This is a genomic window from Solirubrobacter deserti (genome assembly GCF_027587175.1).
Taxonomy (GTDB): Bacteria; Actinomycetota; Thermoleophilia; order Solirubrobacterales; family Solirubrobacteraceae; genus Solirubrobacter; species Solirubrobacter deserti.
Genome location: NZ_JAPCID010000065.1, coordinates 1 through 40,423, shown reverse-complemented (window position 1 = coordinate 40,423; position 40,423 = coordinate 1). Strand labels below are relative to the sequence as shown.

Sequence of the window (40,423 nt, the reverse complement as noted above, 5' to 3'; positions counted from 1 at the left end):
GTCCGGCCGGGGTGGCGGGCCGGCCCCCGCGCGGGGGCGTGCCCGCGGGGGGCGGCGCGCCGGCGCCGCCCGCCGGGCGGTTGCTGCCGGCTGCCGTGCCGTCGTCGCTTGCCGGCTCGTCCCGGGCCCACGCCGCGCCTTCGCCGCCCGCTTGCGCGAGTTCGCCGGTCCTTGCCGCGCCGTCGCCGGCCGGCGCCGCCGGCTCGTCACCCGCCGGCGCGTCGCTCTCCGGGCGGGCCTGGACGCGGCCGTCGTGGAGGCGGATCGTCAGCGCGGCCTGCTCGCGGGCGGCGGCGGCGCTGGTGATCGGCTCTCCGGACTCGTCCTCGAGCAGGGCGTAGCCGCGTTCGAGCGTGCGCTGCGGGTCGTGGGCGGCGAGCGTCGCGAGGATGCGGTCCAGGTCGCGGCGGCGGCGTTCGAGCGCGGCGGCCGAGGTGCGGTCGAGCGTCGCGGCGTCCGCGCGGGCGCGGCGGCCGGCGCGCTCGACGCCGAACGCAGCCGCGGAGGCCTTGCGCGACAGAGCGGCGCCGCGGGCCGCGTTGGTGCGCTCGCCGGTCGCGATCGCGCGGCGGGTCGCGGCCCGCAGCTCGCGCAGCTGCTGATGCAGGCGGGTGCGGTGGCGCGCGACGTGGTGGCCCGGTGCGCGCGAGAGGCGCGACAGCGCGCGGGCGCGCTCGATCACCGCGCGGCGGCCCTGGCGGTGCAGGCGCGCGGCGGTCTGGCCGAGCGCGGCGCGGGCGGCGGTGCAGTCGATCGGCACGGCGGTCTCGGCGGCGTGCGTCGGCGTCGAGCAGGCGACCGCCGCGACGTCGTCGAGCAGCGTCCGGTCCGTGTGGTGGCCGACGCTCGAGATCACCGGCACGCGCAGCAGCGCGACCGTCCGGCACAGGGTCTCGTCGCAGAACGCGAACAGATCCGCGAGCGACCCGCCGCCGCGCGCGACGACGATCACCTCGACCTCCTCGCACGCCGCCAGGTCCTGCAGCTTGCGCGTGATCGCGGGCGCGGCGTGCCGGTCCTGCACGGGGGCGAACCCCCACACGACCCGGCCCGCCCAGCCGCGGCGGCGCAGCCCGGCGAGCACGTCGTCGCGCGCCTTGCCGGACTCGCCCGTCACGACCCCGATGCACTTCGGCAGGCGCGGGCGCGCAAGGTCCTTCTGCGGCGCGAACAGCCCTTCGGCGTGCAGCCGCTTGCGCAGCTGGTCGAGCTGCGCGAGCAGGTCCCCCTCGCCCGCGACGCGCAACCGGGTCACCTGGAACGAGAACTGCGGCGAAGCGGTCCGCGAGCCCGGGTAGTAGTCGCACCCGCCCGCCACCACGACCTGCGCCCCGTCCGTCAGCGGCCCGACCTTGAGCTGGTCGAAGTCCTCGCGCCACATCGAGCACGGCAGCGCGCCGCTCGCGTCCCGCAGCTCGAACCACACCTTGGCCCGGCCCGCCTTGAACCCGAACACCTCACCGAACACCTGCACGCGCGTGAAGCCGCGCAGACGGTCCTTGAGCGCCGCGGCGTACTGGCCGACGGGGAACGGGCCGGTGAGGGTCGAGCCGGGGATGCCGTCCATCTGAGGCTTGACGCTAGACGCAGTGGTGGACGGGTTCAGCCGCGCGGGCGGCGGCCCGTCAGCGACGACCGCGCCGACATCCGCGGCCGGGGCGCGAACATCCGCCGCGGCGCGCGCGACGAGACGTGCGGCGGCCCGGCATGGTCCGAGGCCGCCAGCACCTGCAGGAAGATCACGGTGAGCAGCACGTCCCGAGCGGCTTCCGCGTGGCGACCGGAGGTCGCGCGGAGCGCCAGGACGAGCAGCTCGGTCAACCCTTCGTCGCTCCGGGCAGGTAGCGAGGCTGCTCGTGGTCGCTGACCGAGGCCAGCGGGCCGATGCCGTCCTCATTGGGCGTGCCGCGGACCTCGCCCGTGAAGCCGAGGCGCTCGAGCTTGCCGATCTCGGCCTCGGCGTACACGCGGACCGGGTGGTCGGTCGGCAGACCCGCGACGAGCTTGCGGATGCGGTTGCGGATCTGGTACGAGAAGTGCGGCGTGGCGGACGCGACGAGCTGACGGATGTCGTCGACGGTGACCTCGCGGTCGCGCCGGAGGCGTTCGGGCTGCTCGGCTTCGGCCATGGTGCTGTCTACTCGGCTCCGGATTCGACGGGCTGGATCTCAAGCAGGGTATCTATGCGAGCCTGGACGGCCGCCGCCAGCGCGCTCTCGTCACCGATGATCCAGCCGTGGTTGTAGACGCCGCGCACGGCGGGGGTCGCCTCGTCGTAGCCGGGCTGGATGTCGAGCAGGTAGTCCTGCAGCGCCGGAGGAAGCGTGCCCGCGTCCTCGCCGAGCAACAGCAGCGGCCCGTACTTGCCGTGCGCGCTCAGCGGCGCGGCCGCGGCCGCGTCCTGAGGCCGGCGCGCGTTCGCGACCACGATCCCGTGCCCGGGGTCGACGACCGCCCAGCCGAACGCCCCGTCCTGGTAGCGGGCGAACGTGATGGCCGTGCTGACCGGGTCGGTCCCCGTCACCCGCTTGACGGTCCCGAGCTTGGCGAGCGCGTCGAACACCGGCTCGGGCACCGCGGCCTCGGGGCCGACGACGTAGATGGCGGCGCCGCGGTGCGTCTTGATCGCCGCCTCGGTCTCCGGCGGGACGCCCTGCGGCGTCACCCACAGCACCGGCGTCCCCGAGTTGGCGGCCCAGCCCGCGACCGGCATCGCGTACTGCGGATGCTCGGAGGAGACGACCACGACCGCGTTCGACGCCGAACCCACGGCTGAGGTCTGGAGCCGGTCCACGGCCGCGGCCAGCGCGGCGGGCGAGGCGGCCGCCGGGATGTCCGTGGTCTTGTAGCCCTCGACGGGTGCCTTGGTCCCGACGCGGATGACCTGCGCGCCGCCCGCCTCCTTGGATCCCGTCGGCTGCAGAGCGTCGAGGGCGGCCTTCGTCGCGTCCGGGATCGTGTCGCCGTCGGCGAACAGGATCGGCGCGCGGATCGGCTTGGCGGCCAGCACGGACGCGGCGATCCCGGTCTGCCACGCGCGCACCTCGGCGAGCACGACTGCGGTGGGCCGCGACTCGGGCGTCCGCGCGGGATACGTCGCCAGGGCGACGCCCGCCGCGTCGGCGACCGCGTCCCCGCCGGCGACGCGCGTCGTGTTCTTGGTCGCGAACACCGGGAAGCCGAGCGGCGGCCCCGTCGCGGGCACCTCGCCACCGGACTGGCCCGTGACGGGCGGGGTGGACGGCGGCGTGCCCTGTGCGGGCGGGTCGTCGTTGCCGGACCCACCGCAGCCGACGGCGACGACGAGCAGCGTCAGAAGCGCGGCGAAGGCAAGGCGCACGTTGATCGATGGTAACCGTGTCGAACGCGACCCGCGCCCAGCGCCCGCGCGCCAACTGCTCAAGAACCGGGCCCGGCCGGCCGATCTAGGATCCAAGACGCCCCCCAGATGGGGCATTTGTAACTGGACAGTGACCGCGGCTTTGTATAACTTGCCGCGCTAAGCCGAACCTCCGGTTGGTCGCCGGAGGACGGGGGACCCACTTGCAGTTGGGGCGAGTCGCGTGCAAACGCGAGACGCAGGCTCTTTCAGCGTCAGCCCGTCAGCTAACCCCGTAGGCCGACGAAAGAGGAACATTTGTTTGCCCTGCGGGCGATCGCGGCTGCGATCTCGACATTGCTATTGCTGGTGCTTCCCGTCGCTGCCGCGGCGCAGGCGCCGGCCCCCGACAAATCGGGCGGCGCCGTCTACCAGGCGCCCACCCCGGTCCCGACCCCGCCGCCCGCCCCCGCGGACATGGTCGTCCCGGGCGCCGTCGCGCAGCTGCTGCCGGACGGCAGCGCCGCCGCTCCGGCCGACGCGCCGCCGCAGGTCCAGCAGGCGATCTTCGCCGCCAACCGGATCCAGAACAAGCCGTACATCTACGGCGGCGGCCACGCCAAGGTCGAGGACAAGGGCTACGACTGCTCGGGCACCGTCTCGTACGCGCTGCTCGCCCACGCCGACCTCGGCCTCGAGGCTCCGCTGCCCTCCGGCAACTTCATGAGCTGGGGCGAGCCGGGCGAGGGTCAGTGGATCACCGTCTACGCCAACCCGGGCCACGCCTACGCCGTCATCGCGGGCCTGCGCCTGGATACGAGCATCGGCTCCTCACCGCGCGGCGCCGACCGCAAACTCGCCGCCCAGCACAAGAAAGCGATGGAGAAGGGCCCGCGCTGGCGGCCCTGGAAGCGCCCCTCCCGCGGGTACACGAAGCGCCATCCTGTCGGCTTCTAGCCGCGACGGGTACGCTTGGTCGGACTTACCAAGTCCGACCACACAGGGAAGGGAGGTGCCGTGGCCGGCATGTCCGGGCGGTTCTCCACGGTAATCAAGTCCAAGATCAACCGGATGCTCGACAAAGCCGAGGATCCGGGCGAGACGCTCGAATACAGCTACCAGAAGCAGATGGAGCTGTTGCAGAACGTCAAAAAGGGCATTGCCGACGTCGTCACCTCCAAGAAGCGCCTGCAGCTCCAGCAGCAGAAGCTCGAGCAGCAGGTCGTGAAGCTGGACACGCAGGCGCGCCAGGCGCTTGCCCAGAACCGGGAAGACCTCGCGCGCGTCGCGCTCGAGCGCAAGCAGTTCGCCCAGGGTGAGCTGCAGGGCCTGGACACGCAGGTCCAGGAGCTCGAGAACCAGCAGCAGCAGCTGGTCGACAAGGAGCAGAAGCTCCGCGCGAAGATCGACCAGTTCCGCACCAAGAAGGAGGTCATCAAGGCGCAGTACTCCGCCGCCGAGGCCTCCGTGAAGATCTCCGAGGCCGCGTCCGGCGTGGGCGAGGAGATGGCCGACGTCGGCATGGCGATGCAGCGTGCCGTCGACAAGACCGAGAACATGCGCGCTCGGGCGAACGCGATGGACGAGCTCGAGGCCGCCGGCGCGTTCGACGACCAGCTGAGCCTCACGGCCGGCCAGGACGACCTCGACCGCCAGCTGCACGAGCTCAGCTCGCAGTCCGCGGTCGACGACGACCTCGCCCGCCTGCGCGCGGAGCTCGGGCAGGGCAGCACCCCCCAGCAGGCGCTCGGCGCCGGCGAAGAGGCTCCGGCCAAGTCCGAGGAGAAGCCCGCGTGATCGTCCGTATCGCGACGGAGGGGCAGTACGAGCTGCCCGACGAGGACGTCGACCGCCTCAACGAGCTCGACAACGAGCTCGTCTCGATCGTCGAGGCCGGCGACGAGGAGCGCTTCCAGGAAGTGTTCCAGTCGCTGATCGAGCTCATCCGCTCCGACGGCAAGCCCGTCGCCGACGACGTGCTCGAGGAGTCGGACATCATCCTCCCGCCGCCGGACCTGACGTTCGCCGAGGCCGGCGAGCAGTTCAGCGGCGAGGGCCTGATCCCGGACTAGGGAGGCCACCTCCGGCTAACCGGAGGCGAAAGAAGCGGGGTGGCCGGTCTGGAAGCCACCCCGCTCGGCGCATACGGTTCACCACGATGAACGTGCGCCGCATGATCGAGACGAGCACCTACGTCGCCCTGAGCGCGGCGATCGGGTTCATCTCGTTCCTGATCCTCGTGCCGACCCTCGCGGCCGGCGTCCCCCTTCTGCTGCTGGCCCTGGCCGGCGCGCCGCTGATCGCGGGCGCGTTCGCCTACGCCCACCTGCTCGCGCGCCTGGAGCGGCGCCGCGCGGCCGCCCTGCTCGGCGTCGAGTTCCCCACCCGTGCGTTCCCCCGCGAAGGGTCGGTGCCGGTCAGGGCGGTCTCCTGGATGAGCTCTCGCGGCTCCTGGCTGGAGATGGTGTACGCGCTGATCGCGCTGCCGTTCGTCGGCTGGCTCGGCGGCACGCTCGTGTTCGGCGCCTGGGGCGCCGCGATCGGCCTGCTCAGCTACCCGCTGTGGGGCTGGGCGACGCCGGGCGACGACATCTTCGGCTTCAGCTACATCCCGGCGCTCTTCCTGCACGTGCTGCTCGGCATCGCCGCGCTGGGCGCCGCGCCGTGGCTCTCACGCGGGGTCGCGGCCGTACAGCTCGCGATGGCCCGGCTGCTGCTGGAGCCGGGCGAGCGCGAGCGTCTGTCGGCCCGCGTGGACACGCTGGAGGAGACCCGCGCCGGCATGGTCGCCGCCGCCGACGCCGAGCGGCGCCGGATCGAGCGTGACCTGCACGACGGCGCGCAGCAGCGGCTCGTCGCGCTCGCGATGACGCTCGGCCGGGCCCGTGCGACGGACGACCCCGTGCACACGCAGCGGCTCGTGGCCGAGGCGCACGGCGAGGCCAAGGAGGCACTGGTGGAGCTGCGCAACCTCGCGCGCGGCATCCATCCCGCCGTGCTGACCGACCGCGGACTGGACGCGGCCGTCTCCGCCCTCGCGGCCCGCTGCCCGGTGCCGGTCGCGGTCGACGTCGACCTGCCGCGCCGCTGCTCGCCCGGCACGGAGGCGATCGCGTACTTCTTCGTCGCCGAGGCCCTGACCAACGTCGCCAAGCACGCCGAGGCGTCCCGCGCGTGGCTCACCGCCGAGCTGCAGGGCGACCGGCTCGTGGTCGAGGTGCTCGACAACGGGATCGGCGGCGCCGAGCTCAACGGCAACGGCCTCGTGGGGCTGCGCGACCGCGTGCGGGCCGTGGATGGTGAGATGCACGTCGTGAGCCCACTTGGACACGGAACCAACCTGCGCGTGGAGTTGCCATGCGAGCGGTGATCGCCGAGGACGCGGTGCTGCTGCGCGAGGGCCTCGTGCGCCTGCTCGAGGAAGGCGGCTTCGAGGTCGTCGACTGCGTCGACAACGGCGAGTCGCTGCTGCGCACCGTCGAGCGCCACCAGCCGGACGTGTGCGTCGTCGACGTACGCATGCCTCCGACCTTCAGCGACGAGGGCGTCAAGGCCGCGCTCGTCATCCGCCAGCAGTGGCCGGACGTCGCGATCCTGATGCTCTCCCAGTACGTGGAGGAGCGCTACGCCGTCGATCTGATCGCCGGCGACTCGCGCGGGATCGGCTACCTGCTCAAGGACCGCGTCGCCGACGTGCGCGAGTTCCTGGAGGCGCTGCGCCGCGTCGCGATGGGCGGCGCCGCGCTGGACCCCGAGGTCGTCACCCAGCTGCTCGTGCGCTCGGGCAAGCAGGACCCGCTCGAGCAGCTCTCCCCGCGGGAGCGCGAGGTGCTGGGCCTGATGGCCGAGGGCCGCACGAACGGCCTGATCGCCGAGGCGCTCGTCGTCACCGAGGGCGCCGTCGAGAAGCACGTCACGAACATCTTCAACAAGCTCGGCCTGCCGCCGGCCGACCAGGCGCACCGCCGCGTCCTGGCGGTGCTGCGCTACCTCGAGCACGGGACGGACCACTAAAACGCCATGACCCGCCGCAACGATCGCCGCCTCGCCCTGCTCGTCGGAGGCGGGCTCGCCTTCCTGTTCACGATCATCTCCGCCGTGCAGGTCGCGGCCTGGAGCGTCGGTGAGACCGAGAGCAGCACGCAGCGCGTCCTCTCCGGGCGCTTCGAGGAGCTGCTCGTGGAGAGCCCGACTGGCGACGTGACGGTCCTGCGGTCAGTGGACGAGCGGGTGCGCATCGACGCGCGCGCCGAGGGCACCCTGCACACGCCCGCGCCGTCGATCGAGATCGACGGCGGCCGCGTGCTGGTCGCGGCCAACTGCCCGGTCTGGGGCTTCGGCGAGTGCAGCTCGGACGTCGTCGTCCACGTGCCCGCGTCCACCGACGTCCGGGTCGACTCCGGCTCGGGCGACATCGTCGTGCGCGACCTCCCGGGCGGCGGCGATTTCAAGACCGGCTCGGGCGACGTCGTCGTCGACGGGGCGGCCGGCGACATCGCGCTCGAGAGCGGCTCGGGAGACACGATCGCGCGCGGGCTGCGCTCGCGGATGGCGAAGGCCGAGACCGGGTCCGGCGACGTGGACCTGCGCTTCGCGGTCGCGCCCCAGGCGGCCGAGGCGCTGACCGGGTCCGGCGACGTTCGCATCCTCGTCCCGCCCGGCCGCGAGGGCTACAACGTGGGCGTCGAGTCCGGCAGCGGCGGGACCGACGTCGGCGTCCTCCAGGACGACCGCTCCACCCGCTTCCTGCGCGCGGAGACGAACTCCGGCGACGCAGTCGTGGACTACGGCGGTTAGCCTGCTGCGGCAGTGAGCCGCGGGACGAGCACCACCGACGTCTGGGACGCGTTCTTCAGCGACTTCTACCTGCGGGCCTACGCGAGCGAGGAGCGCGACGCCGCGGCCGAGGCGCAGGCACTCGCGGCGGCGCGCCTGAGCGGCTGCCCCGAAGGCGGTGAGCTGCTCGACGTGCCGTGCGGGTTCGGCCGCCACTGCGTCCCGCTCGCCCGCGCGGGCTACCGCGTGACCGGCGTGGACCGCTCGGGCGCGCTGCTGGACGAGGCGCGCCGGCGCGCGGCCGGTGAGCGCTGGCCGAAGTTCTCCCAGGCCGACTACCGCGAGCTGCCGTTCGGCGACGCGAGCTTCGACGCCGCGTTGAACTTGTTCACCTCGCTCGGCTACCTGGGCGACGAGGAGGACGCGAAGGTGCTGGCGGAGATCCGGCGCGTGCTGCGGCCCGGCGGCAAGCTCGTGCTGGAGACGATGCACCGCGACCACATGGTCCGCACGTGGAGCGACAACGGCTGGCGGCTGATGGGCGAGGGCCGCGTGCTGCTCGAGCAGCGCACGTTCGATCCAGCCGAGGGTGTGGCGCAGACCACGCAGACGCTCGTCGAGCCGGACGGCACGCGCGAATCCCGCACCTGGTCAGCGCGCGTGTACGCCGCGACCGAACTCGTCGCGCTCGCCAGAGCCGCGGGCTTCGCCGAGGTGAAGTGCTGGGGCGGCTTCGAGTACGAGCCGCTGTCCGTGGGCACCCGGCTCATGCTCGTTGCGCGAAGCTGAGGATCGGTTAGCCTTCGCGCGTATGCCGAAAAGTCTCTTGAGTGCTGCGAAAAGGAATTGCGCACGGCTCTCGCGAAGCGCGGCCGGCGCGGTTCGCCATGATCGCAGTGGAACGCTCGCCAGCTTTCGGCAGTTCGTGGACAGCGCGGTGTTGTCGACGAACATCAGCGCCTACAAGGTCGCGGTCTTCGACGAGTATCAACGCGTGATCGACGCGCGCTCGCTCGCGACGCACAAGGCCGGCGGGGACCGAGCCGCGGGACTGCGCGCCTTCCGCGCATCGCAGGCGGAGTGGTTCACCAGGCGCGTTCGATTCGAGGCGCTGTGGGTGGACGGGCGCAAGCTGATCTACGGCGCGATGAACTGCGGCGGCCTGGGGCCGGACGAGAAGTACGGGCCGTTCTGCCTGACCGTCGCGGATCCGATGCGCTGCAACCCCACCGCGATCGGCGTCTTCCCGGGAAACACCGCTGAACGGTACGTGTCGCTCGCCGGCGTGGTCGACCGCGATCGGATCGACCGGGAGATCGGGCCGTGGGAGCAGCGCGCCGCCGTCGCGATCCTCGAACTTGCACCCGGAGTACTTGGAGCGCACCGGCACCGCTGGAGCGAGATCGTGTGCTCGAAGGATCGCTTCATCGAAGTGGTCATCGCGCCAGGGCCGGAGCTCGGCCAACTCACCGCCACCCGCTGCCGGGGGACGTATCTCGAGCGTCTTGAGGCGCTCGAGTTCCGGAAGCTGGCGGGTGAGGCCCTGACGGAGACGGAGACCTGGGAGCTGTCGGCGTTCCACGCGCTGCAGCGGTGGCGGCGGCTGCACGGTGTGCCGGTGGAGGCGGTGGCGTGAGTTCGGTCGCCGAGCCCGTTGGAGAGGGCTTCACGTTGGTGGCGATGCCCCCTTCGGGGGAGACCTACATCGCGCGCGACGACCACGGAGTGCTGTGGCTCATCACCCCGCCAGGTGTTCCTGGACCGGAGCGAATCGACACGGTCGTGCTCCGGCGCGCGGTTGCGGAGCACGGGTTCGAGCGGATCGACCGCGTGTGCGACAGCTGGGCGGACGTGGATCGGGCCCGCCAGGAGCTGGCGACCACACTGGAGTTGCCGCAGCGCGACGAGCTCGAGGAGTTCGACGCGGAAGACCTGCGCCGGGTCCTGCGTCACGCGGCCCGGATGCACGTCCAAGGCGATGTGTTGCGTCCTCGGCGCGTCGCCCATAGCCTGCTACGAGCCCCGGCGGCGAAGGCGGACGACGAGGTCTACACCGCGATCCTCGATTTTCTCGAACAGCTCGACAACGCGCCGTTGCTGACGCCTGCCGTCGCGCCTCCGGCCGACGCGCAGAAAGCTGAGGCCCGGCAGCGCATGCTGCTCGTCTCCTGACCGTCATGGAGACGATTACGTTCTACTCGTACAAGGGAGGAACGGGCCGCACGCTGCTGCTGGCCAACATCGCCTCGCTCGCGGCACGGATGGGTCGGCGGGTGGTGGTAGTCGATGCGGACCTTGAAGCGCCAGGACTCGGATACAAGCTGTTTGAGAGACCGCCGACGCACTCGGACGGCCTGGTCGGATGGCTGCGCGACTACTTCGCGACCGGGGAGCCGCCGGCGACGCTCAGCGACTTCCTGATCGATGTGCCCGTGACCGACCCGTTCGTGCACGGGGGGTGGATCCGGCTGATCACGGCCGGCCGCGCGCCGTCGGTGAATTACTTTCAGCAGCTCGCCTATCTGAAGTTGGACGAACGCATCGCCACCGGAGTCGGTGTGGACGCCTTCGTCGAGCTCAAGCGCCAGATCACTGAGGACATCGAGCCCGACCTCCTGCTAATCGATGCGCGCACCGGTATCAGCAGTACGAACCGCGTCTCGACGCGAGTACTCGCGGACCATGTGGTCGCACTGTCGCTGGACACGCCTGAGCAACTGGAGGGAACACGCTCCGTCATGCGGTCGCTGACGCCGCTGACGTCGATGAGCGGTGGCGACTCGCTCGGTCTGCACGTCGTGCTGAGCCGTGTGGCGGCACGGACCCCCGACGTCAGCGCGTACGAGATGACGGACACGGAGAGGGCGCAGGTGGCGCGCGTTCGCGAGTTCCTCTGCGAGCCGGCCGAACCTCTGCGGATGACGCTGACGGTCGACCGGGTGCACCTGCTGCACAGCGAGCCGCGGCTCGTGGCCGGGGACGTCTTGCTTCTCGCACGCTCGAAGGTCCTGGACATGACGGCCCTGCACGTCGACTACCTGCGGCTTGCAGAGGTCCTGCTCGGGGGCGTCGTGCAAGAGGTTGCGTCCAGCGCACTCGGCAGTTCGTCGGATCCGGAGGAGTATGAGCACGTGGCGCGCTTCTTCGCGCGCCAGGCCGAGGTCTCCGTGGGGCGTGGCGATCGGCTCACCCGGGAGCCGGAAGCGGAGGATCGCCGGGACAGCGATCTCGCCCGCAGGGTGGAACGGCTCCGGGCCATGGCGCGACAGGACCCGACCCTCCGCGGCGATCTGGCCGTGGCGCTCATGAATCTCGGCAGAGGGTTCAGCGACGTCGGCGAACACGAGCGTGCGCACGAAGTAACCGAGGAGGCCGTCCAGATCTGGCGGGATCTGCCGACTGACGAAGGTCCGAACCTACCGCTCGGGTCGGCGCTCAATAGCCTCGCTATCGTGCGCCAGGCGCTCGGCCGGCACCGAGCCGCTGTCGAAGCGGCCGAAGAAGCCGTGAGCCTGTGGCGCGGAGCCGCGGAGCGAGATCCAGCGCGTGGGCGGCGCGAGCTCGCGATCTCCCTCGGCAATCTCGCCGTCGTCTACAACGCGCTCGGGCGCCGTGAGGACTCGATTGCAGTCAGCCGCGAAAGCCTCACGCTATGGCGCGCCTTGGCGGAGGAGGACGATGGCGACGCCCCGGCGCTCGCCGATGCGCTGCTTCGGCTCGCTGCCCATCTGCACGTCGAGCGAGAACCCGCGAGGGTCGTCGAAGCGCTCAGCGAGGCCGTGGCGCTCTATCGGTCACAGCGCGCAGCTAATCCTGCCGCTGAGCCGGTCGGCCTCGCGACCGCGATGGACGCAATCGCCGTCGCCCACGCTGCCATGGGGCACATGGAGGCGGCCGCTGAAGCGGCGGAAGAAGCCAATCATCTGTGGCGAGACATGGTCGCCGCGAACCCCGGCTCTCATCTGACCGAGCTCGCGATCTCTTTGACCAGCCTGTCGGAGCACTGGCAACACACACGAGGCCCGGCCGTGGCCGTGGAGGCTGCACGCGAATCCGTTGCTCTGCTCCGGGAGGCGGCGCTGGCCGACCCCGAGGCAGCGTCGCGACTGCTGCCGGTCGCGTTGAACACCCTCGGCTACCACCTGACCGCGATGGGCGATCACGCCGCGGCGCGAGCGGCCAGCCTCGAGGCCGTGGCGTTGCTGCGCACGCTCGCGGAGACGGATCCGGGCGAACGAGCCGAGCTCGCGCGCGCACTGCACAACCTGGCCGTTGACGAGTCAAACTCCGGGGACGTTCGAGCGGCGGCCCAGACGCAGCGCGAAGCCGTCGAAGTCCTGCGAGCCCTGAACGAGGACGACTCGTTCGAGGCGACGATGGAGCTGGCCACCGGGCTCATGCAGCTGACCGGCTTCTTCTCCGAGGCCGACGATGCGGATGCCGCGGTGATCGCGGCCAGCGAGGCAGTGGCGATTTGGCGGAGGCTCGCGGAGCAGGATCGCGCACGCGCCCTCACAGGGCTCGCGCTTTCACTGCGCGCACGGGCGACGGCACTGGGTGGCTCTGACCCCCAGGCCGCAGTGCGCGACGCACAAGAATCAGTTCAGCTGCTGCGGGAGGCGACGCGCGATGGCGACTCACTTGCTGAACTGGCGATGGCTACCAACAATCTCGCGGTCGACCTCTGGCGACTTGGAGATGAGACTGGCGGACTTGCCGCCAACGCTGAAGCTGTGGCATTGTGGCGGCGTGTCGCCGAACAAGGCCACGAGGACGCGGTCCTAAACCTGCCCAGCGCGCTCCGTAACCTGGCGGCGGGATACGCGCGCGTAGGGGACGACAGTCGGGCGCTAGAAGTCGGCGCCCAGGCAGTGGACCTGCTGCGCGAGGAAGCCGCTGTCCGGCCGCTGGTGGGCGGGCCGGCGCTGGTCGGGCTCCTTCGCTTCATGTCGGCGCTGGCACAACGCAACGGCGACCTCGATCAGGCCAGGAATCTGCGCGACGAGAGCGAACGCGTGACGAAGTTACTGCTGGCTTAGATCGGGATGCCCCAGAGGGGGAACCAGCGCTCGAGCTCGGCCTCGATCGGCAGGTCAGCGCCGATCTGGGCCTTCAGGCGCAGCTCGCGCTCGTTGTCGCGCTGCTGGGCGCCACCGGACGGCACGAACGGGTAGAAGGCGCCGCGCTTGTAGTTGTAGATCCAGTACACGGGCCGGTCGCGCGTGTCCTTGAGCGCGAACACCGCGCACAGCACACGGTCGCCGTAGCCGCCGCCCTGGATCGCCGTCGAGACGGCGTTGATCCCGACGACGAGGTCCTCCATGTCGGGATCGTTGAGGATCATCCAGCGGTAGCCGAACTCGTCGTCGTCGGAGGAGACGGTGGTGCCCGTCTCCTCGCCGGTCGCGTTCACGACCTCCTCCATGTCCTTCACGATGCCTTCGAAGTCGGCGGTCGCGAGCGGCTGGAAGACGATGGCGGCCTTGCCGGTGGTCGTCAGCTCGAGCTCCATCTCGAGCTTGATGTACGCCGTGGACATGGCGAACAGACGATCCGCCGCGGGTTGCTTGAGTTCCCGCTTCCCGCGGAGGATGTCGAAGAAGCCCATGCGGTGAAGCTTACGCGCGGGTGCCCTGCAGCTGCGCCTCGAGCCGGGACAGCGCCTCGATGCGCTTCTCCATCGGCGGGTGCGTGGCGAACAGGCCGCCGATGCTCGTCGGGAAGATGAAGAACGCGTTCATCTCGCTTGTCGAGCGCAGGTCCTGCTTGGGGATCTGGGCCATGCCGCTGGAGATCTTGTACAGGGCGCTCGAGAGCGCGCTTGGCCGGCCCGTGATCAGCGCCGCGCCGCGGTCGGCCGCGAACTCGCGGTACCGGGACAGTGCCTGGATGAGCAGGAACGAGATGAAGTACACGACCAGCGAGGCCAGGAACAGCACCAGGAAGCTGGGGCTGTCGTCGTCGTCGCTGGAGCCGCCGCCGAAGAAGAAGCCGAACTGGACGATGTAGGCCGCGATCGTCGCGAAGAACGAGGCGACGGTCATGATCATCACGTCGCGGTTGGCGATGTGCGAGAGCTCGTGCGCCATGACGCCCTCGAGCTCGGCCGGCGTCAGCAGCTCCATGATGCCCGTGGTGGCGCACACGGTCGCGTTCTTGGGCGAGCGGCCGAGCGCGAACGCGTTCGGCATCGCCATGTTGGCCACGGCCACCTTCGGCTTGGGTAGGTCGGCCTGCACGCACAGGCGCTCGATCATCGCGTGCAGCTGCGGCGCCTCCTGCGGAGACACGACGCGGGCGCCCATGGCGGCCAGCGCGAGCTTGTCGGAGGTGAAGAACTGCAGCGCCGCCAGGCCGCCCAGGATCACGATCATCAAGATCGCGCTCTCGAGGAACAGGAACAGCACCGCGCCCAGCGCGACATACACGGCGCCGAGCAGGAGCATCGTGGTGGCCATCCGGATCTGGAGGCCAGTGTCCTTGCCGAATGATGTGGGTCTGGGCATCTGGCCTCTCATTTTCGCAGGATGAGACCTGGGCTTATCAAGATTTAGCCCGGTCACACGCGGTTTCCGGGCGATCGGCTACGTTGGTGCGCGCGTGTACCCGACCCTCGATCTCTTCGGCCTGGACATCCAGCTGTTCGGGCTCTTCCTCGGCATCGCCTTCCTGGTCGCGGGCTGGATGGTCGCGCGCCGGCTGCAGGAGCTCGGGCGGCCCGCCGATCTCGCGTACGAGATGGTGTTCGCCGCGCTCGTCGGCGGGATCGTCGGCGCGAAGCTCTGGTACCTGGCCGAGAACGGCGGCCCGCTGTTCAGCGGCACCGGCCTCACCTTCTACGGCGGCCTGATCGGCGGCGCGCTCGCGGTGATCGCGTGGACGAGCTACCGCGGCGCGCTGGATCTCAAGCTCGCCGACGCCGTCGTCCCGTCGCTGGCCGCGGCGTACGCGATCGGGCGGATCGGCTGCCAGTTCGCCGGCGACGGCGACTACGGCAAGGACTGGGACGGCCCGTGGGCGATGTCCTATCCCGACGGCACGGTGCCGATCGACACGCCCGTGCACCCGACGCCGATCTACGAGACGCTGGCCATGGGCGCGTTCGCGATCGTGCTGTGGCGCCTGCGCGACCGCTTCCGCCCGGGCGTGCTGAGCGGCATCTACCTGGTCGGCGTGGGCGTCGAGCGCTTCCTGGTCGAGTTCCTGCGCCGCAACGAGCCGATCGCGCTCGGACTGACCCAGGCGCAGTGGGTCTCGGTCGGGTTCATGATCGCCGGCGCGCTGCTGCTCGTGTGGCTCCGGCGTGACCGCGTGAGCGCACCCGCAACGCGCACTGCCTAGCATGGTCCGCCGTGCCAACCACGGCCAGCCACCTGTACCCGCAAGCCTCCGCCGTCGATGACGGCCGATTGACCATCGGCGGCTGCGACGCCGCCGAGCTCGCGCGCGAGTTCGGCACCCCGCTGTACGCGATCGCCGAGGACGACCTGCGCGGCCGTGCCCGCGAGTTCCGCGCGGCCATGGGCGACGGCGAGGTGATCTTCGCCTCCAAGGCCTTTCCGTGCACCGCCGTGCTGCGGGTCTTCGAGGAGGAGGGCCTGAGCGTCGACGTCGCGTCCGGGGGAGAGTTGGCGCTCGCGCGCAAGGCCGGCTTCCAGGGCGACCGCATCCTGCTGCACGGCAACGCGAAGTCCGCGCGCGAGCTGGAGGCCGCGGCCGACGTCGGCGCGCGCATCGTGGTCGACAACTTCGACGACATCGACAAGCTGGACGCGCTCGGCAAGCCCGCCGGCGTGCTCATCCGCGTCACGCCCGGCGTCGTCGCCGACACCCACGCCGCGATCCTCACGGGCCACGCGGGCTCGAAGTTCGGCTTCTCCCTCGCGCAGGCGCCGCGCGCCATCGAGCGGCTGCAGAACGCCGCCTGGGCCGACCTGCACGGCCTGCACATGCACATCGGCTCCCAGCTGTTCGACCTCGAGCCGTGGCGCCTGGCCGTGGAGGCGATCGCCACCCTCGGCGACTTCCCCGCGTACGACCTCGGCGGCGGCCTCGCCGTGGCCTACACGCCCGACCGCCGCCCGCCTTCGGTCGCCGAGTACGTCTCGGCCATGATCGCGTCCGCCACCGAGCTGCTGGGCGAGGGCAAGCGGCTGTCGATCGAGCCCGGACGCTCGCTGACCGCGAGCTCGGGCGTGACGCTGTACACGGTCGAGTCGGTCAAGGACGTGGACCTGCCGGACGGCAACGTGCGCTTCGTCGGCGTCGACGGCGGCATGAGCGACAACCTGCGCCCGATGCTCTACGACGCGCCCTACCAGGCGGATCTGGTGGACCGCGTCGGCGCCACCGGCACGCCGTGCACCGTCGTCGGCAAGCACTGCGAGTCCGGCGACGTGCTGATCCGCGAGATCGCGCTGCACGAGCCCAAGCCCGGCGACGTGCTCGTCACGCCCGTCACCGGCGCCTACGTGTACGCGATGGCCAACAACTACAACGGCGTCCCGCGGCCGCCGGTCGTGTTCTGCAAAGACGGCGACGCCCGCCTGGTCGTGCGCCGCGAGACCTTCGAGGACCTGCATGGCCGAGACGTATAGGGTCGGGCTGCTGGGGCACGGCACGGTCGGTGCCGCGTTCGAGCAGCTGCTGTCCGAGCGCGCGGAGCAGATCGCGCACGTGACGGGGGTGCGCCCGGAGGTGTCGGGCGTCCTCACGCGTTCGCGCGGTGACTTCGACGCGATCCTGGCCGACTCGGACCTGATCGTGGAGCTGATCGGCGGGATCGAGCCCGCGCGAGACTACGTACTGCGCGCGATGCGCGCCGGCAAGCACGTCGTCTCCGCCAATAAGCTGCTGCTGGCCAGCCACGGCGAGGAGCTGTGGAGCACGGCCCGCGAGCACAACGTGCAGCTGCGCTTCGAGGGCGCCGTGGCCGGCGTGGTGCCGGTCATCCGCGTGCTGCAGGAGTCGCTCGCGGCCGCGCACGTGGACCGCATCCACGGCATCGTCAACGGCACCACGAACTTCATCCTCACCGAGATGGCCCGTGGCGGGACGTCCTACGAGGCCGCGCTGGCCCGTGCGCAGGAGCTCGGGTACGCCGAGGCCGACCCGGCCGGCGACGTCAGCGGGGAGGACGCCGCGGCCAAGATGGCGATCCTCGCCCGGCTCGCGTTCAGCACCCCGGTCACGCTCGACCAAGTCATCTACGAGGGCATCGAGCACATCACGGGCGAGGACATGGCCTACGCGCGCGACTTCGGGCTCGCGCTGAAGCTGATCGGCACGGCCGAGCGCGTGAACGGCGGCATCAGCGTCCGCGTCCATCCCGCGTTCCTGTACCCGGGGCACCCGCTCGCGTCCGTGAACGGGTCGTTCAACGCCGTCACGGTCGAGTCGGACGCGATCACCGAGATCACGCTGTCCGGGCCGGGCGCCGGCGGCCCGCAGACCGCGAGCGCCGTCCTGGGCGACGTGATCAGCGCGATGATCCCGCCCGCCTCCACGCCGGAGACCACGCAGTCGCTGCCGGTCGTGGCCGACGTCAAGTCCGCCTTCTACCTCGCGATGGAGGTCGACGACGAGCCCGGCGTGCTCGCCCAGGTGGCCGAGATCCTCGGCATGCAGGGCGCGTCGATCAAGTCCGTCGTCCAGCGCGGCATCCCGGCCGGGCGCGCGCGGCTGGTCATGGTCATCCACCCGCTGCTCGAGTCGCGCTTCTACGGCGCCGTCCAGCTGCTCGCGCGGATGCCGTTCGTCCATGCGGAGCCGCGCGCGATCCGCGTCCTCGACGAGGAGTTCACCGACTGATGGGCCTGATGACGCGATACGCCGACCGGCTCCCGTTCGCCCCGGGCGACCCGGTCATCTCGCTCGAGGAGGGCTCGACGCCGCTGGTGCTCGCCGAGCGCCTGTCCGAGCGCGTCGGCGCCGAGGTGTGGCTGAAGATCGAGGGCGCGAACCCGACCGGCTCGTTCAAGGACCGCGGGATGACGTGCGCGGTGAGCGACGCCGTCCGCAACGGCGCCGAGGCGGTCATCTGCGCCTCCACCGGCAACACCGCGGCGTCGCTGGCCGCCTACGCCGCCCGCGCGCAGATCAAGGGCGCCGTGATCGTCCCCGACGGCAAGATCGCCACGGGCAAGCTCGCCCAGGCGCTCATGCACGGCGCGCGCGTGGTCGCGCTGCGCGGGAACTTCGACGAGGCGCTCAAGCTCGTGCGCGAGCTCTGCCAGCGCCACCCGATCGGGCTCGTGAACTCGGTCAACCCGTTCCGGCTGGAAGGCCAGAAGACCGCGGCCTTCGAGCTGCTGGATTCGCTCGGCGAGCTCGACGCGCTCTGCATCCCGGTCGGCAACGCGGGTAACGTCACCGCCTACTGGAAGGGCTTCAAGGAGATGGGCGCCGCGCCGCGCATGTTCGGCTTCCAGGCCGAGGGCGCCGCGCCGCTCGTGCACGGCGCGCCGGTCGAGAACCCGGAGACCGTCGCGAGCGCGATCCGGATCGGCAACCCGGCCCGCTGGGAGGAGGCGATGGACGCGTTCACCACCTCGCACGGCCGCGTCGCCGCGGTCAGCGACGAGCAGATCCTCGACGCCTACCGCTTCCTGGCCGCCCACGAGGGCGTGTTCTGCGAGCCCGCCTCGGCCGCTTCGGTCGCGGGCCTGCTCAACCACGGCGTCGAAGGCGCCGAGCGCGTCGTCTGCGTGCTCACCGGCAACGGCCTCAAGGACCCGCAGACCGCGCTGTCGCAGGCGGGCGCCGTCGTCCCGTGCGAGCCGGAGATGGCGGCGGTCGAGAAGGCCGTCCTGGGGGTTCGTTGAGGAATGGGCGGTGCACCTCACGTGGTGCAGCCGTGGATGCCTCGGGCCGCACGCGAGAGCGATGCGTGGCTCTGCCACGTGAGCCGAGTGGGTGGCGCGAGGCGCCGCGGATGTGCCGCGGGCGGTGTGCCGGTATTCCTCAACGGGACCCTCGGTGAATAGACGCAGGACCGTCCGCGTTCCCGCGTCCTCGGCCAACCTCGGGCCGGGGTTCGACGTGATGGGCGCCGCGCTCGACCTGCACCTCGAGGTCGACGTGGTGGAGACGGGGCGCTTCGCGGTCCACACCGACCTGCGGATCGCGCGCGACAAGCGCAACCTGATCGTGCGCGGGTTCGCCGCGCTCGCGCCGCCGGACGACTTCGAGTTCACGATCCGGTCCGACATCCCGCTCTCGGGCGGCCTGGGCACCAGCGCGGCGGCGATCGTGGCCGGGCTGGTGGCCGCGGACTCGATCTTCGAGCTCGGCGCCGACGTGCTCGCGCAGGCGACCGAGATCGAGGGGCACCCGGACAACGTCGCGGCCGCGCTGCTGGGCGGGTTCGTGCTGTGCGTGGACGGGCACGCCGAGCGCTTCGAGCCGCCGTCCGGCCTCGAGTGCCTGCTCGTCGTCCCCAGTCAGGCCGTGCGCACCTCCAAGGCCCGCGAGGCGCTCCCGTCGCGGATTCCCATGAGCGACGCGGTGTTCAACGTCGCGCACGCGTCCCTGCTCGTGCTCGGGCTCGCCCGCGGCGACCTGGCGCTCGTCAGCCGCGGGCTCGGCGACCGGCTCCACCAGCCGCGGCGCGCGCACCTGTACCCGCGCTCGTGGGAGCTCGTCCAGCAGGCGCGCGACCTGGGTGCCCTCGGCGCGACGATCTCCGGCGCCGGCCCGACCGTGCTCGTGTGGTGCGACATGGAGAGCTCGGGCGCGGTCGCGCAGCGCCTGCACGAGCACGCCGACGGCTGGGCTCAAGTGCTGCGCGTACCCTTTACCGGGCAGGGAGCAGAGGCCCGCTTCTAACCCTGACGAGCCCCGGCCTGATCTGCACGAGCTTGCAGACCGCGTTGGCGATCCACAGGCCGCGGCCGCCGAACGCGTCGACCTCGGGCCGCAGCCGGCCGGCGAGCGGGTCGCGGATGATGCCCTGGTCGCGGACGTCGCACACGAGCGCGTCGTCCTCCTTCCACAGCCGCACGATCCCGCGGCCGCCGCCGTGCTGGACGCTGTTGATCGCGAGTTCGTCGACGGCGAGCACAAAGTCGGGGTCACCGCCCGCGTCGCGCACGAGCTGGCGCACCTCCGACAGGGTCTCGATCTCGAACCCGAGCACGCGCGCGCCCGACGGCGGGGGCGGCAGCGGCGCGAGCGGCAGCGGCTCGGCCCGGTAGTGCGGGCTCGGCGCGCCGTCGACGATCGGGTGGCTGCAGCACGCCTCGTGCAGGACCCCCTCGTCCAGCGCCTCGGCGTCGTACGGGCACAGGAGGTTGAAGTCCTCCTCGAAGGCGAGGTTGAGCAGCGACTCGTGCAGCTGGCACTCGACCAGCTCGGCGGCGTTCCGGCCGGGCCAGATCGGCTCGCCGACGCCGCGCACCGGCCCACGGTGGGACTCCACGAACTCGCGCCAGAACGGGATGATGCGCGCCGGGTTGTGGTCGACCTCGACGAGCTCGACCGGCGTGTCGCCGAGCGCCTCGCGCAGCGGCGCCAGCGTCTGCTCGCGCGCGGCCACGCGCACCGGCTCACCCCGTTGCACACCCTCACGGATGTGCGGGAGGACGCCGTCGAGCAGCCCGCCCGTGCCGGCGTACCGCACCGCTTGGTGGATGAACGGCACGGCGGCGCTAGGCCACGACGGCGCGGATCGCCGCGATCAGCGGCCCATCGTCGTCGCTCTTCTCGAGGTAGGCGTCGGCGCCGTCGCCGAGCGCGCCCTCCTGCATCAACCGGACATAGCCCGAGTACACGATCACCTTCGCCGTGGGCGCCACGGCGCGCACGTCGTTGAGCAGGGCGTCGTCACCCGGCTTGCCGAGCGTGTCCAGCAGCACCACGTCGGCGCGCGCCTCGGGCAGCGCCTTCAAAGCGCCCTCGCCGGTGTGGGCCTGGCCGGCGTGCTCGATGTCCTCGTAATCGGAGAGCCAGAACGCCACGAGGCGGGTGAACGCCTCGGAGTCATCGCAGTGGAACACTCGGATCCCCATGCCGACGCGTCAGTCTAGGGCTTAACCGCGCCCGATACGAGACAGAACCTCGTCGGCGAGCCGGACATAGTCGTCGCCGAGGTCCGGTCGGTAGTCGAGGATGGAAAGCGCTTTCTCCGCGGATTCGGCGTACGCGATCGACGGCCGGATGACGGTCTGGAACACCTTCTCGCCGAACACCTCCTGCAGCTGCGTGTACGCGTCGCGCGAGTGCGTGGTGCGCATGTCCGCGATGTTGAGCAGCACGCCCAGTAGCTCGAGCTCGTCGTTGTAGTACTCCCGCACCTGCTCGATCAGCTCCATCGCTCCGTTCACGCCTTGCAGCGCGAAGTACTGCGCCTCGGAGGAGATCAGCGCGTGATCGGCGGCGACGAGCCCGTTGATGGTCAGCAGGCCGAGCGCCGGCGGGCAGTCGACGAGGATCACGTCGTAACCCTTGCGCGCGTCCTTGAGCGCCTTCTTGAGCACGACCTCGCGACCCATCTTCCCGCTCAGCGCCCGCTCGACCTCGGCGAGGTGGAGCGAGGAGGGGATGATGCCCGGCTCGTGGACCGCCTCCTTGGCCTTCGCGTCGCCCGCGAGAACCTCCGCGACGGTCGGCGTGGCTTCGCGGGGGACGTCGAAGTAGTCCGAGAGGTTGCCCTGCGGGTCCAGGTCGACGGTCAGCACGCTCAGGCCGGCGCGTCCGAACGCGTCGGCGAGGGTGCGGACCGTCGTCGTCTTGCCCGTGCCGCCCTTCAGCGAGAGGACAGCGATGGTGTCGGCGGCCACCTATTCGTGGACGGCGGCCGGTTCGGCGGGGCTCGTGACCTTCGTCGTGTCCATGAAATAGACCGTGTGGCGGCCGATCAGGATCTCGTCGCCGTCAGCCAGCGGACTCCACTCCACCCGCCGGCCGTTGACCTGGATGCCGTTCAGCGAGCGGTCGTCGAGCACGCGGACGCCGTGCTCCTCGACGGCGATCAGGGCGTGGCGGCGCGAGACGGTCGCGTCGTCGAAGCGGATGTCCGCGGCCAGCGAGCGGCCGATCCGCGTCCACTCGCGGCTGACCGGGACGACCTTCACCTCGCCGTCCTGCTCGTAGGCGACGTAGCGCCCGGGCCCGGACAGGCCGGAACGCGCCTCCTGGAGCCATGTGGGCGGCTCGCGGCGTGACGTCTCGAAGCGTTCCGTCGGAGGACCGAACCCCGCAAGGGTGCCGGTGCTCGTGGTGTCGTCGAATCTTGGGTCCATCAACATTTCCTCCCTGGGTCCGACCGACCCCTCCGGTCGGAAGCATAACCCCTTGCAGCAAGCAGGTCCCGAGGCGGGCCCAGCGAAAGCCGCGGCATGTCCCGTCTGACGGCCCTCAAGCCCTTCGGTCCCCCCGAGCTGTCCTTCGTGCGCGCGTCGATGCGGGCGCTCGCGACGGGCCGCCGCGGGTGCGAGCACTGCCACCGCACCCCGCTGCTGGGCGAGACCGTCTACATGTACGGCGAGCGCATGGTGTGCGAGCTCTGCCGGCCGCTGCGCCGCGGCGAGGCGCCCGGCCGCGAGGAGATCGTGCATTCGATCGAGCGCGACCACACCGTGAGGCGCCGTTTCGCTGCGTAAACTGGGCGGGCGATGGACCCCATCACCGCCCACGTCGTCATCGACCGCCCCCGCGAAGAGGTCTTCGAGTACCTCGCGGACATCGCCAACCACCCCGAGTTCACCGACCACTTCATGAAGCAGTGGCGGCTGACGCGGGTCGAGTCCTACGGCCGTGGCGCCGGGGCCCGCTTCAAGCTCGATGCGCCGCTGGACCGCTTCTCCTGGGGCGACATGACGTTCATCGAGGTCCAGCCGCCCTACCGGATCGTGGCCGCCGGACGCGGTGGGAAGTTCAACCGCAACGAGACGTGGACCACATGGACGCTCGCCCCGTCGGGTAGCTCCACGCGCGTGGAAGTCACCACGGAGTCCAAGTCCGCGCTGCCGACGGACAAGTTCATCGAGGCCGTCACCGGCCGCCGCGGCTGGTACAAGCGCCAGCTGCGCAAGGCGCTGAGCCGCATGCAGTCCATCCTCGAGGAGGACATGGACCGCGGAGCACGCGTGACGGTCGGCGGGTTGTAAGGTCCACCGCTCGCCATGCGCCGTCTTCTGATCATCTTCGCCTTCGCCGCCCTGGCGCTCTCCGGGTGCGGTGCGCACGCGTACAACCACGAGGCCGAGACCGAGGGTGAGTACGTGGACGTGGGCAACCTCGTCTACCAGGTCCAGATGTCCCGCTTCCTGAACCCGTCGGATCGCGAGGACCGCGAGTACCTGGCCGGGCTGCCGTCCGGGACGCCGCCGCTCACGTCCGACGAGACCTGGTTCGGCGTCTGGATGCGCGTCAAGAACTACACCAACGAGACGCTGCAGCCGGCCGAGGACATCTTCATCCTGGACACCGATGAGGACCGCTTCGAGCCCGTGGAGCTCCCGGACAGCGCGTTCGCGTACAACCCCGGCCCGCTCGGCGCCGACCAGGTGTACCCGCTGCCGGACACCGCCGCATCGTCCGGCCCGATCCAGGGCTCGCTGATCCTGTTCCGGCTCTCGAACGACTCGCTCCAGAACCGGCCGCTCGTGCTGCACATCGAGCAGCCCGGCTCCGAGCCGTCCGAGATCAGCCTCGATCTCTAGAACGCCGCGTCGAGCACGACGCGCGCGGCGGGGGCGGCGGTGTCGCCCCCGGTGCCCTGTGCCACGAACAGCACCGCCAGCGCGATCTCCGGGTCGCTGTAGGGCGCGAAGGCCACGAACCAGGCGTTGGTGTCGGTCGTGTCGTCCTCGACCGGCGGCGCGTTCGGGTCCACGTCCTCGGGCGGCGGCTCCTCCTTGACGGTCGTGCGCAGCTCCGCCGTGCCCGTCTTGCCCGAGACCTTCACGCCGTCGAGCCCGGCCGCGGTGCCGGTGCCGTCGGTGACGACGCTGCGCATGTAGCTCTTGACCGTGCTGGCGACGCCCTTGGGCAGCACGCGCGTGCCCTGCGCGTCGTCGCCGCGCAGCAGGGTCGGCTTGGGCTTGACGCCGCCGGCCGCGATCGTCGCGCCCACCAGCGCCATCTGCAGCGGCGTCGCGAGCACCTTGCCCTGGCCGATCGCGGATGAGCCGATCGCGAGGTCGTCGCCGATCTCGTCCGGCAGCGGGATCGTCGAGCGCGCCGCGCCGGCGAGCCCGGGCGGCTGGTTGAAACCGAAGGCCTCGGCCGTCTCGACGAGCTTCTGCGCGCCCAGCTTCGCCCCCATTGGCGCGAAGACGCTGTTGCAGGAGTGCGCGAAGGAGTTGCGCAGCGTGCCGCCGCAGAACTCGCCGTTGGCGTTCTGGATGTCGACGCCCTCGATCGTCGCGCGGTCGGTGACCTCGAACGTGTCCGAGCGCTTGACGGCCTTGTGCTGGAGCGCGCCGGCGAGCGTGATGATCTTGAACACGCTGCCGGGCGGCTGCGGCGTGGACTGCGCGATGCCGGCCAGTGCCAGCACCTCGCCCGTCTTGGGCGCGACGGCGGCGATCCCGCCCAGCCGGCCCGCGAGCGCTTCGATCGCGGCGCGCTGGAGCTCCGGGTCGATCGAGGACCGCACGTCGGCGCCGCGGATCGCGGCCTTGCGGGCGAGCACGCGGCCGCCCGCGTAGAGCACGCCGCCGGGCGTGCCGGCCAGGCGCTCGTCGAACTCGCGCTCGAGCCCGGTCAGGCCGACCTGCGCGTCCTTCGGCAGGCCGCGCGCGGCCAGCTCCCGCTTGCGTTCCTCCGGCGCGGGGCCGACGCGACCGGCGATCTCGGAGGCGAGCGGGCCGAGCTCCGACAGACGGTCCGGGCCCTCGGCGAGCGGCTTGCCGTCGCGGGCGAGGATCGACGCGCGCTCGGGCAGCGAGGTCTCGCGCTTGAGCGTCTCGCCCGCGTGCAGGCCGGGGTAGACGAGCTCCGCGCGCCAGTCGACGCCCGGGTCCTGGCCCTCACGCTCGCCGATGGGGACCACGAGGACGCCCCGCAGCGCACCGAAGACCTTCGTGTCCAGCGTGATCGCGACGCGGTTGGTCTGCTCGACCGCGCCGGCGCGGACGCGGGTGAGCGTCAGCGTGTCGGCTGCCCGGCGGTAGGTGCGCTGGAGCCGCTCGTAGGTGGTGCGCTTGCGGGCGTCGTCGGAGAGCAGCGCGTACATGGCGCGGTGGTCGCCGCGCTCCCACGCCTGCGTGAAGGCCGTGACGGTCCGCTTCTCGGGCGGCTCGTAGCTCGCGCCGACGGCGACGCCGCCGACGAGCGCGATCACAGCCGCGGCGGCGAGCGGAGCAAAGCGCTTCGGGCTGGCGATCACGTGCCTACGGGCCATCCAAGTGGACTGTAGGTGTTCGTCAGTACGCTCGGAGGGAGTGACCGGCATCGACTGGCTGATCGTGGGCGTCATCGTGCTGCTGGGCCTCTTCGGCTGGGCGCAGGGATTCGTCGCCGGGGCGCTCGCCCTGCTCGGGTTCGCGGTCGGCGCCTGGCTCGGAACCCGGATCGGGCCGCTCGTGCTCGAAGAGGGTCGGCGCTCGCCGTGGTCGCCCGCGTTCGCCCTGGTGGGCGCGTTGATCGCGGGCATGGTGTTCGCGATCGGCTTCGAGGGCTTGGGGGCGCGATTGCGCGGGCGGGTGCGATCGCCCGCCGCCACCGCCCTCGACGGCTTCCTGGGCTCGGTCCTGACCGCGTGCGTCGGGATCGGGATCGTCTGGGTTCTCGGCGCGCTCGCGCTCGCCAACGGCGGCGACGCCCGGCGCGAGGTCCAGCGCTCCACGATCCTGCAGGCCATCAACACCGTGATGCCGCCGTCCTCGGGGCTGCTGGACACGCTCGCGCGGCTGGATCCGTTCCCGCGCATCGACGGCCCGGAGGCGCGCGTGCCGGCGCCCACGGCGGGGATCGCGCGCGCTGAGGGCGTCCGTGCGGCCGCCGCGTCGGTGGTGAAGATCCTCGGCAACGCGTGCGGGCTGGGGGTCGAGGGCTCGGGCTGGGTCGCGGGCGACGGGCTGGTCGTGACCAACGCGCACGTGATCGCGGGCCAGGAGGACACGCGCGTGTTCGTGCGGGGCCGCGAGCCCGGGCTGGACGCGGTCGCGGTCTCGTTCGATCCCAGGAACGACCTCGCGATCCTGCGCGTGAACGGGCTCGACGCGCCGGCGCTCACCCTGGCCTCGAATCCGCGCTCGGGCACGTCCGCCGCGATCCTCGGCTTCCCCGGCAACGGCCCGTACGACGTGCGCGCGGGGCGCGTGGGGCAGACGCGCGAGGTGATCACCCAGGACGCCTACGGGCAGGGTCCGGTGCGACGCTCGATCACGTCGCTGCGCGGCGCGGTGCGGTCCGGCAACTCGGGTGGCCCGATGGTCGACAAGGACGGCCAGGTGGTCACGACGGTCTTCGCGGCGACAACTTCCGGGCCGCGCGGCGGGTTCGGTGTTCCCAACGCAATCGCGCGTGCCGCCTTGGAACGCGCGCGGGTGTCGAACGGGGTGTCCACGGGTCCGTGCACCGGGTAGCGCTAGTCTCACCCGCCCAGTGAGCAAGACCCTCGTCATCGCCGAGAAGCCGTCCGTCGGACGCGACCTGACCCGGGCGCTGCCCGGCGCCTTCCAGAAGCACGAGGGCTACCTCGAGTCCGAGACGCACGTCATCACGTGGGCCGTCGGGCACCTCGTGCAGCTCGCCGAGCCCGACGAGTACGACGCCAAGTACAAGAAATGGCGCATGGCCGATCTGCCGATCGTGCCGGACCGCTTCAAGCTCGTCGTGCGTGACGAGCGCTCGCGCAAGCAGATGACGGTCATCACGCGGATGCTCAAGCGCGAAGACGTGTCCGACGTCGTGAACGCCTGCGACGCCGGGCGCGAGGGCGAGCTGATCTTCGCCTGGACATTCGAGAAGGCGGGCGCGAAGAAGCCGGTCCGGCGGCTGTGGCTGTCGTCGATGACGGCGAAGGCGATCAAGGACGCGTTCGCGGCGCTGCGGCCGGCGTCCGAGTTCGATCTGCTCGAGCAGGCGGCGCGGTCGCGCTCGGAGGCCGACTGGATCGTGGGCATGAACGCCACGCGCGCGGCGACGATCCGGCTGCGGTCGTCCTTCGACGGCGCCGTGTCGTTGGGGCGCGTGCAGACGCCGACCCTGGCGCTGATCGCGCGGCGCGAGGAGGAGATCCGCGCGTTCGTCCCCGAGCCCTACTGGCTCGTCGACGCGACCTTCGAGACCGTCGACGATCCGCGGCGCTACTCCGGCCGATACCACGCGGGCTCGCAGCCGCGGCTGAAGACCGCTGCCGAGGCGGAGGCGATCGTGGCCGCCGTCCAGGGTGGCCGCGGCGAGATCACCAAGCTCGAGAAGACCAAGCGCAGCGAGAAGCCGCCGCTGCTGTACGACCTGACGTCGCTGCAGCGCGAGGCCAACACGCGCTTCGGGTTCTCCGCCCGCCGGACGCTGGCCGCGGCGCAGCGCTGCTACGAGGAGCACAAGGTCCTCACGTATCCGCGTACCAACTCGCGCTTCTTGCCGACGGACATGATCCCCGAGATCAAGCCGATCGCGGGGATGCTGGGGACGCAGCGCGAGTACGCGCGCGCCTCGGCCTACGTCACCGGGCTCGACGTGCTGCCGCTGGGTCGCGTGATCAACGACGCGAAGGTCACCGACCACCACGCGATCATCCCGACCAACTCCGAGCACAAGCTCGACAAGCTCTCGGATGACGACCGGCGCGTGTACGACATGGTCGCGCGGCGCTTCTTGGCCGTCTTCCATCCCGACGCGGTGTTCGAGAACACGCGGCTGGAGACGGTCGTCGCCGAGCACGTCTTCCGCACGCGCGGCCGCGTGCTGCTCGAGCCGGGCTGGCGCGGCGTGTACGGCGAGGGCCTGGAGGAGCGGGCCGGCGACGACGACGAGGCGCCGGACCAGCAGCTCCCGAAGCTGGTGCAGGGCGAGCAGGCCGACGTCCGCGAGGTCGGCTCCGAGGAGAAGATCACCCAGCCGCCACGGCGCTACTCCGACGCGTCGCTGCTCGGCGCGATGGAGACCGCGGGCAAGCTCGTCGACGACGAGGAGCTGCGCGAGGCCATGAAGGACTCGGGCATCGGCACGCCCGCCACGCGCGCCGCGATCATCGAGCGGCTGATCGACGTCGGGTACGTCGAGCGCGACGGCCGCTCGCTGGTGTGCACCGAGAAGGGCCTGGGCGTGATCCGGCTGCTCGGCGAGCACTCGCTGACGTCGCCGTCGCTGACCGGCGAGTGGGAGCACCGGCTGTCGAAGATCGAGGAGGGCAACGAGGCGCGGTCGAAGTTCATGGCCGACATCGCCGAGTTCGCCAACTCGACCGTGCACGAGCTCGACGAGAAGCTCAAGGACATCAAGATCCCGCGGGCGAACCTCGGGCCCTGCCCGGTCTGCGGCCACGACATCGTCGAGAACCGCAAGGGCTTCTCGTGCTGGTCGCGCGAGGACGCGGGCTGCGGGTTCGTGATCTGGAAGAACAAGGCCGGCAAGACGCTGGCCCCGGCCGTCGCGCGCGAGCTGATCGCCAAGGGCCGGACCGAGAAGCCCGTCACCGGCTTCAAGGGCCGCTCCGGCCGTTCCTTCCGGGCGAAGCTGGCGCTGATGCAGACCGAAGAGGGCAAGTGGCGCGTCGAGTTCGACGAGCCCTGGGCCCGCGAGGGCGCCAAGCCGCCCGAGGGCGAGGAGCCCGCCGCGGCCACCGCGGACGCTCCCGCCGCGTCTTCACCGGCCGAAGCGGCGTAGTCCCCTGCGCGAGTGCTCGATCGGTCAACCGTGGGTTGACCAATCGAGCGTTCGCGGAGCCCTCCCTCTAGGCGTACGGCTCTTCGGGCGCCGGTCGCTGCGGCGCGCGGCGGCGCTCCTCGCGCGGCGCCTCGAGCTCCGCGCGTGCGGCGGTCGGGTGCACGAACGCGTTCCACAGCGCGGAGATCCCCTGCGCCATCGCGACGAGCAGCTCGCCGAACGGGGTGATCGCGCCGTGGCGCGGTTCCTCCTGCGCCGTGAAGGTCTCGACCTCCGGCGGAAGCCCTGGCCCCTCGCCGTGGGTCCACGCCACGTAGAGCTCGTGGCTGCCGACCACGTGCGCCACCTCGGTGGCGAGGGCGACATCCGTGTCAGTGTGAGCGGCGGGGAGGTGCAGGGTCGGCATCACTGCCTCCGGAACAGGGGGTTGAAGCGGACTGCGGAGTGCCAGGGTCGCAACTCTTAACGTCCCTGGCTGTCGTACATCCGTCCAGAGTCAGTTTGATGGCGCATTCAGCGGGGCATGCGGCGCGCCGGCCGTCGGATCGTCCGGTCCACGCGCGACCCTATGGGGCCGAATCGTGCCTCTCACGCTGATCACCGGCCCGGCCAACGCCGCCAAGGCGGGCGCCGTCCTCGAGCGCCTGCGCGCGGCGCTCCCGCACGACCCCGTGCTGGTGGTGCCGACGTCCGCCGACTCGGTGCACTACGCCCGCGAGCTCGCCGGCGCCGGGTTGGTCTTCGGGGCCGAGGTCACGACGTTCCCGTACCTGCTGCGCGACCTCGCGCGCGCCGCGGGGATTCGAACCCGCCCGCTGGGTCGGCTGGCGCGCGCGCAGGTCGTCCGGGCCGCGGTGGCGGACGTCGAGCTGCGCGCGTTGAGCGCCTCCTCGCGCGGGCCGGGCTTCGCCGAGGCGCTCGGGGACCTGTTCGCGGAGCTGCAGCGCTCGCTGGCGACGCCGGCGCGGTTCGGCGCCGCTGTGCGCGCGTGGCGGGACGCGGGCGGGGCGCCGGCCCACGCGGGCGAGCTGGCCGCGCTGTACTCGGCTTACCACGCGCGGCTCGAGGCGTTGGAGACCGTCGACGTCGACGGGCTCAACCACCTCGCGCTCAACAGCGCCCGCGAGGCCTGGGACGGCCGGCCGCTGTTCCTGTACGGCTTCGACGAGCTGCTCCCGACCCAGCTCGACTTCGTCGAGACGCTCGTCCGCCACACCGACACCGAGCTGACCATCGCGGTGACCTACGAGCCCGGCCGCGCGGCGCTGGCCGGCAGCGCGACGACCGTCGAGCTGCTCAAGCCGTTCGCCCGCGAGGTGATCGCGCTGCAGCCCCGCTCCGAGCACTACGCCCAGAGCGCCCGCGCGGCCCTGCACCACCTCGAGCGCGGCCTCTTCGAGCCGAGCCCGCGGCGCGTCGCGCCCAACGGCGCCGTTCGCTTGCTGGAGGCGGGCGGCGAACGCGCCGAAGCCGAGCTCGTCGGCGCCTCCGTGCTCGAGCTGCTGCGCGACGGCATGGCCCCCGAGGACATCGCGGTCCTCGTCCGTGGCCGCCCGGCGAGCGAGCTCTTCGCCCAGGTGTTCGACACCTACGGCATCCCGATCGCCCACGAACGCCGTGTCCCGTTCGCCGAGACCCGCCTCGGCGCGGGCGTCCTCGCCTTCGCCCGCGCCTCCCGTCCGGGCGGGACCGCCCAGGACGTCGTGACCTGGCTGCGCACGCCGGGCAAGCTCGCCCCGGCTGGAACGAGCGCGCCGTGGCCGCACCCGGAGTTCGCGACGCCGCGTCGCGAGGCCGCGCCGCACGCGCCCGGCGACGCCGCCCCGACGCGCACGCCCGGCGGTCTCGCCGCCGCGTCGCCGCTCGCGTCCGACGAGTTCGCCCCCGCGCCGCCGCGCGCGTCCGACGAGTTCGCCGCCGCCCCGCACGGGCCCGGCGATGCCGCCGCGCCCGACGAGTTCGCCGCGCCGCCCCATTCCGACGAGTTCGCCGTGCCGGCGTCGGCCGACGCGGACCCGTACGACGACTTCGAGCGCCCGCCGCTCGAGCTCTTCGAGCCGCCGCCGGGCGGCGACGAGCCGCCGCCGCCCGAAGAGTACGACGAAGCGCCGCCGCGCGAGGCGGTCGCGCCCGAGCCGGACGAGGTCGCGCCGCAGCCGGCCGGCTCGGGGCCTGAGGACGTCGCGCCTCCGCTCGACCTGTTCTGGGCGCTGCCCGGCGATCCCGCGCCGCCCGCCCCCGAGGCCGCGCCGCTCTCGCCGGCCGCCCCCGAGCCGAAGCCGCCCACGGTCGCCCTCGCGATCTCGGCGCCCGAGGCAGCCGTCGAGCCGCCGAGCGCGGGCGCCACCGCGGACCTTGCCGACCGGCTCGAGGTCGCCGTGCGGCGGGCCGAGGCGCGCAGCGCGAACGAGGCGCGGCGGTTGTGGGCGCGGCTCGGTGGGCCGGATCTCGAGGAGCTCGACGCGCTCGCTTCGGCTGAGTCGGTCGAGGCGACGTTGCAGCTGCTCGTGGACGAGGCCGAGGCGATCTGGACGGCGCCGCACACGCGGCGCGCGGACGTGCTCGAGCCGGAGGCGGAGGCGGACGCCCGGGCCGCGCGGGCGCTGAAGTCCGCCGCGCGCGAGCTGACGAAGCTCGCGGCGATCGATCCGGCGCTGGTCGAGGACGTCGTGGGGGCGCTCACCGCGATCGAGGTGCGCGACAGCGAGGCGGCCGAGGGCGCGCCGGGCGTGCTGCTCGCGGACCCGCTGAACATCCGCGCGCGGCGGTTCCGGGCGGTGTTCGTGTGCGGGCTCCAGGAGGGCGAGCTGCCGCAGCGGCCGCAGCCCGAGCCGTTCCTGGACGACTCCGACCGGGCGCAGCTCGCGATGGCCTCGGGGCTCGTGCTGCCGCGCCACGAGGACACGCTGTCTCGCGAGCGGTCCTTGTTCTACGCGTGCGTGTCCCGCCCGGAGGAGGCGCTGTTCCTGTCGTTCCGGACCTCCGACGAGGAGGGCGGGCCGCAGCAGCCGTCGCCGTTCATCGACGACGTCCGCGCGCTCTTCACCGACGAGCTGTGGGAAGGCCGGGGCCGGCGGCTGCTGGCCGAGGTCACGTGGCCGCCCGGGGAGGCGCCGACGCCGCACGAGCTGCGCCGCGCCCAGGCCGCGCGCACGCCCGGCGAGGCGCCGCCGCCGCTCCAGGCGCCCACGTCCGAGCCCGTCCGGCAACTGCTCGCGAGCCGCGATCGCGAGTCCGCGCGCGGGCTGGAGACGTTCGCGGGCTGCCCGGTGAAGTGGCTCGTCGAGCACGTCCTCAAGCCCGCGCCCGTGGATCCGGACCCGGAGGCGATGCGCCGTGGCTCGCTCGGCCACGCGGTGCTGGAGCGCACGCTGCGCGGCCTGCTCACGCGCACCGGCTCCGCCCGCCTCACGCCCGACACCGAGGAGGAAGCCCTCACCGAGCTGCACACCGCGATCACCGAGCTGATCGCCGCCGCCCGCACGCTGCCGGCCCGCGCCGCCGCGCGCGCGCTCCAAGTGGACCTCGAGCGCTACATCCGGCACGAGTGCGCGACCGGCGCCGGCTACGAGCCCGTCCAGCTCGAGTGGAGCTTCGACGCCTACATGCTCGACGGCGTCGCCGTGTCCGGCCGCGTGGACCGCGTCGACACGAGCGGCAGCAAGGCGATCATCCGCGACTACAAGGGCAAGACCGTGCACCCCGGCGCCAAGTGGGCCGAGGACGGCAAGATCCAGGCCGCGCTGTACGCGCTCGCCGTGCGCGAGCAGCTCAACGTCAAGGTCGTCGGCGCGCTCTACCAGCCGATCGGCACCGCGGACCAGCGCCCGCGCGGGATCGTCCGCGACGACGTCCCCGGCCGCTACGTCAACGGCGACGTGAGCGACCAGCAGACGCTGGAGGAGCGCCTGGAGGAGTCGCGCGCGATCGCCGCCCAGGCCGCCGCCGATCTGCGCGCCGCCCGCATCAAGCCCTGCCCCGACCGCTGCGGGTACCAGGGCGGCTGCGCCCACCCCGGAATCTGCCGAGCGCTATGAGCCCGCGCCCGAACTTCACCCACGAGCAGCTCGCGGCGATCGAGGCCCGCACGGGCTCGTCCCTGCTCGCCGCCAACGCGGGCTCGGGCAAGACCGCCGTGATGGTCGAGCGGATCGCCGCCGCGATCCAGGTCGACGGCGTCCCCGTCAACGCGATCCTCGCGCTCACCTTCACCGAGAAGGCCGCGGGCGAGCTCGCCGAGCGCCTGCGCCGCCGCCTCACCGAGCTCGGCGAAGCCGACAGCGCCCGCGCCGTCGACGGCGCCTGGATCGGCACCATCCACGGCTTCTGCGCGCGTCTGCTGCGCTCCCAACCGCTCGCGGCCGGCTTGGACCCGCGCTTCGAAGTGATGGAGGAGACCGCCGCCGAGCGCCTCGCGAACGCCGCCTACGACGACGCCCTCGAAGTCTGGGGCCGCATCCACGGCGCCGCCGCCATCGACCTCGCCGCCTCCTACGGCCCCAACCTGCGCGACCTCATCCGGGGCACCTACTCGACCCTGCGCGCCCGCGGCCACGCCCGTCCGCGCGTGCAGATCCCGCCCCGCACCACGGCGCCGGACGCGTCCGCGCTGGCCGCGGCGGGGGAAGTGGCGCTGCGCGAGCTCGCCCGCGCCGGCGACGGCGTGCGCGTCGCGGCCGGGAGAACCGCGCTGGCGGAGTGCGCGCGCCTCGCCCGGCTCGAGGACGTGCCGTGGCCGGGCGAGCTCAACGTGGCCGAGCTCAAGGGCGGCGCCCGCGCCCTCCAGTCGGACGCCTGCGAGGCCTATCGGGAGGTCTGGGCCGAGTACCGCGGCGCCTGCGCCGAGTACCACGCGCACACCGCGCTCACGCTGATCGACAGCCTGCTCGACCGCTACGGCCGCACGTTCGAGCAGGCCAAGCTCGAACGCGCCGCGGTCGACTTCGAGGACCTCGAGCTGCGCGCCCGCGACCTGCTCGAGGACGCGCCGACGCGGGAGCGCTGGGCGGAGCGCTTCCGGCTGATCATGATCGACGAGTTCCAGGACACGAACGCGGTCCAGCTCGAGATCCTCGAGCACCTCGAGCGCGACAACCTGTTCGCGGTCGGGGACGAGTTCCAGTCGATCTACCGCTTCCGACACGCGGACGTCGGCATCTTCCGCCGCCGCGCCCAGGGCGTCGTGCGGCGCCTGAACGTGAACTTCCGCTCCAAGGAGGAGCTGCTGGACGTGCTGAACACGGCGTTCGCGCCCGAGTTCGGCGAGCGCTTCGCGCCGCTGCGGGCCGGTCGCAAGGAGCCGGCGCCGATGGACGACGACGGCGCCCTGCGCCTGTTCAGCCTGGATCCGCCGACGGACCCGCCCGTCGAGCTGCTGATCACGGACACGAACGGCTGGGACGAGCTGGAACCGCGCCTCGGCCTCGCGGGCGGCGGCGACCAGCCGTGGCGCCGCGCCGAGGCCCGCGCGATCGCGCACCGTCTGCGCACCGAGGTCGAGGGCGGCCGCCGCGCCGGCGACATCGTCGTCCTCGTCCGCGCGACTTCGTCGCTCAGACTGCTCGAGGAGGCGTTGGAGGAACAGGGCCTGCCGACCTACGTCGTCGGCGGCCGCGGCTACTGGTCCCAGGAGCAGGTCCGCGACGGCCTCGCCTGGCTGCGCGTGCTCGCGAACCCGCACGACGAAGAAGCGCTGCTCACGGTGCTCAGCTCGCCGTTCTGCGACGCCGACTCGGACGCGCTGGTGCTGCTGGCCGAGGACGGCCGCGCCCGCGGCTCGATGTGGGCCGCGCTCCAGCGTGGAGAAGGAGCGTGGGCGGCCGTGCCGGGCGGGGCGCGGCTCGCAGAGCTCGCGCGGCTGATCGCGTCCGAGCGCGAGCACGCCGAGCGCGCGCCGCTCGAGGTCCTGCTCGAGCGGGCGATCGTCGCGACCGGCTACGACCTCGCCACGCTCGCCCGCCCCGGCGGGGACCGCCGGCTCGCGAACCTGCGCAAGCTCATGCGGCTCGCGGGCGAGTACGAGCGCGCGGAGGGCCGCGACCTGCGCGGCTTCCTCGCCGACGCCCAGCAGCGCGACCTCGCCGAGGCGCGCGAGGGCGAGGCGGCGCTCGAGTCCGAGGGCCTGGACGCCATCCGCCTGATGACGATCCACCGCGCGAAGGGCCTCGAGTTCCCCGTCGTGGCGGTGGTCGACCTCGGCCGCCAGTCCGGTGGGCGCCGCCCCCAGCTGCTCGTCGGCGCCGATCACACCGCCGGCCTGCGGCTCGCGCCGCTCGGGGGCGGCGACACGATTCCGACCCAGGCCTGGGAGCAGCTCGCCGCCCAGGACGCCGAAGCCGATGCCGAGGAGGAGCGCCGGCTCTTCTACGTCGCGATGACCCGCGCCCGCGAGCTGCTCATCCTGAGCGGCGGCACCGACACCGCGAAGTGGCCCGCGCCGCGCAACGGCGGCCCGCCGATCGACTGGATCGTCCGCGCGCTCACGCCGACCCTCCAGCTCCCGGACATCCTCGAACGCACCTGGGAAGGCCGCCCCGCCCGCCTCAAGACGCGCACGATCACGCCCGAGACGCTCCCGCCGGAAGCGCTCGAGTCACGCCCCCGCACCCAGCAGCACGCCCAGCCGACCGCGCTGCCGAGCGTCCCCGCGAAGGTCACGCCCACCTTCCAGCGCGGCCGCCCCGCGCCGCAGCGCCTCTCCTACAGCCAGCTCAGCGACTACGCGAAGTGCGGGTACCGCTTCTACCTCAAGCGCGTCCTGAACCTCCCCAGCGTCGAGCCGCCCCCGCCGCTCGACCAGCCCCACGAGGAGCTGCCCGCCGGCATCGACCCGCTCACCCGCGGCAGCCTCGTGCACGCCGCGCTCGAGGATCTCGACTTCGACGACCCCAAGGCGCCTTCGGAGGAAGCGGTCCGCGCGCTCGCGAGGGACATCGAGCTCAGCGACGAGGAAGTGGGCGAAATCCAGGACTTCGTGCACGCCTTCGCCCGCTCGCCGCTCTGCCAGCGCCTCACGAACGCGACCCGCGTCACGCGCGAGGCGGGTTTCCACTTCGCCATGGACCCCGACGGCTCGGGCCCGCTCGTGCGCGGCTTCGTCGACGTGCTGGCGATCGAGCCCGATGGCACGCACCTGGTCGTCGACTACAAAACCGACCACGTCCCCGAAGAGGACACACCGCAGGACTACATCGCCCGCAACTACGAGACCCAGCGCCTCGTGTACGCGCTCGCCGCGCTGAGGGCGGGGGCCCAGCGCGTCGAGGTCGCGTACTGCCTGCTTGAGCGCCCGGACGAGCCGCTCACGACGACGTTCACCGCCCAGGACGCGCCGGACGTCGTCGCGCGCATCAACGAGCTCGCGCGTGGCATCCTCACGCACGAGTATCCGGTCACGCCGTTCCCACACCGCGAGCTGTGCGGCACCTGCCCGGGCCGCACCAAGCTGTGCAGCTACACCCCGGACCTCACGCTCAGGCCTCCGCCGGCTCCTTGGCCGGGAGCACCGGTCCGTCGTACGCCTCCGGCAGGTACTTCGCCCGTCGCAGCCCCACAACCGCGTTGAGCTCGGCGCCGAACAGCAGCGCGATGTTCGTGACCCACAGCCACACGAGCAGGATCACCGCACCGGCGAAGGCGCCGTAGGTGGCGCTGTAGGAGGAGAAGTTCGAGACGTAGAGGAAGAACAGCCCGGACGCGAGGATCCACAGGGTGACGCCGGTGACCGCGCCGGGCGTGATCCACTTGAACTGGCGCACCTCGACGTTGGGCGCCGCGTAGTAGACGACCGCGTACACGAGCATCGCCACCGCCAGGGCCGCGGGCCAGCGCGCGATCCGCCACACCATCGCCGCGCTCTCGCCGAGCCCGATCGTGTCGAACACGTCGGTGGCGACCCCGCCGCCGAGGAAGATCAGCACGAACGTGACGAGCACCAGCGCCATCACGACGAGCGTCCACATCAGGTCCAGCGCCTTGTGCTTGACGAAGCCGCGCCCCTCTTGGACGCGGAAGATCTTGTTCAGCGCGCGTCCCGCGGCGCCGAACGCGCCGGACGCGCCGTTGAGCGCGGTGGCGAGGCCGATGATCAGGGCCACGATCGCGGTACCGCGCTGCTCCTGGGCGGCTTCGAGCGCGCCCGTGACCGCGTCGACGGTGTTCGCGGGTGCGCCCGCCTCCTGGAGATAGTCGGCGGCGTCGGTGATCAGGCCCTGCTGGCCGAAGACGCCGAGCAGCGCGGCGCAGAACAACAGCGCGGGAAACAGCGACAGCAGCGAGTAGTACGTCAGCGCCGCCGCGTTGTCGGTGATCTCGTCCTTGCGGAAGCGCGCGAAGGCGCGCTTGAAGTCACCGCCCTCGAGCGGAGGACCGGCGGAGCGGCCGTCGGTGACGGCCGCTGAAGAGCGGGGGGTCCGGGGGGCGGCAGCCCCCCGGTCGTTGTCCGATGGGCTCAGACGCCCCGCCTTCCTCCGAAGCGGCTGCCGAGGCCGTAACCGCCGGACGGGATGCCCGCGAGCAGGACCAGGATCGCGGCGACGATGGCCACGATGGACGGCAAGCCCAGAGCCACGCACAGCGCGTAGACAAGAGCGGCCAGCAGGACAGCGATCAGAATGCCAATCACGTCGTTCCCCTTCCCAACGAATTGAACGTAGCCCTCCTATTCCCGCGCAACCGACACACCAATCCGACCTGTCAGTAGCGGTTGCCGCCGTGCAGGCGGCGACCCACGCGGCCGAGGCCGCTCGCGGCGCGCCCCTGCGGGCGCGGGCGAAGAGCGTCGCCGCCGACCTGGTCACCGACGCCGACGCCCAGGCCGAGCACGCCGCCGCGACGGTCATCCGCACAGCCCGCCCCGACGACGCGATCGTCGGGGAGGAGGGCACCAGCGACGACGGCAGCACCAGCCGGCGCTGGTACATCGACGGCATCGACGGCACCGTCGCGTTCGCCAACCGCCTCCCGGGCGGCTGGTGCAGCGCGGTCGCGCTCGCCGACGAGCACGGCCCGCTCGCGGCCGCCGTGCACGACCCGCTGGGCGAGCTCTACGCCGCCGCTCGCGGGGAGGGAGCCACGTGCAACGGCCAGCCGCTCCAGGTCCGCACCGGCCGCGCGCTCGACGAGGCCCACGTCGCGCTGTTCCTGCGCCAGGACCGCCTCGTGCTGCCCGGCGTGCGCGCCAACGGCCACGCGATCCTCGACCGCACCGGCCTGCTCCGCCACGCCGGCCCGGGCTCGCTCGAGCTGGCCTGGGTCGCGGCCGGGCGGCTCGACGCCTGGGTCCAGCCGGAGACCGACCCGTGGGACTGGCTGCCGGGCGAGCTGCTGGTCACCGAAGCGGGCGGGAAGACGCTCGTCACCCAGCGGGACGCCCGCTGGCACATCGCCGGCGCGTCATCGCTGGTTGACGCGCTGTCGCAAATGCTCAGTTAGGCGGAAGCAGCGCGTGCCCGTCCAACACGGTCTGGGCGACGTCGAAGACGCGTCGCCCGCTCGACCGCGCGTGGTCGCGCAGCAGCTCGAAGGCGGCGCGCTCGCCGACCCGGTGGCGCTCCATCAGGATCCCTTTGGCCCGCTCGATGATCACGCGGCGGTCCAGCGCCGACTCCAACTGCGCCACCTTCTCGCTGAGGCGCTGCTCCTCGCGATGGCGCCGCACCGCTACGTCGATCGCGCCCTGGAGGTCGTCCGGCGCCCACGAGTCGACGTACCCCATGATGCCCATGTCGGCCGCGCGGGCGATCGTCTCGGGCGACTCAGCCTTGCGCACGCTCACCAGCACGGGCCCCGACGCATACGACACGGTCTCCGCGATCAGCGCCAGCCCGTGCTCGTCGTCGCCGTCGAGCACCACGAACGCCAAGTCGGGATCCTCGCGCGCGATCAGCTCGGTGGCCTCGGCGACGGAGACGGCGAACGGCGTCACCTCGTGCCCGAGATGGTCGAGGACGTCGCCGAGCGCGCGCAGATCCTCCTTGCGTTCGTTCGCGAGAAGGATCCGGAGGTTGCGTTCGCTCGTAGTGGTCATGTTGCTAACGGTCTTCTACACTTTTCCGCCCGGCCGTGACCCCCGCCGGATGGACTCTCGTGCCCCAGCACCCCGGCGCGAACCTCCGCTACTGAACGGCTTTGGGACAACTCGACGACGCAGTCTCCGCGGGCGCGAACGCACCGCGAGCATACTCAGCCGATGGCGAAACTCGCGCGGCGCGAACGCGTGCCGACCGCGCGCTGCTCGAGCGCGCGCACAACGGCGACCAGCAGGCGCGCGCGCAGCTCGTGGACCGCTTCCTGCCGCTCGCCCGTCAGCTGGCACGCCGCTATCAGCGCGGCGGTGAGCCGCTCGACGACCTGATCCAGGTCGCCAGCCTGGGCCTGTTGAAGGCGATCGACCGCTTCGACCCGTCCCGCGAGACGGCGTTCTCCAGCTTCGCCGTCCCGACCATCCTCGGCGAGCTCAAGCGCCACTTCCGCGACAAGGGCTGGTCGGTCCGCGTCCCGCGCGACCTGCAGGAGCTCGCGGTCAAGCTCGAGCCGGTGGGGGAGGAGCTCGCGCGCGAGCTGGGCCGCGCCGCGACGCCCGCCGAGATCGCCCAGCGCACGGGCAGCACGGTCGAGCAGGTGCTCGAAGCGCGCGAGGCCGCCGCGGCCTACCGCGCGGTGAGCCTGGACCGCCCGCGCGAGGACGACGAGGAGGGCGACGGCCTGGGCGTCTCGTTCGGCATCGAGGATCAGGGCTTCAGCCTCGCCGAGGACTCGGCCACGATCGAGCGCCTGATGCGCGTGCTCAACGATCGCGAGCGCGAGATCCTGCGCCTGCGCTTCGCCGAGGATCTCACGCAGGCCGAGATCGGCGCGCGCGTCGGCGTGTCCCAGATGCATGTCAGCCGCATCATCCGCCAGGCGATCAACCGCCTGCGCGACGCTGCTGAAGCCTGAGCATCGGGGTAGGCTCCGCCGCATGGAGCACTGGGACCTGAAGACGCTCGAAGTTCAGCCGCATCAGCCGAAGATCCTGCACTCGGCGCGAGGCGAGGCGCGGTCGATCCTGATCAACCTGCCTGCAGGCGAAGAGCTCCAGGAGCACGAGGTCCACGAGCGCGCGTATGTGGTCGTCATCGACGGCGAGGTGGACCTGGCCGGCGAGACGGGCGGTCCCGGGCTCGCGGCGGTGTTCGACCCGCACGAGCGGCACGCCGTCAAGGCCAACACGGACGCGCGCTTGCTGCTCGTGCTCGCACCTTGGCCCGGCGACGGGCACCCCGGCGCACGCGACTAGTCATGGCCGAGATCCGCTTCGAGAACGTCTGGAAGCGCTACCCCGACGGCTTCGAGGCCGTCAAGGACATGAACCTCGAGATCGGCGACGGGGAGTTCATGATCCTCGTCGGCCCGTCCGGGTGCGGGAAGTCGACCGCGTTGCGTATGGTCGCCGGCCTGGAGGAGATCACGGACGGCGACCTGATCATCGGCGGCACGCGCGTGAACGAGTTGGCGCCGCGGGATCGCGACATCGCGATGGTCTTTCAGAACTACGCGCTGTATCCG

The 40,423-nt window shown here is 72.1% G+C and carries 41 protein-coding genes and 1 riboswitch; of the genes, 26 read left to right on the top strand and 15 right to left on the bottom strand.

Annotated elements, in window-relative coordinates:
- The 4 genes from xseA to OJ962_RS30105 form a co-directional block, all read right to left on the bottom strand.
- A partial coding sequence (gene xseA / locus OJ962_RS30120; RefSeq protein WP_270006805.1) for an exodeoxyribonuclease VII large subunit occupies nucleotides 1-1,567 on the bottom strand: 1,567 nt, incomplete at its 3' end.
- A 35-nt stretch (nucleotides 1,568-1,602) separates the two neighbouring features.
- Nucleotides 1,603-1,821, bottom strand: a complete 219-nt coding sequence (locus OJ962_RS30115; RefSeq protein WP_202956029.1) for a hypothetical protein — start codon at nucleotides 1,819-1,821, stop codon at nucleotides 1,603-1,605.
- Nucleotides 1,818-2,129, bottom strand: coding sequence for a hypothetical protein (locus tag OJ962_RS30110; protein ID WP_202956030.1), 312 nt, complete (start codon nucleotides 2,127-2,129; stop codon nucleotides 1,818-1,820). Before OJ962_RS30110 ends, OJ962_RS30115 begins: the two co-directional genes overlap by 4 nt.
- Nucleotides 2,130-2,137: 8 nt before the next feature.
- The gene (locus OJ962_RS30105; RefSeq protein WP_202956031.1) at nucleotides 2,138-3,340 is read right to left on the bottom strand and encodes a cell wall-binding repeat-containing protein; all 1,203 of its coding nucleotides are present in this window, start codon (nucleotides 3,338-3,340) and stop codon (nucleotides 2,138-2,140) included.
- A gap of 152 nt (nucleotides 3,341-3,492) precedes the next feature.
- A riboswitch (cyclic di-AMP (ydaO/yuaA leader) is annotated at nucleotides 3,493-3,636 on the top strand.
- Nucleotides 3,637-3,688: 52 nt separating this feature from the next.
- Here OJ962_RS30105 and OJ962_RS30100 point away from each other — a divergent pair.
- The 10 genes from OJ962_RS30100 to OJ962_RS30055 all read left to right on the top strand — a co-directional run bounded on the left by OJ962_RS30100 (nucleotide 3,689) and on the right by OJ962_RS30055 (nucleotide 13,134).
- Nucleotides 3,689-4,276: a hypothetical protein gene (locus OJ962_RS30100; RefSeq protein WP_202956032.1), complete on the top strand. Its 588-nt coding sequence runs from the start codon at nucleotides 3,689-3,691 to the stop codon at nucleotides 4,274-4,276.
- Between the two features lie 69 nt (nucleotides 4,277-4,345).
- Nucleotides 4,346-5,116, top strand: coding sequence for a PspA/IM30 family protein (locus tag OJ962_RS30095; protein ID WP_238932027.1), 771 nt, complete (start codon nucleotides 4,346-4,348; stop codon nucleotides 5,114-5,116).
- Nucleotides 5,113-5,391: a PspA-associated protein PspAA gene (pspAA, locus tag OJ962_RS30090; RefSeq protein WP_202956034.1), complete on the top strand. Its 279-nt coding sequence runs from the start codon at nucleotides 5,113-5,115 to the stop codon at nucleotides 5,389-5,391. Before OJ962_RS30095 ends, pspAA begins: the two co-directional genes overlap by 4 nt.
- Nucleotides 5,392-5,477: 86 nt before the next feature.
- Complete coding sequence (locus OJ962_RS30085) at nucleotides 5,478-6,689, top strand: sensor histidine kinase (RefSeq protein ID WP_202956035.1); 1,212 nt, start codon at nucleotides 5,478-5,480, stop codon at nucleotides 6,687-6,689.
- Complete coding sequence (locus OJ962_RS30080) at nucleotides 6,677-7,333, top strand: response regulator (RefSeq protein WP_202956036.1); 657 nt, start codon at nucleotides 6,677-6,679, stop codon at nucleotides 7,331-7,333. The genes OJ962_RS30085 and OJ962_RS30080 overlap by 13 nt, the downstream gene beginning before the upstream one ends.
- 6 nt (nucleotides 7,334-7,339) lie before the next feature.
- Complete coding sequence (locus OJ962_RS30075; RefSeq protein WP_202956037.1) at nucleotides 7,340-8,116, top strand: DUF4097 family beta strand repeat-containing protein; 777 nt, start codon at nucleotides 7,340-7,342, stop codon at nucleotides 8,114-8,116.
- Between the two features lie 12 nt (nucleotides 8,117-8,128).
- Nucleotides 8,129-8,884, top strand: coding sequence for a class I SAM-dependent methyltransferase (locus OJ962_RS30070; protein WP_202956038.1), 756 nt, complete (start codon nucleotides 8,129-8,131; stop codon nucleotides 8,882-8,884).
- Entirely contained in the window at nucleotides 8,871-9,731 is an 861-nt protein-coding gene (locus OJ962_RS30065) for a hypothetical protein (protein ID WP_270006804.1), read from the top strand. Before OJ962_RS30070 ends, OJ962_RS30065 begins: the two co-directional genes overlap by 14 nt.
- Entirely contained in the window at nucleotides 9,728-10,267 is a 540-nt protein-coding gene (locus OJ962_RS30060) for a hypothetical protein (RefSeq protein WP_202956040.1), read from the top strand. The genes OJ962_RS30065 and OJ962_RS30060 overlap by 4 nt, the downstream gene beginning before the upstream one ends.
- 5 nt (nucleotides 10,268-10,272) lie before the next feature.
- The gene (locus OJ962_RS30055) at nucleotides 10,273-13,134 is read left to right on the top strand and encodes a KGGVGR-motif variant AAA ATPase (RefSeq protein ID WP_202956041.1); all 2,862 of its coding nucleotides are present in this window, start codon (nucleotides 10,273-10,275) and stop codon (nucleotides 13,132-13,134) included.
- Here OJ962_RS30055 and pspAB read toward each other — a convergent pair.
- Together pspAB and htpX are read right to left on the bottom strand one after the other, a co-directional pair.
- On the bottom strand, nucleotides 13,131-13,703 hold the full coding sequence (gene pspAB / locus OJ962_RS30050) for a PspA-associated protein PspAB (RefSeq protein WP_202956042.1): 573 nt from the start codon (nucleotides 13,701-13,703) through the stop codon (nucleotides 13,131-13,133). The genes OJ962_RS30055 and pspAB overlap by 4 nt on opposite strands.
- Nucleotides 13,704-13,713: 10 nt before the next feature.
- Complete coding sequence (gene htpX, locus OJ962_RS30045) at nucleotides 13,714-14,601, bottom strand: zinc metalloprotease HtpX (protein ID WP_202956043.1); 888 nt, start codon at nucleotides 14,599-14,601, stop codon at nucleotides 13,714-13,716.
- A 94-nt stretch (nucleotides 14,602-14,695) separates the two neighbouring features.
- Here htpX and OJ962_RS30040 point away from each other — a divergent pair, with 94 nt between their 5' ends.
- The 5 genes from OJ962_RS30040 (at nucleotide 14,696) to thrB (ending at nucleotide 19,921) form a co-directional block, all read left to right on the top strand.
- A complete protein-coding gene (locus OJ962_RS30040) occupies nucleotides 14,696-15,436 on the top strand; it encodes a prolipoprotein diacylglyceryl transferase (RefSeq protein WP_202956044.1) in 741 nt (246 codons plus the stop codon).
- Nucleotides 15,437-15,447: 11 nt separating this feature from the next.
- Nucleotides 15,448-16,692: a diaminopimelate decarboxylase gene (gene lysA / locus OJ962_RS30035; RefSeq protein ID WP_202956045.1), complete on the top strand. Its 1,245-nt coding sequence runs from the start codon at nucleotides 15,448-15,450 to the stop codon at nucleotides 16,690-16,692.
- Complete coding sequence (locus tag OJ962_RS30030) at nucleotides 16,676-17,905, top strand: homoserine dehydrogenase (RefSeq protein WP_202956046.1); 1,230 nt, start codon at nucleotides 16,676-16,678, stop codon at nucleotides 17,903-17,905. The genes lysA and OJ962_RS30030 overlap by 17 nt, the downstream gene beginning before the upstream one ends.
- A gap of 8 nt (nucleotides 17,906-17,913) precedes the next feature.
- On the top strand, nucleotides 17,914-18,918 hold the full coding sequence (thrC, locus tag OJ962_RS30025) for a threonine synthase (protein WP_238931848.1): 1,005 nt from the start codon (nucleotides 17,914-17,916) through the stop codon (nucleotides 18,916-18,918).
- 154 nt (nucleotides 18,919-19,072) lie between these two features.
- Complete coding sequence (gene thrB, locus OJ962_RS30020; protein WP_202956048.1) at nucleotides 19,073-19,921, top strand: homoserine kinase; 849 nt, start codon at nucleotides 19,073-19,075, stop codon at nucleotides 19,919-19,921.
- Here the strand turns inward: thrB and OJ962_RS30015 are convergent.
- Genes OJ962_RS30015 through OJ962_RS30000 form a run of 4 tightly spaced genes read right to left on the bottom strand, consistent with a single transcriptional unit; the run spans nucleotide 19,890 to nucleotide 22,335 of the window.
- Nucleotides 19,890-20,735, bottom strand: a complete 846-nt coding sequence (locus tag OJ962_RS30015) for an anti-sigma factor RsbA family regulatory protein (protein ID WP_202956049.1) — start codon at nucleotides 20,733-20,735, stop codon at nucleotides 19,890-19,892. The genes thrB and OJ962_RS30015 overlap by 32 nt on opposite strands.
- 7 nt (nucleotides 20,736-20,742) lie before the next feature.
- Nucleotides 20,743-21,102: a response regulator gene (locus OJ962_RS30010; RefSeq protein WP_202956050.1), complete on the bottom strand. Its 360-nt coding sequence runs from the start codon at nucleotides 21,100-21,102 to the stop codon at nucleotides 20,743-20,745.
- 21 nt (nucleotides 21,103-21,123) lie between these two features.
- Nucleotides 21,124-21,873, bottom strand: coding sequence for a ParA family protein (locus OJ962_RS30005; protein WP_202956051.1), 750 nt, complete (start codon nucleotides 21,871-21,873; stop codon nucleotides 21,124-21,126).
- Nucleotides 21,874-22,335, bottom strand: a complete 462-nt coding sequence (locus OJ962_RS30000; protein ID WP_202956052.1) for an FHA domain-containing protein — start codon at nucleotides 22,333-22,335, stop codon at nucleotides 21,874-21,876. It lies immediately after the preceding gene.
- 96 nt (nucleotides 22,336-22,431) lie between these two features.
- On the opposite strand from OJ962_RS30000, the gene OJ962_RS29995 reads away from it, so the two are divergent.
- Genes OJ962_RS29995 through OJ962_RS29985 form a run of 3 tightly spaced genes read left to right on the top strand, consistent with a single transcriptional unit; the run spans nucleotide 22,432 to nucleotide 23,757 of the window.
- Nucleotides 22,432-22,695 carry a hypothetical protein gene (locus OJ962_RS29995; protein ID WP_202956053.1) on the top strand — a complete coding sequence of 88 codons (264 nt, stop codon included), beginning with the start codon at nucleotides 22,432-22,434 and terminating at the stop codon, nucleotides 22,693-22,695.
- Nucleotides 22,696-22,707: 12 nt separating this feature from the next.
- The gene (locus OJ962_RS29990; protein ID WP_202956054.1) at nucleotides 22,708-23,202 is read left to right on the top strand and encodes an SRPBCC domain-containing protein; all 495 of its coding nucleotides are present in this window, start codon (nucleotides 22,708-22,710) and stop codon (nucleotides 23,200-23,202) included.
- Nucleotides 23,203-23,217: 15 nt separating this feature from the next.
- Complete coding sequence (locus OJ962_RS29985) at nucleotides 23,218-23,757, top strand: hypothetical protein (protein ID WP_202956055.1); 540 nt, start codon at nucleotides 23,218-23,220, stop codon at nucleotides 23,755-23,757.
- Here OJ962_RS29985 and OJ962_RS29980 read toward each other — a convergent pair.
- Complete coding sequence (locus OJ962_RS29980; protein WP_202956056.1) at nucleotides 23,754-25,442, bottom strand: penicillin-binding transpeptidase domain-containing protein; 1,689 nt, start codon at nucleotides 25,440-25,442, stop codon at nucleotides 23,754-23,756. The genes OJ962_RS29985 and OJ962_RS29980 overlap by 4 nt on opposite strands.
- 40 nt (nucleotides 25,443-25,482) lie before the next feature.
- On the opposite strand from OJ962_RS29980, the gene OJ962_RS29975 reads away from it, so the two are divergent.
- Together OJ962_RS29975 and OJ962_RS29970 are read left to right on the top strand one after the other, a co-directional pair.
- Nucleotides 25,483-26,628 (top strand): MarP family serine protease, encoded by a 1,146-nt coding sequence (locus tag OJ962_RS29975; protein WP_202956057.1) that lies wholly within the window; start codon nucleotides 25,483-25,485, stop codon nucleotides 26,626-26,628.
- 19 nt (nucleotides 26,629-26,647) lie between these two features.
- Entirely contained in the window at nucleotides 26,648-28,876 is a 2,229-nt protein-coding gene (locus OJ962_RS29970; protein WP_202956058.1) for a type IA DNA topoisomerase, read from the top strand.
- A 67-nt stretch (nucleotides 28,877-28,943) separates the two neighbouring features.
- Here the strand turns inward: OJ962_RS29970 and OJ962_RS29965 are convergent, their stop codons facing one another.
- A complete protein-coding gene (locus OJ962_RS29965; protein ID WP_202956059.1) occupies nucleotides 28,944-29,282 on the bottom strand; it encodes a hypothetical protein in 339 nt (112 codons plus the stop codon).
- Between the two features lie 175 nt (nucleotides 29,283-29,457).
- On the opposite strand from OJ962_RS29965, the gene OJ962_RS29960 reads away from it, so the two are divergent.
- Together OJ962_RS29960 and OJ962_RS29955 are read left to right on the top strand one after the other, a co-directional pair.
- The gene (locus OJ962_RS29960; protein ID WP_202956060.1) at nucleotides 29,458-32,913 is read left to right on the top strand and encodes a PD-(D/E)XK nuclease family protein; all 3,456 of its coding nucleotides are present in this window, start codon (nucleotides 29,458-29,460) and stop codon (nucleotides 32,911-32,913) included.
- Entirely contained in the window at nucleotides 32,910-36,440 is a 3,531-nt protein-coding gene (locus OJ962_RS29955; protein WP_202956061.1) for a UvrD-helicase domain-containing protein, read from the top strand. The genes OJ962_RS29960 and OJ962_RS29955 overlap by 4 nt, the downstream gene beginning before the upstream one ends.
- Here OJ962_RS29955 and OJ962_RS29950 read toward each other — a convergent pair.
- Both OJ962_RS29950 and OJ962_RS29945 read right to left on the bottom strand, forming a co-directional pair.
- Nucleotides 36,349-37,164 carry a YihY/virulence factor BrkB family protein gene (locus tag OJ962_RS29950; protein ID WP_270006807.1) on the bottom strand — a complete coding sequence of 272 codons (816 nt, stop codon included), beginning with the start codon at nucleotides 37,162-37,164 and terminating at the stop codon, nucleotides 36,349-36,351. The genes OJ962_RS29955 and OJ962_RS29950 overlap by 92 nt on opposite strands.
- Before the next feature lie 161 nt (nucleotides 37,165-37,325).
- Complete coding sequence (locus OJ962_RS29945; RefSeq protein ID WP_270006808.1) at nucleotides 37,326-37,499, bottom strand: hypothetical protein; 174 nt, start codon at nucleotides 37,497-37,499, stop codon at nucleotides 37,326-37,328.
- 20 nt (nucleotides 37,500-37,519) lie between these two features.
- On the opposite strand from OJ962_RS29945, the gene OJ962_RS29940 reads away from it, so the two are divergent.
- Entirely contained in the window at nucleotides 37,520-38,308 is a 789-nt protein-coding gene (locus OJ962_RS29940) for an inositol monophosphatase family protein (RefSeq protein WP_270006806.1), read from the top strand.
- On the opposite strand, the gene OJ962_RS29935 is transcribed toward OJ962_RS29940, so the two are convergent.
- Nucleotides 38,301-38,903 carry an ANTAR domain-containing response regulator gene (locus OJ962_RS29935; RefSeq protein WP_202956064.1) on the bottom strand — a complete coding sequence of 201 codons (603 nt, stop codon included), beginning with the start codon at nucleotides 38,901-38,903 and terminating at the stop codon, nucleotides 38,301-38,303. The genes OJ962_RS29940 and OJ962_RS29935 overlap by 8 nt on opposite strands.
- A gap of 101 nt (nucleotides 38,904-39,004) precedes the next feature.
- Here OJ962_RS29935 and OJ962_RS29930 point away from each other — a divergent pair, with 101 nt between their 5' ends.
- From OJ962_RS29930 to OJ962_RS29920, 3 genes are all read left to right on the top strand, one after another.
- Entirely contained in the window at nucleotides 39,005-39,814 is an 810-nt protein-coding gene (locus OJ962_RS29930; RefSeq protein ID WP_202956065.1) for a SigB/SigF/SigG family RNA polymerase sigma factor, read from the top strand.
- A gap of 22 nt (nucleotides 39,815-39,836) precedes the next feature.
- Nucleotides 39,837-40,154 (top strand): pirin family protein, encoded by a 318-nt coding sequence (locus tag OJ962_RS29925; RefSeq protein WP_202956066.1) that lies wholly within the window; start codon nucleotides 39,837-39,839, stop codon nucleotides 40,152-40,154.
- A 2-nt stretch (nucleotides 40,155-40,156) separates the two neighbouring features.
- A partial coding sequence (locus OJ962_RS29920) for an ATP-binding cassette domain-containing protein (protein WP_270006803.1) occupies nucleotides 40,157-40,423 on the top strand: 267 nt, incomplete at its 3' end.

Excerpts from the sequence above, each read along its gene's own strand:
- OJ962_RS30110 (WP_202956030.1), bottom strand. The coding sequence starts at position 2,129 with ATGGCCGAAGCCGAGCAGCCCGAACGCCTCCGGCGCGACCGCGAGGTC.
- OJ962_RS30095 (WP_238932027.1), top strand. The coding sequence starts at position 4,346 with ATGTCCGGGCGGTTCTCCACGGTAATCAAGTCCAAGATCAACCGGATG.
- OJ962_RS30085 (WP_202956035.1), top strand. The coding sequence starts at position 5,478 with ATGAACGTGCGCCGCATGATCGAGACGAGCACCTACGTCGCCCTGAGC.
- OJ962_RS30080 (WP_202956036.1), top strand. The coding sequence starts at position 6,677 with ATGCGAGCGGTGATCGCCGAGGACGCGGTGCTGCTGCGCGAGGGCCTC.
- OJ962_RS30075 (WP_202956037.1), top strand. The coding sequence starts at position 7,340 with ATGACCCGCCGCAACGATCGCCGCCTCGCCCTGCTCGTCGGAGGCGGG.
- OJ962_RS30055 (WP_202956041.1), top strand. The coding sequence starts at position 10,273 with ATGGAGACGATTACGTTCTACTCGTACAAGGGAGGAACGGGCCGCACG.
- pspAB (WP_202956042.1), bottom strand. The coding sequence starts at position 13,703 with ATGGGCTTCTTCGACATCCTCCGCGGGAAGCGGGAACTCAAGCAACCC.
- htpX (WP_202956043.1), bottom strand. The coding sequence starts at position 14,601 with ATGCCCAGACCCACATCATTCGGCAAGGACACTGGCCTCCAGATCCGG.
- OJ962_RS30030 (WP_202956046.1), top strand. The coding sequence starts at position 16,676 with ATGGCCGAGACGTATAGGGTCGGGCTGCTGGGGCACGGCACGGTCGGT.
- thrC (WP_238931848.1), top strand. The coding sequence starts at position 17,914 with ATGACGCGATACGCCGACCGGCTCCCGTTCGCCCCGGGCGACCCGGTC.
- OJ962_RS30010 (WP_202956050.1), bottom strand. The coding sequence starts at position 21,102 with ATGGGGATCCGAGTGTTCCACTGCGATGACTCCGAGGCGTTCACCCGC.
- OJ962_RS30000 (WP_202956052.1), bottom strand. The coding sequence starts at position 22,335 with ATGGACCCAAGATTCGACGACACCACGAGCACCGGCACCCTTGCGGGG.
- OJ962_RS29995 (WP_202956053.1), top strand. The coding sequence starts at position 22,432 with ATGTCCCGTCTGACGGCCCTCAAGCCCTTCGGTCCCCCCGAGCTGTCC.
- OJ962_RS29990 (WP_202956054.1), top strand. The coding sequence starts at position 22,708 with ATGGACCCCATCACCGCCCACGTCGTCATCGACCGCCCCCGCGAAGAG.
- OJ962_RS29985 (WP_202956055.1), top strand. The coding sequence starts at position 23,218 with ATGCGCCGTCTTCTGATCATCTTCGCCTTCGCCGCCCTGGCGCTCTCC.
- OJ962_RS29980 (WP_202956056.1), bottom strand. The coding sequence starts at position 25,442 with ATGGCCCGTAGGCACGTGATCGCCAGCCCGAAGCGCTTTGCTCCGCTC.
- OJ962_RS29965 (WP_202956059.1), bottom strand. The coding sequence starts at position 29,282 with ATGCCGACCCTGCACCTCCCCGCCGCTCACACTGACACGGATGTCGCC.
- OJ962_RS29955 (WP_202956061.1), top strand. The coding sequence starts at position 32,910 with ATGAGCCCGCGCCCGAACTTCACCCACGAGCAGCTCGCGGCGATCGAG.
- OJ962_RS29935 (WP_202956064.1), bottom strand. The coding sequence starts at position 38,903 with ATGACCACTACGAGCGAACGCAACCTCCGGATCCTTCTCGCGAACGAA.
- OJ962_RS29925 (WP_202956066.1), top strand. The coding sequence starts at position 39,837 with ATGGAGCACTGGGACCTGAAGACGCTCGAAGTTCAGCCGCATCAGCCG.